Annotated in this window: 38 protein-coding genes; 9 read left to right on the top strand and 29 right to left on the bottom strand. The window is 51.9% G+C overall.

From position 1 onward, the window contains the following. Positions 1–145: 145 nt before the first annotated feature. The 6 genes from BLQ36_RS12220 to cysK all read right to left on the bottom strand — a co-directional run bounded on the left by BLQ36_RS12220 (position 146) and on the right by cysK (position 7,975). Positions 146–940, bottom strand: a complete 795-nt coding sequence (locus tag BLQ36_RS12220; protein ID WP_074515851.1) for a polysaccharide biosynthesis/export family protein — start codon at positions 938–940, stop codon at positions 146–148. Positions 941–1,046: 106 nt separating this feature from the next. Next, the gene (locus BLQ36_RS12215) at positions 1,047–1,988 is read right to left on the bottom strand and encodes an AEC family transporter (protein WP_074515850.1); all 942 of its coding nucleotides are present in this window, start codon (positions 1,986–1,988) and stop codon (positions 1,047–1,049) included. A 19-nt stretch (positions 1,989–2,007) separates the two neighbouring features. After that, positions 2,008–3,459, bottom strand: coding sequence for a TrkH family potassium uptake protein (locus BLQ36_RS12210; protein WP_074515849.1), 1,452 nt, complete (start codon positions 3,457–3,459; stop codon positions 2,008–2,010). Between the two features lie 4 nt (positions 3,460–3,463). Then, positions 3,464–4,939 carry a TrkH family potassium uptake protein gene (locus tag BLQ36_RS12205; RefSeq protein WP_081342357.1) on the bottom strand — a complete coding sequence of 492 codons (1,476 nt, stop codon included), beginning with the start codon at positions 4,937–4,939 and terminating at the stop codon, positions 3,464–3,466. 1 nt (position 4,940) lies between these two features. Beyond that, positions 4,941–6,293, bottom strand: a complete 1,353-nt coding sequence (trkA, locus tag BLQ36_RS12200; RefSeq protein ID WP_074515848.1) for a Trk system potassium transporter TrkA — start codon at positions 6,291–6,293, stop codon at positions 4,941–4,943. Between the two features lie 749 nt (positions 6,294–7,042). Continuing rightward, the gene (gene cysK / locus BLQ36_RS12195; protein ID WP_074515847.1) at positions 7,043–7,975 is read right to left on the bottom strand and encodes a cysteine synthase A; all 933 of its coding nucleotides are present in this window, start codon (positions 7,973–7,975) and stop codon (positions 7,043–7,045) included. Between the two features lie 203 nt (positions 7,976–8,178). On the opposite strand from cysK, the gene BLQ36_RS12190 reads away from it, so the two are divergent. Next, complete coding sequence (locus BLQ36_RS12190) at positions 8,179–8,622, top strand: RrF2 family transcriptional regulator (protein WP_074515846.1); 444 nt, start codon at positions 8,179–8,181, stop codon at positions 8,620–8,622. Positions 8,623–9,268: 646 nt separating this feature from the next. On the opposite strand, the gene BLQ36_RS12180 is transcribed toward BLQ36_RS12190, so the two are convergent. The 13 genes from BLQ36_RS12180 to BLQ36_RS12120 form a co-directional block, all read right to left on the bottom strand. Next, complete coding sequence (locus BLQ36_RS12180) at positions 9,269–10,723, bottom strand: glycoside hydrolase family 32 protein (RefSeq protein WP_074515844.1); 1,455 nt, start codon at positions 10,721–10,723, stop codon at positions 9,269–9,271. 66 nt (positions 10,724–10,789) lie between these two features. Beyond that, on the bottom strand, positions 10,790–12,634 hold the full coding sequence (locus BLQ36_RS12175) for a glucose PTS transporter subunit IIA (RefSeq protein ID WP_074515843.1): 1,845 nt from the start codon (positions 12,632–12,634) through the stop codon (positions 10,790–10,792). A gap of 740 nt (positions 12,635–13,374) precedes the next feature. Continuing rightward, positions 13,375–14,703, bottom strand: coding sequence for a replicative DNA helicase (dnaB, locus tag BLQ36_RS12170; RefSeq protein ID WP_033171251.1), 1,329 nt, complete (start codon positions 14,701–14,703; stop codon positions 13,375–13,377). A gap of 30 nt (positions 14,704–14,733) precedes the next feature. Further along, the gene (gene lonC / locus BLQ36_RS12165) at positions 14,734–16,704 is read right to left on the bottom strand and encodes a Lon family ATP-dependent protease (RefSeq protein ID WP_074515842.1); all 1,971 of its coding nucleotides are present in this window, start codon (positions 16,702–16,704) and stop codon (positions 14,734–14,736) included. A 5-nt stretch (positions 16,705–16,709) separates the two neighbouring features. Beyond that, positions 16,710–17,153 (bottom strand): 50S ribosomal protein L9, encoded by a 444-nt coding sequence (rplI, locus tag BLQ36_RS12160; RefSeq protein ID WP_074515841.1) that lies wholly within the window; start codon positions 17,151–17,153, stop codon positions 16,710–16,712. Beyond that, entirely contained in the window at positions 17,125–19,134 is a 2,010-nt protein-coding gene (locus BLQ36_RS12155) for a DHH family phosphoesterase (protein ID WP_074515840.1), read from the bottom strand. The genes rplI and BLQ36_RS12155 overlap by 29 nt, the downstream gene beginning before the upstream one ends. Positions 19,135–19,145: 11 nt before the next feature. After that, positions 19,146–20,108: a YybS family protein gene (locus BLQ36_RS12150; protein ID WP_074515839.1), complete on the bottom strand. Its 963-nt coding sequence runs from the start codon at positions 20,106–20,108 to the stop codon at positions 19,146–19,148. Between the two features lie 154 nt (positions 20,109–20,262). Then, positions 20,263–21,771 carry a phosphomannomutase/phosphoglucomutase gene (locus BLQ36_RS12145; RefSeq protein ID WP_074515838.1) on the bottom strand — a complete coding sequence of 503 codons (1,509 nt, stop codon included), beginning with the start codon at positions 21,769–21,771 and terminating at the stop codon, positions 20,263–20,265. 636 nt (positions 21,772–22,407) lie between these two features. Beyond that, positions 22,408–23,064, bottom strand: a complete 657-nt coding sequence (locus tag BLQ36_RS12140; RefSeq protein ID WP_074515837.1) for a D-sedoheptulose-7-phosphate isomerase — start codon at positions 23,062–23,064, stop codon at positions 22,408–22,410. Between the two features lie 15 nt (positions 23,065–23,079). Further along, positions 23,080–23,760, bottom strand: coding sequence for a hypothetical protein (locus BLQ36_RS12135; RefSeq protein WP_074515836.1), 681 nt, complete (start codon positions 23,758–23,760; stop codon positions 23,080–23,082). A 21-nt stretch (positions 23,761–23,781) separates the two neighbouring features. Beyond that, entirely contained in the window at positions 23,782–24,060 is a 279-nt protein-coding gene (locus BLQ36_RS12130; RefSeq protein ID WP_074515835.1) for a hypothetical protein, read from the bottom strand. A gap of 73 nt (positions 24,061–24,133) precedes the next feature. Next, a complete protein-coding gene (locus BLQ36_RS12125) occupies positions 24,134–24,298 on the bottom strand; it encodes an aminoglycoside phosphotransferase (RefSeq protein ID WP_074515834.1) in 165 nt (54 codons plus the stop codon). Between the two features lie 113 nt (positions 24,299–24,411). Continuing rightward, positions 24,412–25,341: a hypothetical protein gene (locus BLQ36_RS12120; protein WP_074515833.1), complete on the bottom strand. Its 930-nt coding sequence runs from the start codon at positions 25,339–25,341 to the stop codon at positions 24,412–24,414. Between the two features lie 118 nt (positions 25,342–25,459). On the opposite strand from BLQ36_RS12120, the gene BLQ36_RS12115 reads away from it, so the two are divergent. From BLQ36_RS12115 to BLQ36_RS12100, 4 genes are all read left to right on the top strand, one after another. Further along, positions 25,460–27,259 carry a MutS-related protein gene (locus BLQ36_RS12115; protein ID WP_074515832.1) on the top strand — a complete coding sequence of 600 codons (1,800 nt, stop codon included), beginning with the start codon at positions 25,460–25,462 and terminating at the stop codon, positions 27,257–27,259. A 199-nt stretch (positions 27,260–27,458) separates the two neighbouring features. Beyond that, complete coding sequence (locus BLQ36_RS12110; protein ID WP_074515831.1) at positions 27,459–28,829, top strand: alanine/glycine:cation symporter family protein; 1,371 nt, start codon at positions 27,459–27,461, stop codon at positions 28,827–28,829. 144 nt (positions 28,830–28,973) lie between these two features. After that, positions 28,974–29,735, top strand: coding sequence for an AzlC family ABC transporter permease (locus BLQ36_RS12105; protein WP_074515830.1), 762 nt, complete (start codon positions 28,974–28,976; stop codon positions 29,733–29,735). After that, positions 29,725–30,030, top strand: a complete 306-nt coding sequence (locus BLQ36_RS12100) for an AzlD domain-containing protein (protein WP_074515829.1) — start codon at positions 29,725–29,727, stop codon at positions 30,028–30,030. The genes BLQ36_RS12105 and BLQ36_RS12100 overlap by 11 nt, the downstream gene beginning before the upstream one ends. A gap of 704 nt (positions 30,031–30,734) precedes the next feature. Here the strand turns inward: BLQ36_RS12100 and BLQ36_RS12095 are convergent. From BLQ36_RS12095 to BLQ36_RS12065, 7 genes are all read right to left on the bottom strand, one after another. Continuing rightward, on the bottom strand, positions 30,735–31,022 hold the full coding sequence (locus BLQ36_RS12095; RefSeq protein WP_074515828.1) for a hypothetical protein: 288 nt from the start codon (positions 31,020–31,022) through the stop codon (positions 30,735–30,737). Between the two features lie 182 nt (positions 31,023–31,204). Then, positions 31,205–32,725 (bottom strand): sodium/pantothenate symporter, encoded by a 1,521-nt coding sequence (panF, locus tag BLQ36_RS12090; protein WP_074515827.1) that lies wholly within the window; start codon positions 32,723–32,725, stop codon positions 31,205–31,207. Continuing rightward, positions 32,718–32,981: a YhdT family protein gene (locus BLQ36_RS12085; RefSeq protein ID WP_074515826.1), complete on the bottom strand. Its 264-nt coding sequence runs from the start codon at positions 32,979–32,981 to the stop codon at positions 32,718–32,720. Before BLQ36_RS12085 ends, panF begins: the two co-directional genes overlap by 8 nt. A gap of 96 nt (positions 32,982–33,077) precedes the next feature. Further along, on the bottom strand, positions 33,078–34,214 hold the full coding sequence (locus BLQ36_RS12080; protein WP_074515825.1) for a M48 family metallopeptidase: 1,137 nt from the start codon (positions 34,212–34,214) through the stop codon (positions 33,078–33,080). A 148-nt stretch (positions 34,215–34,362) separates the two neighbouring features. Continuing rightward, positions 34,363–35,658, bottom strand: a complete 1,296-nt coding sequence (locus BLQ36_RS12075) for an O-acetylhomoserine aminocarboxypropyltransferase/cysteine synthase family protein (RefSeq protein WP_074515824.1) — start codon at positions 35,656–35,658, stop codon at positions 34,363–34,365. 146 nt (positions 35,659–35,804) lie between these two features. Continuing rightward, entirely contained in the window at positions 35,805–36,407 is a 603-nt protein-coding gene (locus BLQ36_RS12070) for a hypothetical protein (protein WP_074515823.1), read from the bottom strand. A 42-nt stretch (positions 36,408–36,449) separates the two neighbouring features. Beyond that, a complete protein-coding gene (locus tag BLQ36_RS12065) occupies positions 36,450–37,325 on the bottom strand; it encodes a YitT family protein (protein WP_074515822.1) in 876 nt (291 codons plus the stop codon). Between the two features lie 310 nt (positions 37,326–37,635). Here BLQ36_RS12065 and BLQ36_RS12060 point away from each other — a divergent pair, with 310 nt between their 5' ends. Genes BLQ36_RS12060 through BLQ36_RS12050 form a run of 3 tightly spaced genes read left to right on the top strand, consistent with a single transcriptional unit; the run spans position 37,636 to position 41,234 of the window. After that, positions 37,636–38,385: a DeoR/GlpR family DNA-binding transcription regulator gene (locus BLQ36_RS12060; protein ID WP_074515821.1), complete on the top strand. Its 750-nt coding sequence runs from the start codon at positions 37,636–37,638 to the stop codon at positions 38,383–38,385. 3 nt (positions 38,386–38,388) lie between these two features. Continuing rightward, the gene (gene pfkB, locus BLQ36_RS12055; RefSeq protein WP_033171137.1) at positions 38,389–39,297 is read left to right on the top strand and encodes a 1-phosphofructokinase; all 909 of its coding nucleotides are present in this window, start codon (positions 38,389–38,391) and stop codon (positions 39,295–39,297) included. A 41-nt stretch (positions 39,298–39,338) separates the two neighbouring features. Continuing rightward, positions 39,339–41,234 carry a PTS fructose transporter subunit IIABC gene (locus BLQ36_RS12050; RefSeq protein WP_074515820.1) on the top strand — a complete coding sequence of 632 codons (1,896 nt, stop codon included), beginning with the start codon at positions 39,339–39,341 and terminating at the stop codon, positions 41,232–41,234. A gap of 677 nt (positions 41,235–41,911) precedes the next feature. Here the strand turns inward: BLQ36_RS12050 and BLQ36_RS12045 are convergent. The 3 genes from BLQ36_RS12045 to BLQ36_RS12035 are packed head-to-tail and all read right to left on the bottom strand — an operon-like array spanning position 41,912 to position 43,597. Further along, positions 41,912–42,382 carry a hypothetical protein gene (locus BLQ36_RS12045; protein WP_074515819.1) on the bottom strand — a complete coding sequence of 157 codons (471 nt, stop codon included), beginning with the start codon at positions 42,380–42,382 and terminating at the stop codon, positions 41,912–41,914. A 51-nt stretch (positions 42,383–42,433) separates the two neighbouring features. After that, positions 42,434–42,847, bottom strand: a complete 414-nt coding sequence (locus BLQ36_RS12040) for a cytidine deaminase (protein ID WP_074515818.1) — start codon at positions 42,845–42,847, stop codon at positions 42,434–42,436. Positions 42,848–42,907: 60 nt separating this feature from the next. Continuing rightward, on the bottom strand, positions 42,908–43,597 hold the full coding sequence (locus tag BLQ36_RS12035) for an MgtC/SapB family protein (RefSeq protein ID WP_074515817.1): 690 nt from the start codon (positions 43,595–43,597) through the stop codon (positions 42,908–42,910). A 550-nt stretch (positions 43,598–44,147) separates the two neighbouring features. On the opposite strand from BLQ36_RS12035, the gene BLQ36_RS12025 reads away from it, so the two are divergent. Continuing rightward, positions 44,148–45,359: an LCP family protein gene (locus BLQ36_RS12025; protein WP_074515815.1), complete on the top strand. Its 1,212-nt coding sequence runs from the start codon at positions 44,148–44,150 to the stop codon at positions 45,357–45,359. The last annotated feature ends 254 nt before the right edge of the window (positions 45,360–45,613 follow it).

Genomic DNA, 45,613 nt, shown 5'->3' with positions numbered 1-45,613 from the left:
AAAACATCTCCCGCGTAGTGTTGGCACTGCCCCTAGCGGCGGCGAAGAGCTGCTTCGAATAAGGTTCCACGAACCGATAAACTGTAATTTGCGCAACAAAAAACCGCCGGTTCTTTACAAACCAGCGGTTCCTGTTGAACCCCGATTAATCGGTCAAATTCTTATATAATGCCCAAGCACTGACATACGGCAATACGTCCTCGTTCCAGCGAATACCGTTGGATTTCGGCACATAGACGATATCGCCATCCTGCAAGACGACATTTTGCGTCAGGTCATGACGTTTTACATACGTTTTCATATTCAGCTGCGTATAGTACATCGTGTCATCGATAACGCGCAGTACCTGCACCCGCGTGCTGCGGCCGCGTTTCGTGAAGCCGCCCGCCGAAGTGATGGCTGCATAGGCATTGAGGCTATCGATATCCAATTCCTGAATGCCCGGTTTTTCCACCTCGCCCATAACGTAAATCTTGCGCTTGCCATAGTTCTTAACCGATACCGACATGCTGGGGATGCGGAGGTATTCGGAAAGCTTGCTCTGAATGAGCTCTTTTGCTTCATTGAGAGTCAGGCCAGCCAATTTCACATTGCCGATATAAGGAATTGCCGCGCGGCCATCCGGGCCAATCAGCAAATCATTCGAACTGCTAGAGCTGCTAGAGCTGCTAGAGCTAATGGAACCATTGACCGTTGAATATCCCAGCCCCTCCGGGAAGCCGACGATATTCAACGAAATAACATCGTATTTCGTCAACCGGTATTCCCCCGTCAGCTGGCCGCTGCCAAGGCCCGCCGTGCGGAATACATCGTCCGATTCTACATATTTCTGCTGCTCTTCTGCCTGAGCTGCCTGCTCCTGTGCAGCCATAGCCAGTGCCATGCCGCCAAACAGGATGCTTGCAACCACAGCCACACCGCATACAATTGCTCTTTTCACTCGCGGACACTCCTTCTAAATCAACCAGTCAAACCAGGTCTTTCATTCAAAATCACACTATCCTAATTATATCGGACCAGCTGGATACCGTCAACTTAACCCATCCTTAGAACAGGCCCAAGGACTTTAAGGCAAACACCCAGCCAAAAAGCGTCAAACAGGAAAGAGCACTGGTATAGACGACGCAGTTCCCTGCCAAATCCGCATCACTTCCCATCTGCTGTGCCATGGCAAAGCTGGCCACCGCGCAGGGGGAAGCAAAAATCGCCGTGAGGGTGATGAGCTCCATGCCCCGGAATCCCAGATAAATGGCTAGGCCAATCATAACCGCTGGCACTAGGATAAGGCGTACTGCCACGCAGGCCACCAACTGTTTCACATGGGCGTGGAAGCTGCTGCCCTTAAAGGATGCCCCCAGAATAATCAGCGCCACCGGCGTCGTCGCCGCCGCCACCTGTTTGATGGGCTTTAGTACCGGTGCTGGCACCGGTACCCCCACCAGCAGGAATACCACCGCGGCAATCGCGCCGAGAATCATCGGATTTTTCAGCACCCCCAGTAAAATCCCCGGCAGATAGAACCGGCCGCCCCGAAAAGTCTCCAGCACAAACACCGCCACCACATTGTAAATCGGCACAACGATGGCAATCATCATCGTCGGCAGAGCCAGCTGGTCCTCGCCGAAAATATTGCTCACCAGGGGAATCCCCATCAAAACGAAATTACTGCGGAAAATCGCCTGGATCATCGCGCCGCGCCGCTTATTGCTCGGCTCGAATTTGCAGACAAAGAGCGTGGCCAGCAAAAATACCGCAATGACCCCTAGGCCGCCAAACAGCATGAGTCCCGGACGGAACGTCTTGGACAAATCCGTCGTATAGATGTTATAGAACATCATGCAGAAGAAAAAGACGCGGAACACCATGCGGTTCGTATGAACCAGTTCCTCGTCCGTCAGCATTTTCGTCCGCTTGACGAACACGCCGATAAGAATCAGGCAAAACATCGGCACGACTGCACCAATGGCCACAAACAAATTACTCAGCACAAAAAAATCCCCTTCCCATTTACCAACGGTTTCCCTTTTGCCAGAAATCTGGCGACAGCATGATCAGCAGGGTAAACATCTCCAAACGCCCCAAGAGCATGGCCACACAGAGGATGCTCTTGGCAAAGACCGACAAACCGGCATAGGTGCAAGTCGCTCCCGCCACCCCAAAGGCCGGCCCCACGCTGCCCATGACCGTGATGCTTATCCCCAGTGAGTCGAATACCGGCAGCCCGTCAGCCGTCAGCAGCAAAGCCCAAAATACAATGAACAGGATATACAGGAAAAAGAACTGCCCCACGCGAAGCAGGGTTTCTTCATCCACCTTACTGCCATTCATATGGACTTCCACCACCCGGCGCGGCGACAACTTCTGGTGCACCACCGCCCAGGCATTTTTCACCAGCAAAACCATACGGCTCACCTTCATGCCGCCAGCCGTCGAACCAGCACAGCCACCGCATATCATCAGTAGCAGCAGGATTCCCTTGGAGAACCCCGGCCACTGGTCAAAATCTGCCGAAACGAACCCCGTAGTCGAAATGGAACCCACTTGGAAACTGGCATAGCGAAAGGCCTCAAAGGGATTTACATCCATAGAACAAACGAGATTGGCGGTAATCAGCAGCATGGCCGCAATCTCTATGCCGATATAAGCCTTGAACTCCGAATTGTGACGGATCACCCCAGGTCCCTTGCGCCAAACCCGGTAATAGAGGCCAAAATTGCCCCCGGCCAAAATCATGAAAAACGTCATCCAGGCTTCCAGGGGAATATTGTCAAAATGCATGGCATTATCGTCATAAGTGGAAAAGCCGCCGGTACCTATGGTGCTCATGGCATGGGTTACCGCATCGTAGAGCGACAGGCCGCAAAAGCAGTAAACCACCATCGCAATCACGGTAAACATCATATACATCTGGAACAAGGCCTTGGTCATATCCCGCAACCGCGGCAGGACGCGTTCCCGGGTGGGACCAGTCGTCTCCGCATTATACATGTAGACCGTGCTCTGCCCCGTCTGGGGCAGCAAGGCAATAAAGATGACGATAATCCCCAAGCCGCCGAACCAATGGGTCATCATACGCCAGAACAAAATACTAGGGGGAATGACCGACAAATTTTCCATGACAGTTGCCCCGGTTCCCGTAAACCCGGAAATGCTTTCAAACCAGGCATCGAGAACACCGAGATAGCCGCCGCAGACAAAGGGCAGCATACCCAGGGACGTTGCCATTATCCAGCCAATCCCCGTGATGGCAATGCCCTCGCGCATGGTCAGATGTTCCACCCGCACCCGTCCGTTGCTGAGCAAAACCATGCCCACGGACGCGCAAAGGCCCAAAGCCACGGCAAATCCCTGGATGCTCGCCTCACCATTGTACAGGGCCATAAAAAAGGGAATAAGCATGATAATCGTCTCGGCAATTACCAGTCTTCCCAGAATATAACAGACTATTTTCAAATCCATAGTTTCACCACTTCTGGTGGAGCATCCGCACGCCCACATCGATCAAAATCAAAAAGGAAAAAATTTCGACACGTCCGATAATCATCAGCAAACTGCAAACAAATTTCCCCCAATCAGGCAAAAAGGCCAAACTGCCGATGCCAAAGAGCGCCGCCGTGGAACCTGTACTGGTCAGGCAGCCCGCAGCGATTCCCATGGAGGGCAAAAGGCCCAGACCCGTAATGGAAATCAGCAGGGAAAAGACCGTAAAAATCAGCACATATAAAAAGAAAAAGGCCAAAATGCGACCCACAATCTTCGCCGCCACTGGCAAGCCATCCATCTTGACGCTGACCACCATATGGGGATGCAGGGTCCGATGAATCTCCGCCCGGGCCATCCGCAACAGAACCAAAATGCGGACTACCTTCAGGCCGCCACCAGCCGAACCGATACAGCCGCCCACAAAGACCAGCAGGAATAACACATACCGGTCAAAATCCGGCCAATACCAAAAACTTGCCGAGGCAAAGCCGCTGGTGGACAAGAAGGATATCGCCTGGAAAAAACCATAACGGATACTGCCGGCCCCACCATAGCACTGCATGAGATACAAATGCAGGGAAATCATGCTGCCTGCCAACAGGAAAATCAGCAAAAAAGCGCGCAGTTCCGTGTCTTTCCAGAGAAGCCAGAAACTTTTACGGTTCCAGACCTTCCAGCAAAGCAATAGATTCATACCCGAAATCACCATGGCCAGCACAGCGGCCAGTTCCAACCAGACATTGTCGTAGAACATAAAGGATGCCACCGAACTGCCGCCACTGGAGGAAATCGTCAGCATGGACTGCAACAGGGCATCAAAGGGAGACAAGCCCGCCAACCAGAAAAGCATCGCAGCCAGCAAAGTCAAACCGGAATACACGCTGACCCCCTGATTGACCGATTGGCTCATGCGGTTCCAAACGGGGCTGAAAAAAATCGTCTGCCGCGCCGAAAGCGTTAAGCCAAAACAACCGCTGACCTGAGGCAGTACCGTAACCAATACGGACACAAAGGTAAGCCCGCCCAGCCAGCTCATCAGCGTATGCCATAAAAGCAAAGAGCGCGGCAACCCCGCGCGGTCAAACGGCAGACACGAAAGCCCCGTCGTTGTAAGGGACGAGATGCTCTCGAAAAAGGCTGAAAACCAGTTGGGCAGCAATCCGGAACTATAATAGGGCATCAGTCCAATCATCCCCATAAAGGGCCAGACCAACACCATAAAGAGTGCTCCCTCACGAATGGTAAGCTGGCGCATGTGGTCCTGCCCCATCCACATCATGAAGACGCCCAAAAACAGGGCAAAACTGGCCGGCATCAAAAACAGCCAAGCCTCTGGCTCCTGCCAGAACAAGGCCACCACCGCCGGAACCAGCATCGCCAGCCCCAAAATGGAGGACGTGCGCCCCATCAGCAGCCAGAACAGCTCCCAGCCGCTTCCTTTTTCCATCAGTGCCATATCAGTCCCTGCCCTTGAAATACTGAATAACCTTCTGCGAGAATTTCGTCTGGATAAACAGGATCGTCCGGTCACCAGGCTGCAGTACCGTATTACCATTCGGGATAACTGCCTCACCATCGCGAACGTAAGCGCAGACCAGACACTCCCGGGGCAGCTTGACGTCCATCAGGCGTTTCCCCGCCACCGGAGCTCCTTGTTGCACAATAACTTCCACGGCCTCAGCTTTGGCGCCTTCCAGCAGCGATACCGATACAACGCCGCCACGGCGGGCAAAGGCCAACACCTCACTGGCCGAGAGCAGGCGCGCCGACAGAACGATATCGACACCCACCTTCTCCATGAGCTCCACATATTCATTGCGGGCAACGCGAACAACGGTCTTGGTCTTGTTGCCCGACAAATGCCGCGATAACAGGGCCAACATCAGATTGAGCTTATCATCTTCCGTCAGGCAGACCACCACGTCGGCCTCAGCTACTCCCTCTTCCGTGAGCAAATCGATATCCGTACCATCGCCGCAAATGGCGATGCCGTTTTCCAGCAGGCCAGCCATCAGCCGGCAGCGCTCGTGGTCCTTATCGATGACCTTTACATGGACATCCTGCTTATCGAACATCGTCGCCAAGGCCCTTCCGGCACGGCCAGCACCGATGATAACCACGCGGTGAAGCTTGCGGGCATCGCGCTGGACAAAACTCTGGCTGAACTTCTCAATCTCCTCCGGAATGCCGATGAAATAGGCATTATCATGAGGCAGCAGGCAGTCATCACCATGAGGGATAATCATGCGGTGATCCCGGAAAATCATGCCGGCCAGCACGCCCTTCGGCAACTGGATATCCCTGAGGGGAACCCGGGCCAGCGGCGATTTGCGCTGAACCTTCGTCTCGAATAAGCGGATTTTGCCATGGGCGAAATCCTCCACATCAAGGGCCGCCGGCGTCATCAAAATGCGGTTGATTTCGTTAGCGGTAATGAGCTCTGGGTTCAGCATCAAATCAATGTCGAAGTTGTCCTTGAGATAGTCCTTGGCCTCACTCATGAACTGCATATCGCGAATTCGGGCAATCGTATGCTTGATGCCATGCTTCTTCGCCAAAATACAGCTGACCATATTGACTTCGTCACTGGCAGTCACAGCAATAAGGATATCCGAGTCTCGGATATCCGGGTCGTTCATGGTAATCGGGCTGGCGCCATTGGCCGCAATGGTGAGCACGTCCAGCGTGTTCTTAGCTGCTTCCAGCTGACTCTCATCCTGGTCCACAACGACCACATCAAATTGTTCCTTTGACAACAGCTCGGCAATGCTATACCCCAGCTTACCGGCACCTACCACTACGATGCGCAACTTGCTCCCCCTCTGCCTCTATAAATAAAAGAAATTTCATAAATCATTACGGGGCTATTATAACATAAATCACACCATCTGACGAACACGCCCCAGCCCCTAACGCCACATCGAAACCAGTGGAAAATTACAGTTTATCGGTTAGCGGAGCCTCATTCGAAGCAGCTCTTCGCCGCCGCTGGGGGCAGTGCCAACACTACGCGGGAGATGTTTTCCTAAACGAAATTTTTATCTTTAATTAAGCATCGAAAAAGTTGCAAAACGCGCTTCGCTTGAACGGTAGCAATTTTTCGACGAGAAGTGAGGATAAAAATTTCGTTCTTCACGGAAAACATCAAACGCTTCGTTTATGGCACTGTCCCTAGCGGCGGCTGAGGATGTGGCGAGTTTCGCAGGGCTCCCCCCTCCGAGGGTGCAGCAATTCGTGCCGGCTTTAACCTAGGCGGCGGGGGCCCCAGTACCATAAGCGTAGCCTTGACGTTCCGCGTGAAGCAAGAAATTTTTGCCTGCGTTCTCGTTGGAAAAGCAGTTTCGTCCAAGCGAAGCGCGTTTAACTGTTTTCCAACTCTTAATTAAAAGGCAAAAATTTCTTGTAGCGGGTTGTCACCGGTGGAGCGTTGGTACTGGGGCCCCCGCCGCCGGCGACTTATCTCGAACACGAACTGGGTACTACTCCCCTGCAAACTGTAATTTGACAATAAAAATCCGCTGCCTTAAGGCTTAAGGCAGCGGACGTTACTCTTCTATATTTATTCTGCAAACAGCTCCGTGGAAAGATAGCGGTCACCCGTATCTGGCAGCAGCACGACAATATTCTTGCCTTCATATTCCGGGCGTTTTGCCAGCTGTACCGCAGCTGCCAGCGCCGCACCGGAGGAAATGCCTACCAAAATGCCCTCACTGTGGGAGAACTGGCGGCCATACTGGAACGAATCCTCATTGGCGATGGCAATGACTTCATCATAAACAGTCGTGTCCAGTGTATCCGGCACGAAACCCGCACCAATACCCTGAATCTTATGGGGGCCAGCCTGGCCCTTCGACAAAACCGGGCTCGTAGCCGGCTCCACGGCTACAATATGGACATCCTGTTTCTGCTTCTTCAGATAGCGGGCTACGCCCGTCAGCGTACCGCCCGTACCGACACCAGCCACGAACGCATCAACCTTGCCATCGGCATCATTCCAGATTTCCGGACCAGTAGTTGCCTCATGGGCAGCTGGATTAGCCTGGTTCGTGAACTGCGCGGGGATAAAGGAATGAGGCGTCGTCTTTGCCAGTTCCTCAGCCTTGTCAATGGCCCCCTTCATGCCTTTGGAACCATCCGTCAGGACAATCTGGGCACCATATGCCTTCAAAAGATTGCGGCGTTCCACGCTCATGGTTTCCGGCATCGTGAGGATAGCCTTATAGCCGCGAGCTGCTGCCACACTGGCCAGGCCAATTCCCGTGTTGCCGGAAGTTGGCTCTATGATAACCGAATCCTTCGTAAGCTTGCCATCTTTTTCCGCCTGTTCAATCATCGCCTTGGCGATGCGGTCCTTGACCGATCCAGCCGGATTGAAATACTCAAGCTTCACCAAAAGATTGGCCTTCAAATCATTCGCTTTGATAAAGTTATTGGCTTTAAGCAGCGGCGTGCCGCCAATCAATTCTGTTACGCTATTGTAAATATTACCCATTAGAAAACGCCTCCACTTCATAAATCAGCTTCAAGTAAAAACATATATGATTAATATGTTTACATATTAACACAGTTTTCATTTTTTGTCAATGTTTCCGCCTTGACTTTTTCCGCTATTTTCACTATCATATACTATACAAGCATAACATATCATCTATATATGTATAACCACTGAGCATTTTCGGAAACGAGGTATATTATATGAAGATTTCTGCCAAAGGACGCTATGGTCTCGCTGCTATGACCTATTTAGCTCGCAATTACGCTTCGGGCTCCCCCGTTACCATCATCAGCATTTCGGAAAAACTCGGCATCTCCAAGATTTATTTAGAGCAGGTTTTCTCGCTTTTAAAACGCGCTAATCTGGTCAATTCCATCAAAGGTTCCCAGGGCGGTTACCAGCTGGCTCGTGAACCGCGCGCTATCAGTGCCTACGATATTCTTTCTTCGATTGAACTATCCCTAATGGAAAAAGCAGCCCCAGCCTCGGACAAGATGCCAGAGCTTAACCGTGCCCTTGCCACCAAGGTCTTTACGCCGCTGGATGATAACATCAAAGATACCCTGTCCAATGTCCGCCTGGACGATATCCTGACAGCACTTGATGCCCAAAAAGACGCCGACAGCCTGATGTATTTCATCTAAAAAAACTAAAATTTAAAGACTGTGCTTGAGCAAAAATGTCTTTTGTATACACGAAAAACGCCGTAATCTTTCAGAAAACGGCGTTTTTTCGTTTATTCCCATTATAGACTGGTAATAATTCCATGAAATGCAGGACTTTTCGGGTAATAAGCACCATACGCCGCTTCACAAACAAAATAATCCATAGTATAATGCTAATTATGTTGTTGAAGGATAACCCCTATCCATCCCATCGCTAACAACCAAAGATGCTGTCATGCAGGCTCCCCCTGCAGGGTCTTACCCGGACCTGACAGTTGTACGGATGTATTGTTGGAGGTGTTTCCCCATGTTCATTGATAACGTCCGCGTTATCATCGCTAAAGGACCGTTTTCTGCGGAAGATGCGCATTTCTATATAAAACAGATTAAGAAAACATCGAGGTTCCCCCTTAAGAAAATCGTGTTTACCTGTTCTGGCTCGTATCTTGATATCCGATACTCGTTTGATTCAATCCCCTTTGAGCGAATTCGTCGGATTCCATTAGCGTCCTCAACGGAGGAACGTGCAGTAAACAACTAATCCCCTTTGAAATCCGGCTTTGACCGGTTTTCTGACATGAATAAGCCCCTGAAACCAATGGTTTCAGGGGCTTATTCATATAGGTCACGAATTCAGCTGATATTTATACGAATCCAATTCCCAAACCGTGCCCATTATGGCTTTTAGCGGGCTGTCGCTCCGAACCTCCAGCTCCGGCTGGATATTCTTTTCGGGGAACACCAGCAGACTTGCTACTTCCTCGCCATGCTGGAAGAAGACCTCCACGGCCGCCTTATCGACAAAGAGCTGCAGCGACAGCTTCTGGTCAACAAACAGCTTGAACACCCGCTTTCCGCGGCCGCCTTTCTTCATGCCCTCACGGTCAATGGTCATGGTCTGCTGCTCTCGGTCATAACTGAATACCAGCTTTTCCAAACCATAATGCAAAACACAGGATAGGATTTTTGCCTCCCCCAGCTCCAATTCCAACAAGATTTCCGAACCACCAAAGAGGGGCTGGCGCAGTGACGATACCGAGGAAGCCTCCAGTTGAGTAGCCGACTCCTTTACCCGAAGGTCCCGCAGCTCCCGGGCTGGCCGCGAATAGATATGCCCCTGGCGAAGCCGCAATTCCCTGGGCATAGTCAAACTGTACATCCACCCCTGCTCTTTCGAGGGATAATCCTCATCCTTATCGGGCATTCCCATCCAGCCAATCAACAGATGACGGCCTTCATGCTCGAACACCTGCGGGGCATAAAAATCAAAGCCCCGATCCAGTTCCTGGAATTTCGTATGCTGCATCATATCCATGCTGTCCAAGGACAGATGGCCGGCAATATAGCCTGCCTGATAGATGTTCTGACGGTCATAAGCCCGGGCAGAAAGTCCCTGGGGGCAGAAAATCATTACATCGTAACTGCCAAACTGCAAGAGATTGGGGCATTCCCACATATAGCCGAAATCCCCCAGCCGCGTGTGTATCTCACCGAGATTTTTCCACTTTTCCGCCACTTCTTCATAGATAAGGGCCGTTCCCTTTTCATCCTCTTCCCGCTGAGCGCCGATTATGAGATAGCGGCGGCCATGGCGGGTGAACAGGAAGGGGTCCCGGAAATGTCCGGTGATTTTCTCCGGATGGTCCGGAATGATAATTTCATCCTTGCGCACACTGCCATCCGTCTGGAGGGTACCGAACCGCTGCGCCGGAATCCGGACGCCATCCTCCTTGCGGTTGCAGGTGTAGAGTACCCGCAGCTCTCCCTCCTCCGAAACGCCGCAGCCAGAATAACAGCCGTCTTTGTCATGAACATCATCCGGCCACAGGGAAAGCTCCGGCATTGTGTAATGAATGAAATCCCGGGTCTTTACATGGGCCCAGCATTTATTCTTATGCTCACAGCCCAGCGGATTCCACTGGTAAAAGATATGATACGCCCCATTGTGGTAGGTCAGGCCGTTGGGGTCGTTGATAAGACCAAACGGCATTTCCAAATGGAAGCGGTTATGCCAACGGTGCTCAAGGGGGAATCCCTGTGCCAGCTTGGCGTCGATAGCTTTTTTATCGAAATTCTCCATAACGAATCTCCCTTTTCCGACACGGAAAGCCTTCCCCATACGGGGAAGGCCTTTTCAATTACTTCTTTATTCTTCCGGTGTGAACAACGTAAAGGTCAGGCCGAAGGCAATGCCAAAGCCGATGGCATTTACGAGGATGTATTCCAGCAGATGGTCAAGGTACAAGAGCGTACCCGGCAGAACCGTGATGCCCATGCCCGTACCAGCAAGATGCAGGAAACTTGCCACACCGCCAGCGAAAGCACCGCCAACTAAGGCATAGAGGAAGGGCTTCATGAAGCGCAGGTTAATACCGAAGATTGCCGGCTCCGTAATCCCCAGGAAAGCCGGAACGGCCGAGGAAATGTAGAGGGCGCGTTTCTTCTTGTCCTTCGTCTTGAGGGCAACAGCCACAGCAGCACCACCCTGAGCAACGATAGCACCTGTGATGATGGCGTTGAATGGGTCAACACCAGTCGTAGCCAGCAGCTGAACTTCCAGGGCGTTGAATACATGATGAACACCGAATACGACGATGACTTGCTGCAGACCGCCGACAATGAAACCGCCAATGCCCATAGGCATCTGCAGGAAGGCCGAAACAGCACCAAAGATAGTCGTCTCCAGCGAATGCATAATGGGTCCAATGATGATAAGACCAAGAATCATCGAAACAAACAGCGTGATAAACGGCGTAACGATAAGGTCGATAATATCCGGAACGATGGACTTCAGGGCCTTCTGGAGTTTTGCCGCAAAAATACCGAGAACCAGTGCCGGCAGAACTGACCCCTGATAGCCGACGATACCAATCGTCATGCCAAAGATATCCATAGGAATCGGCTTGACGTCACCACCGGCAACTGCCCAGGCATTTGGCAGCTGCGGACCAACCAGCATAAGGCCGAGAACCAGTCCGATGACCGGCGTGCCGCCGAAACGCTTCATGGTGGACCAGCAGACCAGCGCCGGCAGGAAGATGAAGGCCGTATCCGTCAAAATCTGGGACAGCAGCAGCACATTGGGACTGAACTGAACCCCCAGACTCTGGGCCGCACCGCGCAGTCCCATGAAAAGACCGGTTGCAACGAGAACCGGGATAATCGGTACAAAGACGTCGCCTAAAGTACGGGAAATCTTCTGAATCGGCGTCATCTGTGCATAGGCTTCTTCCTTGTTGCTGACACCACTGAAGTTCGTGCCCTTTACGAATTCATCAAAAACCTTGTCGACAAAGCCCGTTCCCAGGATAATCTGGTACTGGGCAGCTGCGAAGAACTGACCTTTGACCCCGTCGATATTCTCGATAGCCTTTTCGTCAATCTTGGATTTATCGTTGATGATAAGGCGCAGACGCGTCGCACAATGCTCTGCATTGCGGACGTTTTCCATGCCACCAACGTATTTTTCGATGAGCTTTGCCACCCGGACTTCCTTCGGGAGGTTTGCGTATTCGCTATCATCCGTCACTGCGGCAGCCGTCTCACCATTGTTCGCCGAGGAGGTAATTTCCTTATCGCCAAGGGCAATCGTCACCTGGCCAAATTCCGCCGCATTTGTCACGAGAACCGGTGTCGTCGTATCGTACCCAGCCTGCTTGATGGCCTCCGCATCAAATTCCAGTAGCAGCTGGCCTTTCTTGACGGTATCCCCCTGGGCGACCTTCGCCTCAAAGTGCTCGCCACCCAATTTAACGGTATCAAGGCCAACATGGATCAGGATATCTGCCCCATCCACCGAATGAATGCCAATGGCGTGTTTCGTATCGAACAGCACCGTAATTTCGCCGTCTACCGGCGAATACACTTTGCCATCCGGATTCACTACACCTGCCCCAAGGCCCATAGCCCCGCCAGCAAATGCCGGGTCCTTAACTTCCTTCAGTTCCACCAGCTGACCATTCAGCGGGCTGTCCAGACGGATGTCTTTCATTATGATACCTCCCAAAATTCCCAAAACATAAAGCTCTTCTTGTTATAATCACTCTTGTGAGACCGATTTCATATTTATAGTCTACTTTGTGGAACTGGTTTTGTCAAGAGGAAATCACACAAAACAAGTGAAAATCCGTAAATCGGGCAGAAATAATCAGAAACAGTCAGATACATTAACTACGGCGGCCAACACCCCAAAAGCCTCCCCCCTCTGTACTACAAATTCCCATTTATCGAGTAGTTCGTAAGGTCGTGTTCGCGGCAAATCGCCGGCGGCGGGGGATACAGTACCAACGCTTCACCGGTGACAACCCGCTACAAGAAATTTTTGCCTTTTAATTAAGAGTTGGAAAACAGTTAAGCGCGCTTCGCTTGGACGAAACTGCTTTTCCAACGAGAACGCAGGCAAAAATTTCTTGCTTCACGCGGAACGTCAAGGCTCCGCTTATGGTACTGTATCCCCCGCCGCCTAGGTTAGAGCCGTCACAGAACTGCCTTCCCCTCTGGGGAAGGTGCCCCCGTCAGGGGCGGATGAGGTGGCACCTTAAGCTATTATGCTTATCGTAATGCGTATAAAAATTTCGTTTAGGAAAACATCTTGGCGGAGTGTTGGCACTGTCCCTGGTGGCGGCGAAGCGCTGCTTCGAATCGGGAAACGCGAAATAACGAACGGACAAATGGGAATATAACCAAAAACCCTTTGACTTGTTGAGCCAAAGGGTTTAGTCTTTATGAAATTTACTGAACCAGCAAATCGCGGAACTTCGTGTACTCCTTTTGGAAGAACAGCTGGATGCTGTCAACGGGACCATTACGATGTTTTGCGACGATGATTTCCGTAATATTTTTGTTTTCCGTATCCTTATCGTAGTAATCTTCACGATAAAGGAACATGACGATATCCGCGTCCTGCTCCAGGGAACCGGACTCACGCAAATCTGAGAGCATCGGCTTCTTGACCTGCCGGCTCTCAACGGAGCGGGAAAGCTGGGAAAGTGCGATGACCGGCACGTCAAGCTCACGGGCCAAAGCCTTGAGGGAACGGGAAATCTCCGAGATTTCCTGCTGACGGTTGTCGCTGTTCTTGCTGGCGCGGCCCTGCATCAACTGCAGATAGTCGATGATGATGAGGTCGAGGCCATGCTCGGCCTTTAGGCGGCGGGCCTTAGAACGCAGGTCCATGACCGTGATACCCGCCGTATCGTCAATAAAGATAGGCGCGCGGCTGAGCCGGTCTGCCGTCTCTACGAGCTTATTCCACTCGCCTTCGTCCAGCTGTCCCGTGCGCAGACGCGTGGCATCAATACCGCCCTCGGAGCACATCATGCGCTGCATGAGCTGCTCCTTACTCATTTCCAAGGAGAAGAACGCAACCTTGCAGTCGTGAAGGCCGCAGTAGGCGGCAATATTAAGGGTAAAGGCCGTCTTACCCATGGACGGACGGGCTGCCACTAAAATAAGATCGGATTTCTGCAAGCCAGAGGTCAGTTTATCCAAATCCTTAAAGCCCGAGCTAATACCCGTAAGACCGCCCTTGGACTCATAGAGCACATTGATGCGCTCGAAGGTTCGCATGACGATGCTTTTCATGGATTCAAAAGCGCCGCCGTTCTGACGATTGGCTACGGCCAAAATGCTCTTTTCTGCCTCATCCATGATATTTTCCACGGAATCTGTATCCTCGTAGGCGGCACTGGCAATTTTCGTCGCCGCGTTGATGAGGTTGCGAAGTTCCGCTTTTTCCTTGACGATTTTCGCATGATAGCCCACATTGGCTGCCGTTGGCACAGCATTGGCCAACTGCGTGATAAAGGGCAGGCCGCCGATTTTCTCCAGCTGCTCGCTCTTGCGCAACTGCTCCGTCAAGGTGACGAGGTCAACCGCCTCGTCATTGCCCGATAGTTCCAGCATCGCTTCATAGACGATGCGATGGGCTTCGCGGTAAAAGTCATCCGGCTGCAGGATCTCCTGCACCTCGATGATGGCTTCTTTCTTTATGAGCATCGCTCCCAGAACAGCCTGCTCGGCTTCGATATTCTGAGGAGGGACGCGTTCTGGTAATGCCATTTCTATATCCTTTCCAGGCATGCTAAAAGCTTATTCGTCTTCGAATAGGATAGCAAATGCCTCGTCTGCCGTTTCTACCGCATGGATTTCCAGCCCCAGGTGTTCCTTGGGAATATCCTTGCTGTTTTCCTTCGGGATAATCAAGGTCTTGATCCCCGCCTGCTTGGCGCCATAGGCTTTTTCAAAGACACCACCCACGGGGCGCACTCGGCCCTGCAGGGAAATCTCGCCGGTCACCGCCACATTCTGCTTGATTTTGCGGCCAGTAATAGCACTGGTGAGCACCGCCAGGATAGCCGTGCCCGCACTGGGGCCGTCAATATTACCGCCGCCAATTACATTGATATGGACGTCGTAGTCATGGATATCCTTGCCCGTCAGCCGCCGCATGACCGACGCCGCATTGAACACGGAATCCTTGGCCATGGAGCCTGCCGTCTCATTGAAGCGGACGGTGCCCTTGCCCTTTTCATGGGCCTCAAAGGCCACGGCCTCGATCTCGATGACCGAACCCAAAAAGCCCGATACGCCAAGGCCGAAGATATGACCGGTCAAAGCCTTATCCGAGGCCTTCTTGGTCACGAATTGATAGAGCCGGCTGACCTGGGCCACTTCGTAGATATCCGCCTTGGTAATGGAAACTTCCGGGCCTTCGCCGCTGGCGATTTTCTCCACGGGAACCTCATCGGCAGCCCCACATTTTTCCAAGGCCAAGCTGTAGGCATCGGCCAGGATATTGATAGCCTTACGGCCTTCAATGGTATACTCACTAATGAGGCCCGCCACGCCCTCATCCATGGATACATGGAGCTTGGCGGCCGCATTGGTCACGATTTCCTCGATATGACGCGGAGTCAGCGGCTCGAAATAAATCTCGGCACAGCGGGAACGCAGGGCCGGATTGATATGGCCGGCATCGCGGGTCGTAGCGCCAATCAGCACGAAGTCAGCCGGTGCCCCCTCTTCAAAGAGTTTATGGATATACGGCGGAACCTTTTCATCCGTCGGGTCATAATAGGCCGATTCAAAGAAGGCCCGCTTATCCTCCAGGACCTTTAGCAGCTTATTCTGCAGCATTTCATCCATCTCACCGATTTCATCGATGAACAGGATGCCGCCATGGGCGTCGGTAACCAGCCCCGGTTTAGGCTCTGGGATGCCGCCATCCGCCAGATTGCGCTGGGCGCCCTGATAGATGGGGTCATGAACCGACCCCAGCAGCGGATTGGTCATATCCCGCGGGTCCCAGCGAAGGGTCGTGCCATCGGTCTCCACGAATGGTGCTTCCTCCCGAAACGGCGAGGCGGCTTTTTTCTTAGCGGCCTCGAGCACCAGCCGCGCCGCCGTTGTCTTGCCGACGCCCGGCGGGCCATAGAGCAGCAAATGCTGGGGATACGGTGAGCTTAATTTTGCCATCAACGATTTTACCGCCCGTTCCTGGCCAACGATTTCCGAAAAGTCCTGGGGCCGCAACAATTCCATAATAGACTGGGTCAGATGAACGGCTTCCAGCTCCTCGAGCTTTTCCCGTTTCTTCCGGTCCTGAGGAGACTCAGCCCCGGGCTTTTCCTCTTTGATGACCTGCTTGCGGATATCGTTAAGATATTCCTGGTGCTCCTTTTCCAGTTTTTCCGAAACCTTCTTCTCGATGTGGTCCTCCACATTGCGGCGGGCCACCAAGTCTGCCGTCCGTTCCGACAGCAGTTCCATGACCTTCGGCAGATCTGCTTCCTTCGGCGCTGGTGAAATCAGCGGGTCCTCTTCGAGGATGCGCTGCAGGGCCAGTACTCGGTCACAGCGGTTTTCGGAACGCATGAGCTGCAAAGCCTTCATTTTACCGGCTTTAATTACGAGCTTTTCCGTTCCCATCACATCCACCAGCACCGCATAGAGGGCTTCGATTTCCCGGTCGACGGGCTGTTGTTCCTGACGAACAGGAGCAGGCATAGCCTGCTCCTCATTTTTCTTGAATTTGCGAAATAGATTCTTGAAGAAGTTCATAACAATCAGCCAGCAACCACGTTAATCTTGATTTTGCTCGTAATGGAAGGATGAACCTTTATAACAGCCTCATAAACGCCTTCGCCCGTCACTTCACCCTGGATGGCGATTTTGCGCTTGTCGATATCGATGTTGGACTGTTTAAGAGCTGCTGCAACATCCTTGCCCGTTACCGAGCCGAAGAGCTTGCCGCCCTCGCCGATTTTAACGGGAATCGTTACGGAAACCTTTTCGAGCTGGGCAGCCATGAGTTTTGCCTCGTCCGTGGCCATGGCGTCTTTGCGGGCTTTGGAGCCAGCCTGAGCCTTAGCTACATTCATATTTTCCGCCGTGGCCAGCACTGCTGCCTTTTTCGGCAGCAGGAAGTTGCGGCCATAGCCTTCCGATACCTCGACGATATCGCCTTTTTTACCCAGTTTTTTAACGTCCTGCTGAAGGATTACTTTCATCTTGATCATTCTCCTCTATATAGTTCTTACTGATTTCAATTACCTTGGCCTTGATTTCCTCAATGTCGCCGTCTTTGACCTGGGCACCAGCCACATTCTGATGGCCGCCGCCGCCAAAGGCCTCCATGATGACCTGTACATTCATGTCACCGGTGGAACGGGCACTGATGCCCACCGTATTATTGGGCAGGCGGAACACCACAATGCTCATGCGGACATTTTCAATGCGCAGCAGCGAATCTGCTGCCTGGGCCGCAATGACCTGAATGTTGTTCAGTTCCTCGGGAATGCAGGAGACGATGAGGCCCCCTTCATAGAGTTCCGACCGAGCCTTAGTCCGAGCCAAGGCCACCGTCGTATCGTAATCGGAACGGAACAAATGGCGAACCATAACCGGGTCAGCACCACTGCGGCGAAGATAAGCCGCCGCATCAAAGGTACGCACGCCAGTCTGAACGGCAAAATTCTTCGTATCCACCACGATACCGGAATAAAGTGCCGTCGCATCAAGCCGGGAAAGCATCAAATCATCACTGAAATACATCAAAAGCTCCGTCACCAATTCACTGGTGGAGCTGGCTGCGGGCTCAATGTAGACCAGCAGCGGATTTTTAATAAAGTGTTCGCTGCGACGATGATGGTCGATGACCACCACCTGAGGTATGCGCTCTAACAGGGACGAATCCGCCACCAAATGGGGGATATGGGTATCCACCACAATGAGCACCGGATTGAGGGCCGTCATGGTGGTGAGGTCGTCAGCACGCACGAAGATGCCTTCGTACTCCTCCTTGCCCTGGAGCAAATCAGCAAACTTATCAATGCCCTCATTCATCTCCGACAACACGATGTGAACCGGCTTTTCCAGCTGCCGCGCCATTTTGGCCATCCCCATGGCCGCGCCGAAGCAGTCGAAGTCCTCGTTGTGGTGACCCATGATGAAAACCTCATCGGCCCCTTCCATGATTTCACGGATGGCATGGGCAACCACCCGGGCCTTGACACGGGTGTGCTTTTCCACGGCCTTGGTCCGGCCGCCAAAGAACTGAGTCTTGCCGCCAATATCCACCGCCACCTGGTCGCCACCACGGCCCAAAGCCAAGTCGAGGCCAGCCTGCGCCTGGGCACCGAGTTCAGCCATGGTCTGGTTGTCTGCTACGGCCACACCCATGGAGAGGGTAACCGGCAGACGGTTGCTGCTCTGCAGCTGGCGAACCTTGTCTAAGACATCGAAGCGTTCACTGATGGCCAAATCCAACCCCTCTCGGTTTAAAACCACCAGATAAAGGTCATCGGAAACCCGGCGCATAAAACCGCCTAGATTCTTCATCCACTTATCCAAGGCCTGATTGACCGCCAGCAGCAGTGCCGTGCGCTCTGCCTCGGTCTGGCCCTGCATGACTTCATCGTAATTATCAATCTGGATGTAAACCAGAACGGTACGGCTCTGCTGATAGGTAGAGCGCAGGGTTTCGTGGGTCGTGACATCCTGCACATAAAGGGACATCAGCTGTTGCTGATGAGGCGCCATCTTCACCGGACGATAACGCACTTGAAAGTACTTATCCTCATGGGCGAAGACGTATTCCCCTTCCTGTCCCCAAATGGGCGTAATGATGATACCTGGCCAGATATCCTTAATATCCGTATCCATTTCCGGCTGACTGCCCATATACTGGGCAACCCGGGAATTGGTCCACTGGATGCGCCCATCCTCCGTCACAATCAGAACCGCCTGGGGCAGCTCCTCCACCGCATAATTGACCATTTCCTTGATATTCTGCACCACATTACGGCAATAGCGGTCAAACCGCTTGGAGCGGTCGGCACAGCGCTCTCTGGCAAAGGAAGCCAAAGACAGCCACACCACCCCCGCAATCGCAGCGATATAACGGTTATAGTAAGATAAAACCCCAATCAGGACCAGCATAATCAGCAGATGGATAGTCAAATCAATCCAGGCTGAAAGATTTCGCGGCATTGCGCCTCACCTCATTTCTCACCTCGCGCCGCAAACCGGCGGCGATAGTCAAAAAGCATGTCAAAAAGCCCGGTCAAGGCTACCAGCTGGGTCAAAAAACCACTGGTAATAATGATAACGATAATAAGAATCCGGGCTACGGTTGCCAGCTTATAATGCCGCATAACACAATGGGTAAGTGCCAAGCCCTGGATGAGTCCGGCAAAGATTGCCACCATATTGGCATTGATGGAAATCTGATAGAGCAGTTGGATATCCCGCGTTCCTCCCCAATAAATGCCAACCAGGGCAAAACCGAACAGATACAGAAAAAAGGAAGGCAGACGCCATTCGGCAAAGGGCGGAAGCCCCTCAACGGATTCTCCCAGCCGCCGAAGCACCCGGGTTCCCAGCAGATAGCTGACTACCGTATCGGAAAGCCCCATCATCAGAACCACCAACGGCATCAGCAGCTGGAGCAGCATCAGGCTGTCCTCCATTTCCTGATGGGCCTTGGCCAGCTTGTCCGCATCGATTCCCATGCTTTCATACATCTGGAAGACCGCCTCAAAGGATGTCCGTATGGAATCGATATCCATAGCCAGCGGATTGACGGCGGTAATGGCAAATATCAAAGCCAAGGCCGCCAGCTTGCCGACCAGCGAGGCCAGAAAGGCAGCACCAAAGGCCTTGGCACTGGACCAATGCCGCCGGAAGCCAATCCCTAAAAGGAGCCCCGCCGGAGCAAAGGCCAGCACCATGCGCAGGGACATTATCGGTTCAATCAAAAACGCCATACAGACGCCAGACACCAATACTGCCATAATGCCCCAGCGGATACCATGCCGTACCACCAGTACCAGAATTGGCAACGCCCAGATAAGTGCCGCCACCATCCCCAGTACCGGCAAATAAACAGCAAGCATAGCCAAAACCACAGTCATCGCTGCCAACAAGCCGCTCTCCGCCATGGGGGTGATTCTATGTTGAGTCATATTGTCATCCTTTCTCAGGGTATTTTTTCACAAAACGCCCTTAGTAAACCAATCTCCATTATAGCAGAAAAGAAACAAACTGTCTTGAAAGCAGGTACTAATAAAAAACGCCGGCCGCCACAATGCTGCTGTGGCGGCCGGAGCTAAATCTTCTTTATTTTGCAAACACGCTGAGGTCGAGGCTGTTGAATCCTTCCAACAAATCTTTGACCTGGTCGGCGATTTCCTTTACGCCGCCTTCCTCACTGCTCTCCACATTGAGCGGCATGTTGGGATCATGCAGGGACATGCGCAAGAGGGCCCAGCCATTGGGGAATACCAACCGCACGCCTTCATAGGAGGGTTTGGCTATCTTGATGCCCTTGGCCTCGGCCCGCTCTTCAAAGGTCTTCAAGACGCCGTTGCCATAGGCACGGAAATCCTCTTCGCCCTTGATTTTGAGACGGAACTCCTGGCTCTCCTGGGGTGCGCCAAGGTTCTTGACGAGGTCTGCCAGCTTGCGGCCTGCAGCTTTGGCTTTGGCAGCCGCCACCAGTAGTTTGACCGCCAGATAAGCGCCATCATCCAGGTAGTAGTTCTCGGACAGGGCTCCGTGGCCGGAAGTCTCAATAGCCAGCGGCGATACCACTCCCGCCTTGTTCTGACGGATGCACTCATCGATGACATTCTTATAGCCGCGCATATAACGCAGATGCTTGAGGCCCAGGTCTTTTTCCAGGAACTCCGTCAGTTCATCGCTGGTGACGGAGTCGGTGATGATCGTGCTGCCCGGATACTCCGGAGCCAGGATGGCCGCCATCATGCCGATGAGCTCGTTGCGGCTGATTTCCTTGCCGTTTTTGAGTACGGCACTCATGCGGTCAACGTCCGTATCGAAAATCAGGCCCAGGTCAGCGCGATTGTCGAGGACCGCCTGACGGATAGCCGCCATGGCCTGCTTATTCTCTGGATTCGGAATATGATTGGGGAAATGACCATCCGGCTCTAAGAAAGCGCTTCCCGTCGTATCAGCCCCCAGACGGCCCAGTACCTGGGTCGCAAAGAAGCCGCCGGCACCGTTGCCGGCATCGACTACGATATGCATGCCCTTGAGGGGTTCATTTTCGCCCCCCAGAGCCTCACGGATTTTCTTGCGCAGATGATGCCCATAGCGCTCCATGAGGTTGTAGCGCTGAGCTTTGGAACGCTCTCCTTCCATAACCGGGTAGCGGGAGGCATTCTGCAGGATCGTGATGATATCCTCATGTTCCACGCCACCGTCTTTGGTGAAGAATTTCATGCCATTGCGGTTATAGGGCAAATGGCTAGCGGTAATCATAATGGAACCGTCCATCTGAGTCTCCGGGAATACCGTGGACATGAACATGGCTGGCGTCGATGCCATGCTGCAGTCGACGGTGACGACACCATGGGCCGTCAAAGCTTTTAAGACTTCACGCTTGAGGTCATGTCCCGTCAGGCGGGAGTCACGGCCTACCGCAATGCGCAAATCCTTCTTGGCTTTTCCCGTGCGCTCAGCCAGAAACTCCACAAAGCCCGAAGTTATGACATTGGCTGCATCCGTAGTCAATGTCACCGGTTCATCGGCCACGCCCTCCATAGCGACACCGCGAACATCGCTGCCATTTGCAAGTTTCATCAGGTTTTTCTCTGGGATAATCATCAAAATGCCCCCTCAGCAATTAATCAAGATAGGATAACTATCATCGTTACTATCTATGATAATATGTATTCCCTATGAATTGCAAATTTTCCTGTTATTTTAATTTTTCTCCAGAAACAAAATTGCAGTTTATCGGTTAGTGGAGCCTTATTCGAAGCAGCTCTTCGCCGCCGCTAGGGGCGGATGAGGTAGCACCTTAAGCTATTATGCTTATCGTAATGCGTATAAAGGGACCTCATCCGAGCGCTTAGCGCCCACCGCCCGGGATTTCCACCGGACATCCGCAACTTCGTTGCCCCCAGAGGGGAAGGCAGTTTTGTGCCGGCTCTAACCTAGGCGGCGAGGGACACAGTACCATAAGCGTAGCCTTGACGTTCCGCGTGAAGCAAGAAATTTTTGCCGGCGTTCTCGTTGGAAAAGCAGTTTCGTTCAAGCGAAGCGCGTTTAACTGTTTTCCAATTCTTAATTAAAAGGCAAAAATTTCTTGTAGCGGGTTGTCACCGGTGAAGCGTTGGTACTGTGTCCCTCGCCGCCGGAGTAATGTTTCGAACCCGCCCCCTCTCGAACCCTACAAACTGCAATTTTTTCTATACAAAAGGCCTGCCAACTTTTGTGTCAGCAGGCCCCAAGATTCATTTATTCGCCAAAGAACTCATTTTCGGCTGCAATGCAGAGCATATGATAGACCGGCAGGTGAAGTTCCTGAATGCGGAAGGTTTCATCATCCGGTACACAGATGCAGACATCCGCCAGATTGCGGCTCTTTATCTTGCCGCCAGACTTGCCCGTGAGGGCCACCGTCTTAACGCCCTTTACCTTGGCCATCTGCAGGGCGTAAATGACATTCGTGCTGTTGCCAGAAGTGGAGATGGCCACCAGTACATCCCCTTCATCGCCCATGCCTAGAAGCTGCTGGGCAAAGGAAAGATCCGGCGCCTGGTCGTTGGCAAAGGCCGTGTTGAGAGCCACCTGATTGACCATGGACATAGCTGGCAGAGCCCCCTGCAGATTTTCCATAAAGTAATCCGCCTCCTTGGGGCAGACCTCACGCATCTTCGCTTCCATGTCTTTACCCAGTTTGCGGGGCAGCAAAAAGCCCTTCATGAGTTCGCCGACGATATGCTCGGCATCGGAAGCACTGCCGCCATTGCCGCAAGCGATGAGTTTGTGACCAGCGCGATAGCTTTCACAAATTACCTCTACCGCTGCCAGCAAATCCGCCTCACATACCGAAAGGGCCGGATAGCGGCGAATGAGTTCATAAACGGCCTGTTTTGTCGATTCCTTAATCAAAATTCCTTACTCCTTTTAACGATTGCGATATTTATCTGCTGTGCTTTTGGCATCGTAGCCAGCTTCCGGCCCGCGGATATCACGGATTTCCATGCGCTCTGCCGGTGCCTTTGGCGTTACGTCTTTGATGTCCTGGCGCATATTGAGATCCCGCATGCTGGAACGATATACATTCGGCTCGTTCTTGCGGCCGCGGAACTTATTCCAAAGCCATTTCAAAATCATGATGACAGCCAGGAACATGATGACATTCATCACCAGCCCCAGGATATCTCCCAGCAGGCCGCCGCCCATTCCAAACAGCTGTGACAGCAGATGACCCAGCATCATGCCGCCCGCTAAGAGGCCAATATTGCGCATGACACTGCCCCAGCGGCTGCCGCTCTGGGTATTGTTGTTCGGCACGGCATTGCTCTTGCTGTTAGCAGCCGGTGCCGTCTTATCCAAATCCTTGGCATTCTTGGATGGCTTATAGCTTTCGCCATTTCCCGATACCGACTTGCTGTTGCTCGAAGGCGTCGATGCCTTTGGTGCCGAAGCCTTCGGGGCTGATTTAGCACCACCGCCTACTTTGGCTCCACCCTTGGCCGCATAAGCAACCGATGCCTGATCGAAGCTTACCGCCGTAACAACCGGTACTGCTGTCGCTACCAGCAAGCCTGCCATAACAGCCGCTGCCATTTTCTTCATCTTCATATAATAGCTCTCCTTTAATCCTTATTCTTCTTCGTAAGACTTTATATCCTCAGGGAATGCATAAATCTCCCCGACTGTATCGAGCTCCCCCGACAAGTAGCGGTCAATATCATCCACATCGATATAAAGTTTGCAGTCAATATCCAGATATCCCTGCTCCCGGCCATTGGATAAATCGCGGATTGCCATCAATTTTTCCCGGAGCTTCAAAAGCTCACTGCGGGTAGCATGAACATCCAATTTAATCTGGGGAACGCCATACTCCTTGAGAACTTCATCCATTGTCATACGTTGCGACATATTAGGTTCATCCTTTCTTTTGACCTTTTGATGTTTATATCATAATCACCTTAGCTGAAAAACGGCTGAGATTTTAAGAATTTCTAGCCTTCATACGGTCTAAAATCTGCTGCAGCTGACGCTTTTGCCGCAGGTGGGTTTCATAATCCAAGTCGTTGGAGTCAAGGCGCATCCTCTTTTCGATATTGTCGATGCTCTGCTGGAGCCGCGTCATTGCCTCCGTGTTGTTGTCTTTCATTTCCTTGCCCTTCCGTCATTGTTTGCATCCATAATATCAGTTTATCCTTTTCTGTTCTTCCATGCAAGAAAAAAGCAGTCCGGTACGCCAGCCGGACTGCCTAACCTGGCAGATTATTTGCTGTCAGCAGTTTTTGGGGCAGCCTGTTGCCCGTTTATCCTCTCGACCTTAACTGCCTTCGCCTCGCGCTCTACCTTCTTCGGCACCTTCAGGTTTGGAACTTTGTCCATGGGTACCGCCTTGATGGCAAGGTTCATCGTGCTGGTACCTATAAGCTCTTTTGCCTTTGCCACCTGCTCCGGCGTAGATTTAGCCGGATCGATTGACGCCAGCGCCATCTTGCGCAGGGGCTCCGTTAGATCGGCCTGCATACCGGTAACCATATGCTTAGCCCGATCGATCTCAATCGTATAGGTAAAATCCCCGATGTTTTCCAAAACGGGTTTTAACAAAGGCAGCATATTGTTACCATCCTCACCAGCCATGCTCATCACTTTGGCAAAATACGGCAGAATCTTTTCGCCATCCACCGTTACCATATAACTCTGTTTGTCGCCATTTGCCTGGCCCAGCTCAACAGCCTTCACCGTCTCCAGGGATGCCTGAACCAGTTCTTTGTTGCTTTCCATATATAATTTCTTCTGGGCGGCCGGCATCGCCACGGCGGATTTTACCCAGCTGTTATCGGGAGTCTGGAAATAGGCCACAAGCTGCTCGTCCTTTTCCTGCAGATAGTAATCCCGCTCAATCGATGATACAGGCTGATTCGGCACTGCCATTGTCACTTTTACCGTTCCCTTGCCTGCCAATTGCGGCTTGGCCGCAAAATACAGCTTCGACTCGTAGTGACAATGAATCATCGACTTCACATCGGCATCCATCGACATCAGCAACTGCCCCTGGTCACAATCCACTAAAGACAGGGTCTCCTGGCAAAACTGCTCTTTGGCTGCATCGGTGGGTGCGGCCTGTACGGCAGAGCCGCCAAGAACTACCGCCATAGCCATTCCGACAGCCATCAGGAATTTTTTACCGTTAAACATGATCGATATCCTCACTTTCTTTTTTCACAATCTCAGCATTAATAATTCGCTGTTAATCTTACAGCCCCTCTATCATGGTATAATAAAATTGTTACAAATTCCTGTGAGGTGATTGATTTTGAAGCCAACATCCGATAATTATGCCTTCTTTGCCGCAGCTTGGGAAAAAGATCTGTCCATAGCCAGGGAGCTGTCCCGGCAAAGTAGCCGCCTTACGGCGCTTCGCACCATCTCTTTTATCCTGCTGATTTTTGCCTTTGCCGCCGGTTACGACGGCCATACCGCCGGCACCATTGCCGGCTGTTTTCTGCTGGCATCCTTCTGTCTGCTGGTTCGCCGTCACAGCCACATCAAAGCCAACCAACAGTTTAACGCTTGCCATATTCAAGTGGTCAAGGATTTTCTCAGCCGCTTTAACGGTGACTGGAAGGGCTTTGCCGATGATGGCACTCCCCTGCAGCCCAAGGACCATCCCCAAGCCACCGACCTGCATCTCTTTGGCCCGGCTTCCTTTTATCAATACCTTTCCTGCGCTCGCACCCTGCGGGGTAAAAAACGGCTGGCGGCGGCACTAGTCACAACACCGCCCAGCCGTACCAAAATCCTTGCCCGTCAGGAATCCGTCGCCGAACTCATCCAGCGAAAGGACTTCTGCCTCCAACTGCTAGCCAAAGCCGCTCAGCTTCCTGACCGGCACGACACCACGGAACTGCTATCGGAAATCGAAGCGCCGCTTTCCCAGGCCAGCCACGCCATCGTCCGCTATCGGACGGCCTGGATACTGCCCCTTATCACCCTTTTAAGCCTCTTTTTGGCAGTCTTTGACCTGCTGACTTGGACCATCCCCGGCCTGCTGCTGGGACTGCAATTCCTACTGGCCATGGTCTTTCATCAGCACAACCAGTTGACCCTGGCCCCTTTGAATCACCTTACCCATGAGCTTCATTTCTACGAAGCCCTCTTTCGCGACCTGGAACAAGCAAAATTCCAAGCAGCGGCTCTTATTGGCTTGCAGCAGCGGCTGCAAACCACCCAAGCCAGCCAAAGCCTGCACCAACTGGCCAAATTGACGGATGCAGTGGCCCTCACCCGCAACTTCTTTTTCGCCCTGCTGGGGAACACCCTGCTTCTCTGGGACTGCCATATGGCCGCCCGCTTTGCCCACTGGCATGATACCGCAGCGGAAAACCTTCACGAATGGATTGACATCTGGTCCGAATTCGAAGTCCTGCTTTCCCTGGCCACCGTCGGACAAACCAGAAGCCAGTGGACCTTCCCGGAACTAAAAGCCGGCCAGCCATCCCTTGAAGCCCAGGAACTTACCTCCCTGCTCCTGGCTGAAGACAAGGCCGTTCCCAATGATGCCAGCTTCGGGGCCGGCACCTGTATCCTCACTGGCTCCAATATGAGCGGCAAGACCACCTATATGCGGACACTGGCCGGCGCCGTTGTCCTCGCCTATGCTGGTGCTCCCGTCTGCGCCCGTTTCTTTTCCCTGACGCCACTTCACATCTTCACTTCCATTCAAGTAAACGATGATATGTCCCAGGGAATCTCCACCTTCTACGCGGAATTATTGCGTATCAAGCAAATGGTGACCTTCAGCCACCGGGAGCTGCCCATGCTCATCTGTATCGATGAGATATTCAAGGGCACCAACTCCGCGGACCGCATCATCGGCGCCCGGGAAGCCATCAAACAGCTGACCCGGTCCTATTGTATCACCCTGGTCACCACCCACGATTTTGAGCTCTGCGATTTGAAATCCCCCAATGCCATTCCTGTAACAAATTGTCATTTCGAGGAATACTACGAAGAGAACAAAATTAAGTTCGATTACAAGCTGAAACCAGGCCGCTGCCAGACCACCAACGCCCAATACCTGCTGCGCATGGCTGGTATTATCAGCGATGGGTAACCCCCCAAAAAGGATTCGTCTAAAACACGAAAAAATACGAACTTTCCGCATAAAATCGGTCAGTTCGTATTTTTTTATAAAAAAACCGAGACAAATGTCCACAGATGTGCTAATATAGTTATTGTCTTAATTTCGTATATTATTGTATACTCTCAAGAGACATCTTCTGTTATTTTATTCCCTTAAGGAGGACATTCTCATGGAATCATTCATCCCAGCACTTAATGCCATCGACTCCTTTATGTGGGGGCCCCCACTCATCACCCTGTTGGTGGGCACCGGCATTTATCTGACTTGCCGCCTGCACCTGCTGCAGGTCTTCCGCCTGCCCAAGGCCCTGGGCCTCATCTTCAAAGCGAAAAACCACGGCGAAGGTGATGTCTCGAGCTTCAAGGCTCTCTGCGTTGCCCTGGCAGCTACGGTGGGTACCGGTAACATTGTCGGCGTCGCCACAGCCGTAAAAGTCGGCGGCCCCGGCGCAATCTTCTGGATGTGGATGGCAGCTTTCTTCGGCATGGCAACCAAATACGCCGAAGGCCTGCTGGCCGTCAAATACCGCTCCGTCGATGAAAAAGGCGAAATCGCCGGCGGCCCGATGTTCTACATCCGCAACGGCATGGGCGAAAAATACAAGCCCCTGGCTGCTTTCTTCGCCGTGGCCACCATTCTCGTGGCCTATCTCGGCATTGGTACCTTCCCGCAGGTCAATGCCATTGTCGACAGTTTCGAGATTTCCTTTGGCGTTCCGAAACTCGCTACGGATGTCCTGCTGACGGTTCTCATCGCCGCTATCACCATCGGCGGCCTCCAGAGCATCGCCAAGGTTGCTTCCCGGGTCATTCCCTTCATGGCTGTCATGTACATCCTCATCAGCATCGGCCTCATCGTCATGCATCTTGATGCCGTTCCGGCTGCTATTTCCCTGATTCTTGAGAGTGCCTTCACGGGTACGGCGGCTGCCGGTGGTTTTGCCGGTTCCACGATTATGATGGCCATGCAGAATGGTATTGCCCGAGGCGTATTCTCCAATGAGTCCGGTCTCGGCTCCGCTCCGATTGCCGCTGCTGCTGCCAAGACCAAGCACCCGGCTGAACAGGGTCTCATCTCCATGACGGGTACCTTTATCGACACCATCATCATCTGCACCATGACTGGCCTTGCCCTGGTTCTCACGGGAGTATGGCAGGGTGATGCTGCTGGTGCCGCTATGACCAGTGCTGCCTTTGCCAGCGCTTATGGCTTCGTTGGCAGCCAGCTGCTGACGATTGCCCTGGCCCTCTTCGCCTTCACCACCATCCTGGGCTGGAACTATTACGGCGAACGCGCCTGCATTTACCTCATGGGCACGAAAGGTGTCATGCCCTACCGTCTGATTTTCATCGCGCTGATTGCTTCCGGTGCCTTCCTTAAACTCGAAGCCATCTGGATTCTCGCCGATATCGTCAACGGCCTCATGGCCATCCCGAACCTCATTGCCCTCATCGCCCTCTCCGGTGTAGTCGTCGCTGAGACGAAGAGCTACCTCGCTGAAGAAGACGCAAAAAAAAATGCTAAAGAGGCCCTGAATTAAATTTCCCTTCCCATGATATAGAAGCCCGATGACGAATAGCAGCGTCATCGGGCTTTTTTTGCTCATTTTCTTTACATCTTTACAAACCAGGAACTTCGCCATACAATAGTAGGCATACACTTATGCTTAGAAAGAGGGCTTTACATGTCTGTCACATCATTACCGCTTGCCAAAAGCCGCCGGGATGTTTTCTTTGAAGGACTTCACGATGGTATCCCCATTGCACTGGGCTACTTCGTGGTTTCCTTCACCCTTGGCATCGCTGCCAAAAACGCTGGCCTCGACCCCTTCCAGGGCTTTCTGGCCAGCTTCTTCAACAACGCCTCTGCCGGAGAATATGCGGCCTTTACCGTCATCGCCAGCGACGCCCCCTATCTCGAGATGGCCCTTATCACCCTAGTGGCCAACGCCCGCTACATGCTCATGAGCTGCGTGGTCAGCCAGAAATTTGAAGCCAATACGCCGCTGCTCCATCGCGTCCTGGTTGGCTTCGATATCACCGATGAGATTTTTGGCATTACCATTGCCCGCAAGGGGCCGCTGAATCCCTACTATAATTACGGGGCCATGGCCGTGGCCCTGCCGGGCTGGTCCGTGGGCACCGCCCTGGGGATCGTTGCCGGCAACCTGCTCCCGCCGTCGGTGGTCAGCGCTCTATCCGTGGCCCTCTTTGGCATGTTCCTCTGGGTCATCATCCCCACCGCCCGGGACAACCGCATTGTGGGCCTGCTGGTTCTATCCAGCTTCCTCATGAGTTTTGCCTGCGCCCACCTGCCGGGACTAAAAGAGCTCACGGCGGGTACCCGGACCATTCTGCTGACCCTGCTGCTGGCGGGAATCGGCGCCCTATTCTTTCCCGTTAAAGACCTGACCGACGAAAAAGAGGAGGAAAATCATGCAGCATGATATCTACAGCTATTTATTCGTAATGAGTGCCGTCACCCTGGCCATCCGCATCCTGCCGCTGACCCTTATCCGCCGGCAGATAAAAAACCGCTTTCTGCGCTCCTTTCTCTACTATGTCCCCTATGTTACCCTAGCGGTCATGACCTTCCCAGCCATTATGGATGCCACCCAGGTCCCCCTAGCCGGACTGCTGGCCCTGTTTACGGGCATCGCCCTTTCCTGGTATGGTGCCAGCCTGTTTAAAGTCTCCGCCGCCTGTTGTCTGACCGTGTTCCTGGTCGAACTCGTTTGCTGAATAACTGCATATACCCAGTTCGTGTTCGAGGTAAGTCGCCGGCGGCGGGGGCCCCAGTACCAACGCTTCACCGGTGACAACCCGCTACAAGAAATTTTTGCCTTTTAATTAAGAGTTGGAAAACAGTTAAACGCGCTTCGCTTGGACGAAACTGCTTTTCCAACGAGAACGCAGGCAAAAATTTCTTGCTTCACGCGGAACGTCAAGGCTACGCTTATGGTACTGGGGCCCCCGCCGCCTCGGTTAGAGCCGGCACGAATTGCTGCGCCCTCGGAGGTGGTAGCCCTGCGAAACTCGCCACAGACTCAGCCGCCGCTAGGGGCAGTGCCATAAACGAAGCGTTTGATGTTTTCCGTGAAGAACGAAATTTTTATCCTCACTTTTCGTCGAAAAATTGCTATCGTTCAAGCGAAGCGCGTTTTGCAACTTTTTCGATGCTTAATTAAAGATAAAAATTTCGTTTAGAAAAACATCTCCCGCGTAGTGTTGGCACTGCCCCTAGCGGTGGCGAAGAGCTGATTCGAATAAGGTTCCACGAACCTACAAACTGTAATTGGTAAAAACTACGTTGCTAAATTCATAAAAGCCTCCATAAGTTAGATGAATCCATCGAACTTATGGAGGCTTCCATACTTTATGTCAATATAAAGGGATTTTCGCATTCCCTTTTACCTGCTAAATCTTATCCTCAAGGCCCAACAGGCTCATGCAATCTGATAAACCCGGGCATCGCAGTAATTTTTCCAATAACGAACCGCATCGTCATAGGACATAACGTAGCGGTCTTCCATTTCACTGCGCTTCAAACGGATATCGTAATAACATTTTGCATAGACAGCCGCCTCAAGGTGCGCTGACTCGCTGATGATGATTTCTAATGTATCTTCGATAAAAGCTGTCTTCGATTTCCAAACAGCCTTTTCTTTAAGATTATATTTCCCTTTTTTGAATTTAAATACTTTATCCGTTGTGTTGTTAACTGCCACAACCATTTTGCTACTCCCTCCACGTAACAATAGTAATAAATACGGTCTATTGACCTATCCCCATTACATAATAGGCCTATGTATCATTCTACCCCATAAGTCCTAAATGCAAAGTGTATTATAACACAGTCTTTTTCAAAAAAATAGTGGGCGCCGCACAATATTAAGCAGTAAAACAGCATTTTATATCATTTTGAAACAACGGCTTCGGTCCTATCCTGCTTTTCCGGGAAAAACTTTGCCAGAACCTGCGGTTCCTGCGGTTTCCCCAGATAGGACCCCAGCAGGAAAAACAGCAGGGAAACGGTAATACCGATGGTAATCTGATGGAGCCCCATGACCTTAAATCCCAGTCCCTGGGTCAGACAGTAAGCCAGCGTACCGCCGCCCATGGACAGGATAGCTCCCAGCTTATTGGCCCGTCGCCAGAACAATCCCAGCAGCAGCGTCCAGAAAAAGGCCGTCTCCAAGCCACCAAAGGCAAACATATTGATAATCCAGATGAGGCTGGGTGGGGTCAGAGCAATGCAGAAGACCACTACGCCAATTGCCGCCGTAACCGACATGGACAGCAGCCGCAGCTTGCCCACCGTCGGTACCAGACCCCGTTTCTTCTGTTCATGAAGATAAACGTCCTTGATAATAGCCGATGCCGCCACAATCAGCAACCCCGAAATCGTTGAAATAGACGCCGCCAGCGGGCCGATGATGGCAAAGCCCACCAAAGCCTTTGGCATAGCCGTCACAATGGTCTTCGGAATGATGTTATCCACGCCGCCATAGCTTTGCAGGCTGTCGGTCAACACGCCATGGGCAAGGATGCCCGTGAAATTGATGCCGATATTCATAAAGCCCACCACAATCGTGCCGATTAACATGGCATGGTGAAGGCTCTTGGTATCCTTATAGCTGATGCCGCGAACTACAGACTGCGGCAGGGCAATCGTACAAATACCCACGAGAATCCACTGGGTGAGATAAAGGCCTACCGGCATGTGACCGGCCGACAGCGGCTCAAGCATTTCCGGATGATTGGCATGGATCGAGGCCATGATATTCGTATAGCCGCCACCAGCCTGCAGGACATAGTATAACAGCAGTACGATGCCAATCATCATCATGACCGCACAGCAGGTATCCGTGAGGGCTACCGCCCGGAAGCCACCGATGCTCGTATACGCTACGACCACCAGGCCAAAGAGCAGCAATCCCATCTCATAGCTATAGCCAGTCACCGCAGCAAATAGCTTAGCACCGCCGACAAACTGTGCCGTCATCGTCGCACAGAAAAACAAGACGATGATAAAGGCTGCCATGCTGGCCAGCCCATCCGATTGAAACCGCTCGCGAATGATGTCCACGACCGTAACGGCATCGAACTTCCTTGACAACATAGCGACACGCTTGCCGAATATCCCCAGGACAAGAAAGATAGCCGTTACCTGTACCACGGCCATGTATATCCAGCCAAAGCCAATCTGCCAGGCCATGCCGGGGCCGCCCACAAAAGAACTGACGGAACTGTAGGTTGCCACCGTTGTCATGGCCAGCACAAAACCGCTGAGGTCATGATTGCCGATAAAATACTGCTGCACAAAGTTATTGGCAAAGCCCCTGGCCTGGACGCGCCGCACATAGATGCCAATGCCTACCATGATGACCATAAAGGTCAGTAAGGGCAGCAAAGCTGCCGGATTTCCATTATTCATGCTGCTTTGCCTCCTTTTCTTCATCCAGATCCATATCCTGGAAAACCAGGGATGTCAAAAGCTTCACCAGCAAAATGGCAAAAAACCAAACGCCAATGCTAGCGGTCACCGCCCAAAGGGGCATTCCCAGCACTTCGCCGGGAATCCCCGCGAGGCCAAAGCCCGCAAAAATCCAAAACAAAATCAGCACAAAAAGCGCGAGGCCGGTCCACCGTGCCTCACGCTTAATCTGCTGATATTTCTCATACTCTGACATAAGAATCCTCCTTCTGTACAGTCGCATCTTCTCATGCGTACCGTCAAACACTATACAAGTGTACCGCAGAAAAGGCCTCTTATGCAAGATTTCCTTTTACTTTATGGAATTTAAACGATCTGCCAAGGTCTGTGCTGATTCGTCATCGGCATTAGTCGTCATGATTGCCTGGCTTCCCATCATAACCGTATTGCCCTTCACCGTTACGGCATTCTTGTTCTGGCCGTCATGATAAGCCCGGGCCAGATTGCCCATAACCAGATAGGAACGCTCTTCCGAGCTGATATTCTCCTGGGCTGCCGGCATCACAAATTTCTTGCCGTTTACGAAGACATCGCCATTCTTGGCCGTGACATGCTTGCCGCTGTATGCTTCCAGTTTCTTGACGTAGTTGTCGCGACGGGCAGCATGATTCGGATGGTCCGAAGGATTGAACCAGAGGTTCATGCCCTTCTGGGTATTATCGCCATACTCCTCCAGCATACGCTGCCAAACAGCAGCTCCGGCACCGAGGTTGTAGTTGGTATGGGTCATGTATTCCCAAGAAAGGTTATCCGCTTCCCACTCACGGCCCTTATCCGAATGAGCCTGGCTGATGTTCATGCCCATGTTGCAAATGGTATCGGTGAGCTGATTGCCGCCCAGGGACTGGGAGGCAATCTGGGCCAGCAGCTGTTTATCCGCCGATTTCAAAACGCTCTTGGCCGTATGGTCTTTCTGACCATGGCCCATCTCATGGCCAACGACAAAGGCCAGCTCATCGTCGCAAGAAACGCGTTCAAAGGCACCGCGGTTGACAGACATGACATGTCCCATGCTGCAGAAAGCATTGAAGCTCTTATCCGGATTCAGGAAATAACGATAGGGTTTATCATCGATGGAGGAATCCACCTGACGGATGGCTGACGTCATCACCTGCATCATATTCGTAAGCCGCTGATTCATAGCCGGGTCATTGTCGACGCCATACTTCTGCTGAAAGGAATTCATCAGATAGTTGCGGCCGTCTTCTGTCGTATTCAGCACGTCAATCTCAGCGCTGAGCTTTGCCTTGGCCTCAGCATACTGCTGGCCCATTTTGGCGATTCCTTCCAGACCACCCAAGTTTCCCAAGTTGCCAAGCGAAAATGCCTCGGCCGTAGCCGGCTGCTGGGCAATCATGCTGAACCCCGTAAAGGACGTTGCCAGTACCACTGCCATCATGGTTTTTTTCGATGCTTTTTTCCAATCCATTAGATTTCCTCCATTTTTAATCCCTTTATAATAATCCTAAGCCCATTATAGCGAACTTATCCCATAGGTCAACCAAAAAATAGCAATTTTGATAAAAAAATCCCAGCCGCTGGCAAACGACTGGGACTTTTGGGGTAATGTATGCAATTTAATCGATAGCTTTAAAGGCCTGATCCAGGTCATAGATAATGTCATCGATATGCTCCGTACCGATGGAGAGACGAATCGTGGAGCGGGTGATGCCCGAAGCAGCCAACTCCTCATCGTTCATCTGGCTATGAGTCGTAGTGGCCGGATGAATGACCAGGGACTTAACATCGGCAACATTTGCCAGCAGGCTGAATACCTTCAGGTGATTGATGAACTTCTCGGCTGCCTTTTCGCCGCCTTCGATTTCAAAGGTGAAGATGGAAATACCACCGTTGGGGAAATACTTCTTATAGAGTTCATGATCCGGATGGCTTGCCTGGGCCGGATGGTTGACCTTCGTTACCTTCGGGTTCTTGGCCAGGTAATCCACTACCTTCAGGGCATTTTCCACATGGCGCTCTACGCGCAGGGACAGGGTCTCGGTGCCCTGCAGCAGCAGGAAGGCATTAAAAGGCGACAGAGTCGCGCCCTCATCGCGCAGGATCAGCGTGCGGATATAGGTGGCAAAGGCAGCCGCTCCCACATCTTTAGCAAAGCTGATGCCGTGATAGCTCTCGTTCGGCTCCACAAACTGGGGGAATTTGCCCGAAGCAATCCAATCGAACTTGCCGCTGTCCACGATTACGCCGCCCAAGGTCGTGCCGTGGCCGCCGATGAATTTCGTAGCCGAATGGACGACGATGTCGGCACCATATTCAAAGGGACGCAGCTGATACGGCGTAGCAAAGGTGCTGTCGACCACCAGCGGAATGTTATGCTTGTGGGCAATGGCAGCCACTGCCTCGATGTCGATGAGGTTGGCATTCGGATTGCCGATGGACTCGATATAGACAGCTCGCGTATTCTCCTGAATTGCCTCCTCGAATACCTCAATCCCTTTGGTCGTGTCGACAAACGTCGTCTCGATGCCGTAGTTCGGGAAAGTGTGTTCAAAGAGGTTGTAGGTGCCGCCGTAAATTGTCGTAGCTGCTACGATATGCTGGCCGGAGTGAACCAGTGCCTCAAGCGTATAGGTAACAGCCGCTGCACCAGATGCTAAAGCAACAGCAGCGACACCGCCTTCCAAAGCAGCAATGCGCTTAGCGAAAACATCTTCCGTCGGATTCGTCAGACGGCCGTAAACATAACCAGCATCTTTCAGTGCGAAGCGGTCAGCTGCATGCTGAAAATCATGGAAGACGAAGGACGTGGACTGATAAATAGGAACGGCCCGGGCATCCGTCGTGGGGTCAGCCTGCTCCTGACCAACATGAAGCTGCAGCGTTTCAAAATGATATTTTCTTTCTTCACTCATGATGATGACCTCTTTTCGTAATTAACATTTTCGTAAACATATCTGATTAATATGTTTACATTATAACTGTAACTATGTTAAGTGTCAACACTTTTTGTAAAAAAATAACAGGATTTTGACACGTTTATGCCAAATCCTGTTTTTCCTCATTTAACATTCGTTTTCCATTTTCCCACCCGGTCATGGATGGCAGCATCGCGAAGCGCGGCGTCCATGGCCTCCCAGGCCAGCTGCGATACCTCTCCTGCAGCAGAATATTCATCATGGAACCACCGCGAGGCCTTCTTGCGAAAAACTTCATCGCTCTGGCGGTCATAGCCTACAATCTCCACAGCAGCGTAACTGTGGAGGAGCAGCCCACGGTCCCAGCGGAAACTCATGCGCGTATACTGCTCATACCCGGTCAGTACCGGCAGCACGACCAAGTCCGCCTGCAATTTTTCGGCCAGCGGCTTTACGATATCTTTTGCCTTGACACGTTTTCCCGCTGCCGCGGTGATTTGTTCCCAGGCTTCCAGACACTCGCGCTCAGGAATGTATTCCACGGCCTTTAATGTGCCATTAAGCGGCACATGCAGGCTTCTGTCCACCTGTTTTTCCAGGCTATCCCGCACATTCTGGGAAGGAACCATATAGCTTTCGATTTTCAGCGGCAGCTGAGCCACCCGCAAAGGAACCCTCTCAGCCGCACTGACCTGCGCCGCCAAAAGCAGCAGCACAAGCAGAGCCAGTCCAAATACCCGTCGCATAGAATCTCCTCCTTTAGCAACATGTACCGCGCAAAAAACGCGTTAATGAATGGCCTTTTTCTTAAACCGCCCGCCAACGATGTCATGAACGACATTTATCGTGACAAAGGCGCTCTCATCCTTTTCCAGCACGATTTCCTTGAGCTTATCCACCTCAAGGCGCGTGACAACGCAGTAGAGCACTTCCTTGCTCTCCCCCGTGTAGCCGCCAGCGCCATGCAACAGCGTTACGCCGCGCCCGAGACGGTCATTGAGTGCTGAGGTAATCTCCTCATGCTCATTGGTGACAATCATGACCGCATAGGATTCATCCAAGCCCTTGATGACCACATCAATCATCTTGGAAATGACGAAATAGGCGACCAGCGAATACATTGCCTTATCCCAGCCGTAGAGCAGCCCCGCCGCCGACAGGATAAACAGGTTGATGAACATGACGACTTCGCCGACCGAGAAAACCGATTTCTTATCCATAATAATCGCCACGATTTCCGTACCGTCAAGACTGCCGCCCGCGCGGATGATAAGACCGACGCCGAGGCCGTCGACAATGCCGCCGAAGATAGCCGCCAGAAACGGATCATCGGTAACTTTCGGAAACGCTCCAAATACAAGCGACCAAACCGAGAGCAGGCAGATGGCAATCAAGGTAGCGATAGCAAAATTCTTGCCAATCTGCTTATATCCTAAATATAGGAACGGCAAATTCAATATCACCAGAAAGATACCAAGTGACATTCCCGTAATCGAACTCATCATGATGGAAATACCGACAACGCCACCATCGATAACCTCATTGGGAATCAGGAACAATTCCAAACCTATGGCGGCAATGATAGCACCAACTAAAATCGTCAGGTATTTCTTTATGTAAAACGATTTTGGCCGATGCTGAACTATTTTTTTCTTTTTTTCCATAGATTCACACTCCCATGTTTTTTCTTCTATTATAACCCAATTTTTCCCATTTGACTGTAAGGAAAATAACTTCCGTAACACTTCCCGGGAAAATAGCCTTCAATTTCTGATATTTTATAACCAACTTGTCGCTTTTTGTGCACTTTTATTTTTGTAAAATTCGTGACTTTGGTCAACTATTATCGTTTTGTCCTGTCTTTTACCATATCACCCGATTCTTTATAATTTTTTTTGCATGGTTATTCGTGGTTTTGATTGACTTTGACAGACTTTAGTTGTATGATGTAGTAAATAAGGAGTGATAGCCAACATGCTTACGGAAGAACGCTATGCGACGATTCTCCGCATTCTCGAAGAGAAAAAGGCTGTTACCGTATTAGACCTTACCAAGGCACTCGATGCCTCGGAATCCACTGTCCGCCGTGACCTTACCGCGCTGCACAAAAGCGGCCGCCTCTATAAGGTTTACGGAGGTGCTACTTCTATCGACAACAATTACAGTTCGGCAGAAGAGGATATGAAGACCAAGAGCGACCTTTTCCCGGAAGAAAAGATTGCCATTGCCCGCAAGGCAGCCAGTCTCATCAAACGCAAGGATTTCGTCTATATCGATGCTGGTTCTACGACGCTCCGGATGATTGACTTCATAACGGAAACCAGTGCCGTATATGTGACCAATGGCCTTCCCCATGCATCACGCTTATCGGCTAAAGGTTTCAAGGTATTCATCCTCGGCGGCGAACTCAAGGCCGTCACGGAAGCCGTTGTCGGAACAGAGGCACTCAACAACCTCCGTTCCTATAACTTCACCAAGGGCTTCTTTGGCACGAACGGTATCAGCACCAAATCCGGATTTTCGACTCCGGATTCCAGCGAGGGCATCATAAAGGGAGCGGCCCTTTCCCGCTGCACCCATGCCTTCGTTCTGGCCGACCGGTCAAAATTCAACAAGATTTCACCGATTACCTTTGCGAACATTTCCAGTGCTTCCATCATCACGGGGCGCCTGGAGGATAAGAAATATCGGGACTACACTACTATCATTGAGGGGGATTTATAACTCATGATTTATACGGTTACTTTTAATCCGTCACTGGATTACATCGTCCGCATGGACAAATTCACCGCTGGTGCCATCAACCGCGTAAACTACGAACAGGTTTTAGCTGGTGGCAAGGGCATCAACGTATCCATCGTGCTCAAGAACCTCGGTCACGAGAGCACGGCCCTGGGCTTTCTCGCCGGTTTCACGGGTGAGGAAATCAAGGATCAGCTCAAGGGCTTCGGCGTAAAGAGCGACTTCGTTCAGCTCGAGAAGGGCTTCTCGCGCATCAACGTCAAGGCCAAAGCAGACTGCGAGACCGAAATCAACGGTCAGGGACCGGATATCAGCGAAGCAAAACGCGAAGAACTGTTCGCCCAGCTCGACAAACTGCAGGAGGGCGACACGCTGGTACTGGCTGGCTCGATTCCCAAGACGCTGCCGGATGACATTTATCAGAAAATCATGGCCCGCCTTGACGGCAAGGGCATCCGCATCGTCGTCGATGCCGAGAAGAACCTGCTCTTAAACGTCCTGCAGTATCATCCGTTCCTCATCAAACCGAACAACCACGAGCTCGGTGACATGTTCGGCGTGAAACTCACGACGGATGAAGAGATTATCACCTACGCCAAGAAACTGCAGGAAAAAGGTGCGCAGAACGTACTGATTTCCATGGCCGGCGACGGTGCTATCCTGCTGACGGCAGAAGGCAAGTCCTACAAGTGCCCGGCTCCGAAAGGCAAGCTCATCAACTCCGTCGGCGCTGGCGACTCCATGGTAGCTGGTTTCATCACGGGCTACATGGAATCCGAAGGCGACTTCGAAAAGGCATTCCACATGGGTGTTGCCACCGGTTCTGCATCCGCGTTCAGTGAAAATCTCGCTACGCGCCCAGAGGTTGAAGCACTTCTCAAAACCATCGCGTAATCATAGTTATCATAAATACTTTATACAAAGGAGAGAATATAATGCGCATTACTGATTTGCTCAAGAGCGACAGCATCCTTTTGGGTGCAGCTCCGGCTGACAAAGCTGCTGCAATCAATCAGCTGGCTGACCTCATGGAGGCCGGCGGCAACCTTTCCGACAAGGAACAGTACACGAAAGATGTATTTACCCGTGAGGCTTCGGGTACTACCGGTCTTGGTGATGGCATTGCCACGCCGCATGCAAAGAGTGCTGGTGTTAAAGCAGCCGGCCTTGCTGCTATGACGGTTCCGGCTGGCATGGACTTTGAGTCCATGGACGGCAACCCGAGCCGCCTGTTCTTCATGATCGCTGCACCGGATTCGGCTAACGATGAGCACCTTGCCATCCTGTCGAAGCTCGCTACGATGATCATGGACCCGGATTTCAAAGAGGCCCTGATTGCCGCTAAGACGAAGGACGAATTCCTCAAACTCGTCGACGACAAAGAAGACGGCAAATTCGTTGCTCCGGCTGCTGCTGAGGAAGAAGAGGCAGCTCCGGTATCCGACCACATCCAGGTTCTCGCCGTTACGGCTTGCCCGACGGGTATTGCTCATACCTTCATGGCTGCCGAAAGCCTTGAGCAGCATGCCAAGAAACGCGGCATCAGCATCAAAGTCGAGACTAACGGCTCTGGCGGTGCGAAGAACATCCTGACGGATGAGGAAATCGCTGCTGCTGACGGCATCATCGTCGCTGCCGATAAGAACGTCGCTATGGCCCGCTTCGCTGGCAAACGCGTCGTCATCACGAAGGTTGCAGACGGCATCAACAAAGCGGACGAGCTCCTCGACCGCGCTCTTTCGGGCAATGCTCCGGTATACCAGGCAAACGGCTCCGATGCAGCCGAAGGCGCTGCTGATGTCGAAGGCGAGAGCCTCGGCCGTCAGATTTACAAGCACCTCATGAACGGTGTCAGCCACATGCTGCCGTTCGTCGTTGGCGGTGGTATCCTGATTGCCCTGGCCTTCCTGCTCGATGACTATTCCATCGACCCGAAAAACTTCGGTTCCAACACGCCGGTTGCTAAATTCTTCAAAGATATCGGTGGCGCTGCCTTTGGCTTCATGCTGCCAGTTCTCGCCGGCTTTATCTCCATGTCCATTGCGGATCGCCCGGGTCTGGCCGTCGGTTTCGTCGGCGGTGCGCTGGCTGGCACGACGGGTTCCGGCTTCCTCGGCGCTCTCGTCGCTGGTTTCGTTGGCGGTTATGCAGTTAACTTCCTCAAGAAGGCCTTCAGCTGCCTGCCGGAATCCCTGGACGGCATCAAGCCGGTCCTGCTCTATCCGTTCTTCGGTATCCTGATCATCGGTGTCATCAGCATGTTCGTCATCGCTCCGCCGGTCGGCGCTCTGAACACTTGGATGGTTGAAACGCTCAAGAACATGGACCCGAATGCCCGCATCCTGCTCGGTATCATCATGGGCGGCATGATGGCTGTCGATATGGGCGGCCCAATCAACAAGGCTGCTTATGTAACGGGTACGGGCCTGCTGGCTTCTGGCGAATTCCACGTCATGGCTGCTGTCATGGCTGGTGGTATGGTTCCGCCGCTCGCTATCGCCCTCTGCACGACCTTCTTTAAGAACCGCTTCACCGAAAGCGAGCGCAAAGCTGGTGTAACGAACTACGTCATGGGTCTCTCCTTCATCACGGAGGGTGCTATCCCGTTTGCTGCTGGTGACCCGCTGCGCGTCATCCCGTCTATGGTTCTCGGTTCCGCTACGGCTGGTGCCCTGACCATGGCCTTTGACTGCACGCTGCGTGCTCCGCACGGCGGTATCTTCGTCGTTCCGACCATTGGCAACCCGGTCATGTACCTAGTCGCAATCCTCGTCGGTGCTATCGTTGGCTGTGCAGTACTCTCCGTACTCAAAAAACCAATCAAAGACTAATAAACCCTTTATATTGACATAAAATATAGAAGCCTCCATAAGGTTGATTCATCGACCTTATGGAGGCTTCTATTAATTTATCCACGCACTTTTTACCAATTACAGTTTGTAGGGGAGTATTACCCAATTCGTATTCGAGGTAAGTCGCCGGCGGCGGGGGCCCCAGTACCAACGCTCCACCGGTGACAACCCGCTACAAGAAATTTTTGCCTTTTAATTAAGAGTTGGAAAACAGTTAAACGCGCTTCGCTTGGACGAAACTGCTTTTCCAACGAGAACGCAGGCAAAAATTTCTTGCTTCACGCGGAACGTCAAGGCTACGCTTATGGTACTGGGGCCCCCGCCGCCTAGGTTAGAGACGTCACAAAACTGCCTTCCCCTCTGGGGAAGGCTTTTAGTTCCAAAAGTCAGCCGCCGCTAGGGGCAGTGCCATAAACGAAGCGTTTGATGTTTTTCGTGAAGAACGAAATTTTTATCCTCACCGTTCGTCGAAAAATTGCTACCGTTCAAGCGAAGCGCGTTTTGCAACTTTTTCGATGCTTAATTAAAGATAAAAATTTCGTTTAGAAAAACATCTCCCGCGTAGTGTTGGCACTGCCCCTAGCGGCGGCGAAGAGTTGCTTCGAATGAGATTCGTGTAACCTACAAACTGTAATTTCACAGCCCCATTTTTGTGTTTAGAAACCACCAAATAAATACATAGTACTGGTATTCTTGATATTCTGTAAAATCAAGCCCTGCAAAGCCGTCTGTATCGTTTTACCGGCCGCCGAAGCTGCCTCCGAATCGATATTGCCATTTAACACACCGCTCATATTGAGCTGGTTCAGCCAGGCAATATTCTTCGTGATTTCCGTCAGGTTCTGCTGATTGATACTCCGCTGCTGGCGCTGGACATAGTTCCGAAGGTATTGGTTAGCCTTTGTACGGTCTGACCAAAAGCTGTCCGCCAAGGATAGCTTATACTGGGCCAAATCCACCGCATCCAAGGTCTCCTTCCACTCCTGCTGCTCCTTTTTGACCTGGTTCCAGACATCCGCAAAGGATGCCTGCCCCTCTTTGGCAGCCCTGCTGCCCGAAGCATTGCTCTTCTTTGCCGCCAGCGCCTGCAAGGACGCCAAAACATCCATACTGTTATTCACGCCCATCACGCACCATCCTTTCTCTTACCTATACTATCGAAAGAATGGACCAAAAGCTTAATCCCTATGGGCGGCATTTTCGATGGGTTCCCGGGCATAGGGCAGCAGGGTCTTAAGCTCAGCCTGCTCAATCTTGCCCTCCATATTCGCCATGACAACTTCCGGGACTTCAAACTCAGCCAGGAGCTGCAGCACAGCACCATTGGGCACAAAAGGACGCTCAAAATCCGAAATGACCAGCACCCCGTCAAACTCGCGCTTGCCATCGGCTACCGCCCGGTACATAGCCACCTCAGCAGCAGCTACAGACAAGCGCCCAATGGCATTTTCGATGTTTACGCCAGTATAAAGCGTACCATCAGCCGCCAGTACGCATGCCCCCACCGAATGTCCACTATAGGGTGCATAGGCGTTGTCCATTGCCTTCATGGCAGCACGAACCATGGCATCTACGATTTCTTCGTTTAACATAAACAATCTCTCCTTTTGCTAAAATGAACCCCGTCCTGCAGACATACCAAGCCCACAGAATCAGGAAATATCCACACTGTGTACCCCATCAATCTGCCGCACTGCGTCGACGATGATAACCCCCTTGACCCCTTGCTTGTTGTAAATCTCCAGATTGATGTAGAGCAGCCTTTCGCCGCTCAAATCCACCTCATCTTCATCGGCCTTCAGCTTGATCCCGCGAATCCGCAGCTGCAGATCCTCCAGGCAGGAACTTATTTTCATGACTTGACCAGGCTTATCCACGGTGTGAATGGATAAGACAAAATTCTTCTCATGGTCCACCCATTCATCCAGCCGCGACAGACTTCCCAAAGTCACAAAAACCAAAGCGGTGGCAATAAGGGCCCCGGAGTAAAAACCAGCTCCCACGGCCAGACCTACCCCAGCCACGACCCACAGACAGGCCGCAGTGGTAAGTCCCGTAACGGTCAGGCCTTCCTTCATGATGGCACCAGCCCCCAAAAAACCGATGCCGCTGACTACCTGGGCCGCCAACCGGGCCGGGTCAGCATTGGTCAGCCCCTCTACCTCCCGGTAAAGAGCCTGGGAAAGGACCATGACCAGACAGGAACCGAGACATACCAGCATATTGGTCCTCAGACCTGCTGATTTGCGTCGTGACTGCCGCTCGTAGCCAATAACACCACCGAGCACACAAGCCAGTACCAAGCGGAAGAATAATTCTCCGTCGGATACCAAACTGCTCATCTCCTTTCTTTAATTTGATATAGTATGAATAATTTCGCCGTCGGCTTAGCAGAATCCTCCTCTCCCAGGAAAAGCAAACAATCTTTCGTTATCCACAAAACAATCCACACCTGTGGATAACGCCAGCAGGCACCGGCTTCAAAATTCACTTTCCTTCTATAATATATAGCCATCATGTGTATATTGTGGCTAATCCTATTGGCTCTTCTTGTGGATAATGTGGATAAATCCGTGGATAACCCCATATATTTGGTCTCTTTTCCACCGAATTTCCATATTTTGTGCTTTTCCCCTGAATATCCGGTTGTTATTCATGTGGATAAGTCAGCTCGCAAAACAGGGTTTACAAAATCCCTACTTATAGCCCCAATTTTCCCTTGGTTGATAAACTTTCCTTCTTTTTTTCATATAGTTCCTATAAACTCATGGATATATATGCGATAGGAAAAATATAATTGCACATTGCGGAATATCTCATTATAATAGCTAATGTACGCATATTTCTTACGTTAATGAATAGATGGGACTAAAAGAAAAGAAGGTATGATTTTTGCAGAATTCCAAATATCCCCCGCGCAGGTCACAGAAGAAGCGCCGCATCTGGCCATGGGTTCTTCTGTTTTTTTGTTTCGCTGCCGCGGCAATCGGCGGAGCGCTGTTTGCCAATAGCAGCCTGCTGGATAAACCCATTGAAGAAGCCGTTGACGACGGTCTGTTAACCGCCAAGGATAAGACCACGGTCATGATTATGGGCGTCGATGAACGCGACGGCGACGTAGGCCGCAGCGACACCCTGATGATTGCCGCTGTGGACCCCAAGCAGAAACAGGCTTCCCTGCTGTCGGTTCCCCGGGACACCCGCGTCAAAATCAAGGGACACGGCTTCGACAAGGTCAACGCAGCCTATGCTTACGGCCACGAAAAACTCACCCAGGATACCGTCGAGAATCTGCTGGGTGTTAACATCGAACACTATGTCATCATCAACACGAAATCCTTTGCTAAAATCATCGATGCCCTGGGTGGCATTGATATCGATGTACCCAAACGCATGCATTACGAGGACCCCTATGACGATGATGGCGGTCTGCTCATCGACTTCCAGCCGGGCATGCAGCACATGGATGGCGCCAAGGCCATCACCTACGTGCGCTACCGCGATGAAGAAGGCGATTTGGGACGAATCCGCCGCCAGCAGGACTTCATCAAGGCCTGCATCGACAAGATGGTCTCCCCGGCAGTCATTCCCAAACTTCCAAGCATCATCCGGGAAGTCATGGGCTCCATTAAGACCGACCTTTCCTTCCGCCAGTTGCTCGAGCTGGCCGGCACCCTTAAGGAATCCAAGAGCAATGGCCTCAAAACCGATATGGTTCCGGGCCGCCCGCTCTACATTGACGGCGTAAGCTACTGGATTCCGGACCTCAGCAAGATTCGCACCACCGTGGCTGAGACCCTCGGTGTCAACATGAGTGCCAAGGTCCGTTCCCGCATGGAAAACGACATCAAAGAATACGAACGCTCGATTCCGTCCACGGCTAGGGAAGTTCCTGCCAGCGACAAATCCATTGGCAACACCAAGAGCAATACCTCTTCCAAGCCAAACCGCCGCAGCGAACTCCGCAGCAATGAAGCCGGCGAACGCAATGAATCGAACAATTCCCGCCGCGAGTCCAGCAGTAAACCGGAAAGCAACACCCCAGCTGCTCCTGAACAGACGGCTCCCAGCCGCAGTGGAGCCGGCGCTTCTAAAACACAATAGGGTATAAAATCTTACCATAAAAGGGACTGAGAAAAATCCCTTTGCATTGGCATAAAATACAGAAGCCCCCATAAGTTAGATTGATTCATCTGACTTATGGGGGCTTCTGCTAAATTATCAACACATTTTTTACAAATTGCAATTTGCAGGTTAGTGCGTTCGTGTTCGAAGCAACTCGCCGGCGGCGAGGGACACAGTACCAACGCTTCACCGGTGACAACCCGCTACAAGAAATTTTTGCCTTTTAATTAAGA

Origin of the sequence: Selenomonas sp. WCT3 (genome assembly GCA_900100835.1) — a bacterium.
In the GTDB taxonomy this organism is placed as follows: domain Bacteria; phylum Bacillota; class Negativicutes; order Selenomonadales; family Selenomonadaceae; genus Selenomonas_A; species Selenomonas_A ruminantium_E.
This window is presented reverse-complemented; position numbering and strand designations above follow the sequence as displayed.

Excerpts from the sequence above, each read along its gene's own strand:
- BLQ36_RS12155 (WP_074515840.1), bottom strand. The coding sequence starts at position 19,134 with ATGCCGCGAAATCTTTCAGCCTGGATTGATTTGACTATCCATCTGCTG.
- BLQ36_RS12210 (WP_074515849.1), bottom strand. The coding sequence starts at position 3,459 with ATGGATTTGAAAATAGTCTGTTATATTCTGGGAAGACTGGTAATTGCC.
- lonC (WP_074515842.1), bottom strand. The coding sequence starts at position 16,704 with ATGAACTTCTTCAAGAATCTATTTCGCAAATTCAAGAAAAATGAGGAG.
- pfkB (WP_033171137.1), top strand. The coding sequence starts at position 38,389 with ATGATTTATACGGTTACTTTTAATCCGTCACTGGATTACATCGTCCGC.
- BLQ36_RS12070 (WP_074515823.1), bottom strand. The coding sequence starts at position 36,407 with ATGCGACGGGTATTTGGACTGGCTCTGCTTGTGCTGCTGCTTTTGGCG.
- rplI (WP_074515841.1), bottom strand. The coding sequence starts at position 17,153 with ATGAAAGTAATCCTTCAGCAGGACGTTAAAAAACTGGGTAAAAAAGGC.
- BLQ36_RS12100 (WP_074515829.1), top strand. The coding sequence starts at position 29,725 with ATGCAGCATGATATCTACAGCTATTTATTCGTAATGAGTGCCGTCACC.
- BLQ36_RS12050 (WP_074515820.1), top strand. The coding sequence starts at position 39,339 with ATGCGCATTACTGATTTGCTCAAGAGCGACAGCATCCTTTTGGGTGCA.
- BLQ36_RS12175 (WP_074515843.1), bottom strand. The coding sequence starts at position 12,634 with ATGAAAGACATCCGTCTGGACAGCCCGCTGAATGGTCAGCTGGTGGAA.
- BLQ36_RS12150 (WP_074515839.1), bottom strand. The coding sequence starts at position 20,108 with ATGACTCAACATAGAATCACCCCCATGGCGGAGAGCGGCTTGTTGGCA.
- BLQ36_RS12130 (WP_074515835.1), bottom strand. The coding sequence starts at position 24,060 with ATGTCGCAACGTATGACAATGGATGAAGTTCTCAAGGAGTATGGCGTT.
- BLQ36_RS12035 (WP_074515817.1), bottom strand. The coding sequence starts at position 43,597 with ATGAGCAGTTTGGTATCCGACGGAGAATTATTCTTCCGCTTGGTACTG.
- BLQ36_RS12095 (WP_074515828.1), bottom strand. The coding sequence starts at position 31,022 with ATGGTTGTGGCAGTTAACAACACAACGGATAAAGTATTTAAATTCAAA.
- BLQ36_RS12080 (WP_074515825.1), bottom strand. The coding sequence starts at position 34,214 with ATGGATTGGAAAAAAGCATCGAAAAAAACCATGATGGCAGTGGTACTG.
- BLQ36_RS12060 (WP_074515821.1), top strand. The coding sequence starts at position 37,636 with ATGCTTACGGAAGAACGCTATGCGACGATTCTCCGCATTCTCGAAGAG.
- panF (WP_074515827.1), bottom strand. The coding sequence starts at position 32,725 with ATGAATAATGGAAATCCGGCAGCTTTGCTGCCCTTACTGACCTTTATG.
- BLQ36_RS12065 (WP_074515822.1), bottom strand. The coding sequence starts at position 37,325 with ATGGAAAAAAAGAAAAAAATAGTTCAGCATCGGCCAAAATCGTTTTAC.
- BLQ36_RS12045 (WP_074515819.1), bottom strand. The coding sequence starts at position 42,382 with ATGGGCGTGAATAACAGTATGGATGTTTTGGCGTCCTTGCAGGCGCTG.
- BLQ36_RS12190 (WP_074515846.1), top strand. The coding sequence starts at position 8,179 with ATGAAGATTTCTGCCAAAGGACGCTATGGTCTCGCTGCTATGACCTAT.
- BLQ36_RS12205 (WP_081342357.1), bottom strand. The coding sequence starts at position 4,939 with ATGGCACTGATGGAAAAAGGAAGCGGCTGGGAGCTGTTCTGGCTGCTG.
- BLQ36_RS12125 (WP_074515834.1), bottom strand. The coding sequence starts at position 24,298 with ATGAAAGACAACAACACGGAGGCAATGACGCGGCTCCAGCAGAGCATC.
- BLQ36_RS12110 (WP_074515831.1), top strand. The coding sequence starts at position 27,459 with ATGGAATCATTCATCCCAGCACTTAATGCCATCGACTCCTTTATGTGG.
- BLQ36_RS12135 (WP_074515836.1), bottom strand. The coding sequence starts at position 23,760 with ATGAAGATGAAGAAAATGGCAGCGGCTGTTATGGCAGGCTTGCTGGTA.
- dnaB (WP_033171251.1), bottom strand. The coding sequence starts at position 14,703 with ATGGCATTACCAGAACGCGTCCCTCCTCAGAATATCGAAGCCGAGCAG.
- BLQ36_RS12085 (WP_074515826.1), bottom strand. The coding sequence starts at position 32,981 with ATGTCAGAGTATGAGAAATATCAGCAGATTAAGCGTGAGGCACGGTGG.
- BLQ36_RS12120 (WP_074515833.1), bottom strand. The coding sequence starts at position 25,341 with ATGTTTAACGGTAAAAAATTCCTGATGGCTGTCGGAATGGCTATGGCG.
- BLQ36_RS12040 (WP_074515818.1), bottom strand. The coding sequence starts at position 42,847 with ATGTTAAACGAAGAAATCGTAGATGCCATGGTTCGTGCTGCCATGAAG.
- BLQ36_RS12145 (WP_074515838.1), bottom strand. The coding sequence starts at position 21,771 with ATGATTATCCCAGAGAAAAACCTGATGAAACTTGCAAATGGCAGCGAT.
- BLQ36_RS12105 (WP_074515830.1), top strand. The coding sequence starts at position 28,974 with ATGTCTGTCACATCATTACCGCTTGCCAAAAGCCGCCGGGATGTTTTC.
- cysK (WP_074515847.1), bottom strand. The coding sequence starts at position 7,975 with ATGGGTAATATTTACAATAGCGTAACAGAATTGATTGGCGGCACGCCG.
- BLQ36_RS12075 (WP_074515824.1), bottom strand. The coding sequence starts at position 35,658 with ATGAGTGAAGAAAGAAAATATCATTTTGAAACGCTGCAGCTTCATGTT.
- BLQ36_RS12180 (WP_074515844.1), bottom strand. The coding sequence starts at position 10,723 with ATGGAGAATTTCGATAAAAAAGCTATCGACGCCAAGCTGGCACAGGGA.